This is a genomic window from Pseudosulfitobacter pseudonitzschiae (assembly GCF_900129395.1).
Classification (GTDB): domain Bacteria; phylum Pseudomonadota; class Alphaproteobacteria; order Rhodobacterales; family Rhodobacteraceae; genus Pseudosulfitobacter; species Pseudosulfitobacter pseudonitzschiae.
Map to the genome: position 1 here is coordinate 225488 of NZ_FQVP01000004.1, position 56127 is coordinate 281614.

The 56127-nt window shown below is 62.3% G+C and carries 53 protein-coding genes (2 of these 53 only partly in view); 20 read left to right on the top strand and 33 right to left on the bottom strand.

The annotated features are described in order from the left end of the window. From BUC08_RS12905 to hslV, 4 genes are all read right to left on the bottom strand, one after another. Window positions 1–652, bottom strand: the 5' portion of a protein-coding gene (locus tag BUC08_RS12905; protein ID WP_037922695.1) for an alpha/beta hydrolase. 449 nt of this gene lie to the left of the window's left edge; only the first 652 of its 1101 coding nucleotides appear in the window; the start codon lies at window positions 650–652; its stop codon lies beyond the left edge, outside the window. A gap of 67 nt (window positions 653–719) precedes the next feature. Next, the gene (hslU, locus tag BUC08_RS12910; RefSeq protein ID WP_037922697.1) at window positions 720–2024 is read right to left on the bottom strand and encodes an ATP-dependent protease ATPase subunit HslU; all 1305 of its coding nucleotides are present in this window, start codon (window positions 2022–2024) and stop codon (window positions 720–722) included. 13 nt (window positions 2025–2037) lie between these two features. Further along, window positions 2038–3108, bottom strand: a complete 1071-nt coding sequence (locus BUC08_RS12915) for a hypothetical protein (RefSeq protein WP_037922700.1) — start codon at window positions 3106–3108, stop codon at window positions 2038–2040. Then, window positions 3095–3685, bottom strand: coding sequence for an ATP-dependent protease subunit HslV (gene hslV / locus BUC08_RS12920; protein WP_037922702.1), 591 nt, complete (start codon window positions 3683–3685; stop codon window positions 3095–3097). Before hslV ends, BUC08_RS12915 begins: the two co-directional genes overlap by 14 nt. 100 nt (window positions 3686–3785) lie before the next feature. Between hslV and BUC08_RS12925 the strand changes: the two genes are divergently transcribed. Then, a complete protein-coding gene (locus BUC08_RS12925) occupies window positions 3786–4694 on the top strand; it encodes a glycosyltransferase family protein (protein WP_037922705.1) in 909 nt (302 codons plus the stop codon). A 52-nt stretch (window positions 4695–4746) separates the two neighbouring features. Here BUC08_RS12925 and trxA read toward each other — a convergent pair whose 3' ends face one another. From trxA to regB, 8 genes are all read right to left on the bottom strand, one after another. Further along, the gene (gene trxA, locus BUC08_RS12930; protein ID WP_028955559.1) at window positions 4747–5067 is read right to left on the bottom strand and encodes a thioredoxin; all 321 of its coding nucleotides are present in this window, start codon (window positions 5065–5067) and stop codon (window positions 4747–4749) included. A gap of 38 nt (window positions 5068–5105) precedes the next feature. Beyond that, the gene (gene addA / locus BUC08_RS12935) at window positions 5106–8495 is read right to left on the bottom strand and encodes a double-strand break repair helicase AddA (RefSeq protein WP_037922708.1); all 3390 of its coding nucleotides are present in this window, start codon (window positions 8493–8495) and stop codon (window positions 5106–5108) included. Then, window positions 8492–11449, bottom strand: coding sequence for a double-strand break repair protein AddB (addB, locus tag BUC08_RS12940; protein ID WP_037922710.1), 2958 nt, complete (start codon window positions 11447–11449; stop codon window positions 8492–8494). The genes addA and addB overlap by 4 nt, the downstream gene beginning before the upstream one ends. Then, window positions 11442–12125, bottom strand: a complete 684-nt coding sequence (locus BUC08_RS12945; RefSeq protein ID WP_037922712.1) for a nucleotidyltransferase family protein — start codon at window positions 12123–12125, stop codon at window positions 11442–11444. The genes addB and BUC08_RS12945 overlap by 8 nt, the downstream gene beginning before the upstream one ends. Then, the gene (locus BUC08_RS12950; RefSeq protein WP_037922715.1) at window positions 12107–13120 is read right to left on the bottom strand and encodes an aminoglycoside phosphotransferase family protein; all 1014 of its coding nucleotides are present in this window, start codon (window positions 13118–13120) and stop codon (window positions 12107–12109) included. Before BUC08_RS12950 ends, BUC08_RS12945 begins: the two co-directional genes overlap by 19 nt. Further along, window positions 13117–13590, bottom strand: coding sequence for a tRNA (adenosine(37)-N6)-threonylcarbamoyltransferase complex ATPase subunit type 1 TsaE (tsaE, locus tag BUC08_RS12955; protein WP_037922722.1), 474 nt, complete (start codon window positions 13588–13590; stop codon window positions 13117–13119). Before tsaE ends, BUC08_RS12950 begins: the two co-directional genes overlap by 4 nt. Window positions 13591–13654: 64 nt before the next feature. Further along, the gene (locus BUC08_RS12960; protein ID WP_037922725.1) at window positions 13655–15187 is read right to left on the bottom strand and encodes a PAS-domain containing protein; all 1533 of its coding nucleotides are present in this window, start codon (window positions 15185–15187) and stop codon (window positions 13655–13657) included. 76 nt (window positions 15188–15263) lie between these two features. After that, the gene (regB, locus tag BUC08_RS12965; protein ID WP_051693981.1) at window positions 15264–16652 is read right to left on the bottom strand and encodes a sensor histidine kinase RegB; all 1389 of its coding nucleotides are present in this window, start codon (window positions 16650–16652) and stop codon (window positions 15264–15266) included. A gap of 94 nt (window positions 16653–16746) precedes the next feature. Between regB and BUC08_RS12970 the strand changes: the two genes are divergently transcribed. Continuing rightward, complete coding sequence (locus BUC08_RS12970) at window positions 16747–17364, top strand: SCO family protein (protein WP_037922727.1); 618 nt, start codon at window positions 16747–16749, stop codon at window positions 17362–17364. A gap of 67 nt (window positions 17365–17431) precedes the next feature. Then, the gene (locus tag BUC08_RS12975) at window positions 17432–17986 is read left to right on the top strand and encodes an ActR/PrrA/RegA family redox response regulator transcription factor (protein ID WP_037922729.1); all 555 of its coding nucleotides are present in this window, start codon (window positions 17432–17434) and stop codon (window positions 17984–17986) included. On the opposite strand, the gene BUC08_RS12980 is transcribed toward BUC08_RS12975, so the two are convergent. Then, window positions 17987–18475, bottom strand: a complete 489-nt coding sequence (locus BUC08_RS12980) for a GNAT family N-acetyltransferase (protein ID WP_037922732.1) — start codon at window positions 18473–18475, stop codon at window positions 17987–17989. Beyond that, window positions 18472–19080, bottom strand: coding sequence for an HD domain-containing protein (locus tag BUC08_RS12985; protein ID WP_037922736.1), 609 nt, complete (start codon window positions 19078–19080; stop codon window positions 18472–18474). Before BUC08_RS12985 ends, BUC08_RS12980 begins: the two co-directional genes overlap by 4 nt. Before the next feature lie 67 nt (window positions 19081–19147). Here BUC08_RS12985 and BUC08_RS12990 point away from each other — a divergent pair, with 67 nt between their 5' ends. Then, window positions 19148–19438 (top strand): hypothetical protein, encoded by a 291-nt coding sequence (locus BUC08_RS12990; RefSeq protein ID WP_037922739.1) that lies wholly within the window; start codon window positions 19148–19150, stop codon window positions 19436–19438. Between the two features lie 172 nt (window positions 19439–19610). After that, entirely contained in the window at window positions 19611–21002 is a 1392-nt protein-coding gene (gene ahcY / locus BUC08_RS12995) for an adenosylhomocysteinase (protein ID WP_037922742.1), read from the top strand. A 74-nt stretch (window positions 21003–21076) separates the two neighbouring features. Here the strand turns inward: ahcY and BUC08_RS24360 are convergent, their stop codons facing one another. From BUC08_RS24360 to BUC08_RS13010, 4 genes are all read right to left on the bottom strand, one after another. Continuing rightward, window positions 21077–21301, bottom strand: a complete 225-nt coding sequence (locus BUC08_RS24360) for a hypothetical protein (RefSeq protein WP_143186740.1) — start codon at window positions 21299–21301, stop codon at window positions 21077–21079. 145 nt (window positions 21302–21446) lie between these two features. Continuing rightward, the gene (locus BUC08_RS13000; protein ID WP_037922745.1) at window positions 21447–22919 is read right to left on the bottom strand and encodes a heme biosynthesis protein HemY; all 1473 of its coding nucleotides are present in this window, start codon (window positions 22917–22919) and stop codon (window positions 21447–21449) included. A 10-nt stretch (window positions 22920–22929) separates the two neighbouring features. Then, on the bottom strand, window positions 22930–24207 hold the full coding sequence (locus tag BUC08_RS13005; RefSeq protein ID WP_051693982.1) for a COG4223 family protein: 1278 nt from the start codon (window positions 24205–24207) through the stop codon (window positions 22930–22932). Between the two features lie 71 nt (window positions 24208–24278). Next, a complete protein-coding gene (locus BUC08_RS13010) occupies window positions 24279–24983 on the bottom strand; it encodes a uroporphyrinogen-III synthase (RefSeq protein ID WP_037922749.1) in 705 nt (234 codons plus the stop codon). Between the two features lie 72 nt (window positions 24984–25055). Between BUC08_RS13010 and tsaD the strand changes: the two genes are divergently transcribed. The 5 genes from tsaD to BUC08_RS13035 all read left to right on the top strand — a co-directional run bounded on the left by tsaD (window position 25056) and on the right by BUC08_RS13035 (window position 28240). Further along, window positions 25056–26126: a tRNA (adenosine(37)-N6)-threonylcarbamoyltransferase complex transferase subunit TsaD gene (gene tsaD / locus BUC08_RS13015; protein WP_037922752.1), complete on the top strand. Its 1071-nt coding sequence runs from the start codon at window positions 25056–25058 to the stop codon at window positions 26124–26126. Continuing rightward, window positions 26123–27085, top strand: a complete 963-nt coding sequence (locus BUC08_RS13020; RefSeq protein ID WP_037922756.1) for an NAD(P)H-dependent glycerol-3-phosphate dehydrogenase — start codon at window positions 26123–26125, stop codon at window positions 27083–27085. Before tsaD ends, BUC08_RS13020 begins: the two co-directional genes overlap by 4 nt. A gap of 1 nt (window position 27086) precedes the next feature. Beyond that, entirely contained in the window at window positions 27087–27359 is a 273-nt protein-coding gene (locus tag BUC08_RS13025) for a YciI family protein (RefSeq protein WP_028955542.1), read from the top strand. Beyond that, window positions 27359–27778: an EVE domain-containing protein gene (locus tag BUC08_RS13030; RefSeq protein ID WP_037922759.1), complete on the top strand. Its 420-nt coding sequence runs from the start codon at window positions 27359–27361 to the stop codon at window positions 27776–27778. Before BUC08_RS13025 ends, BUC08_RS13030 begins: the two co-directional genes overlap by 1 nt. A 63-nt stretch (window positions 27779–27841) precedes the next feature. Continuing rightward, window positions 27842–28240, top strand: a complete 399-nt coding sequence (locus BUC08_RS13035) for a DUF1761 domain-containing protein (protein ID WP_037922762.1) — start codon at window positions 27842–27844, stop codon at window positions 28238–28240. 53 nt (window positions 28241–28293) lie between these two features. Here BUC08_RS13035 and BUC08_RS13040 read toward each other — a convergent pair whose 3' ends face one another. Further along, entirely contained in the window at window positions 28294–28635 is a 342-nt protein-coding gene (locus BUC08_RS13040; RefSeq protein ID WP_037922765.1) for a DUF2853 family protein, read from the bottom strand. 220 nt (window positions 28636–28855) lie between these two features. Here BUC08_RS13040 and mprF point away from each other — a divergent pair, with 220 nt between their 5' ends. Further along, window positions 28856–31465 carry a bifunctional lysylphosphatidylglycerol flippase/synthetase MprF gene (gene mprF, locus BUC08_RS13045; protein ID WP_051693984.1) on the top strand — a complete coding sequence of 870 codons (2610 nt, stop codon included), beginning with the start codon at window positions 28856–28858 and terminating at the stop codon, window positions 31463–31465. 26 nt (window positions 31466–31491) lie between these two features. Here mprF and gyrB read toward each other — a convergent pair whose 3' ends face one another. From gyrB to mutM, 8 genes are all read right to left on the bottom strand, one after another. Continuing rightward, window positions 31492–33909 (bottom strand): DNA topoisomerase (ATP-hydrolyzing) subunit B, encoded by a 2418-nt coding sequence (gyrB, locus tag BUC08_RS13050; protein WP_037922768.1) that lies wholly within the window; start codon window positions 33907–33909, stop codon window positions 31492–31494. A gap of 78 nt (window positions 33910–33987) precedes the next feature. Then, window positions 33988–34608 (bottom strand): LysE family translocator, encoded by a 621-nt coding sequence (locus tag BUC08_RS13055; RefSeq protein WP_037922770.1) that lies wholly within the window; start codon window positions 34606–34608, stop codon window positions 33988–33990. Beyond that, window positions 34605–35708 carry a DNA replication/repair protein RecF gene (gene recF, locus BUC08_RS13060; protein ID WP_037922772.1) on the bottom strand — a complete coding sequence of 368 codons (1104 nt, stop codon included), beginning with the start codon at window positions 35706–35708 and terminating at the stop codon, window positions 34605–34607. The genes BUC08_RS13055 and recF overlap by 4 nt, the downstream gene beginning before the upstream one ends. Before the next feature lie 52 nt (window positions 35709–35760). Next, complete coding sequence (gene dnaN, locus BUC08_RS13065) at window positions 35761–36879, bottom strand: DNA polymerase III subunit beta (protein ID WP_037922773.1); 1119 nt, start codon at window positions 36877–36879, stop codon at window positions 35761–35763. Between the two features lie 179 nt (window positions 36880–37058). Continuing rightward, window positions 37059–38414 (bottom strand): chromosomal replication initiator protein DnaA, encoded by a 1356-nt coding sequence (gene dnaA, locus BUC08_RS13070; protein ID WP_028955533.1) that lies wholly within the window; start codon window positions 38412–38414, stop codon window positions 37059–37061. Between the two features lie 508 nt (window positions 38415–38922). Further along, window positions 38923–39186: a 30S ribosomal protein S20 gene (gene rpsT / locus BUC08_RS13075; RefSeq protein WP_028955532.1), complete on the bottom strand. Its 264-nt coding sequence runs from the start codon at window positions 39184–39186 to the stop codon at window positions 38923–38925. Between the two features lie 141 nt (window positions 39187–39327). After that, window positions 39328–40104 carry an enoyl-CoA hydratase gene (locus BUC08_RS13080; protein ID WP_037922775.1) on the bottom strand — a complete coding sequence of 259 codons (777 nt, stop codon included), beginning with the start codon at window positions 40102–40104 and terminating at the stop codon, window positions 39328–39330. Between the two features lie 63 nt (window positions 40105–40167). Then, window positions 40168–41019: a bifunctional DNA-formamidopyrimidine glycosylase/DNA-(apurinic or apyrimidinic site) lyase gene (gene mutM, locus BUC08_RS13085; protein WP_037922777.1), complete on the bottom strand. Its 852-nt coding sequence runs from the start codon at window positions 41017–41019 to the stop codon at window positions 40168–40170. Between the two features lie 89 nt (window positions 41020–41108). Here mutM and ubiE point away from each other — a divergent pair, with 89 nt between their 5' ends. Both ubiE and ubiB read left to right on the top strand, forming a co-directional pair. After that, window positions 41109–41861, top strand: coding sequence for a bifunctional demethylmenaquinone methyltransferase/2-methoxy-6-polyprenyl-1,4-benzoquinol methylase UbiE (gene ubiE / locus BUC08_RS13090; protein WP_037922779.1), 753 nt, complete (start codon window positions 41109–41111; stop codon window positions 41859–41861). A gap of 1 nt (window position 41862) precedes the next feature. Continuing rightward, window positions 41863–43395, top strand: a complete 1533-nt coding sequence (gene ubiB / locus BUC08_RS13095) for a 2-polyprenylphenol 6-hydroxylase (protein WP_037922781.1) — start codon at window positions 41863–41865, stop codon at window positions 43393–43395. A 63-nt stretch (window positions 43396–43458) separates the two neighbouring features. Here the strand turns inward: ubiB and BUC08_RS13100 are convergent, their stop codons facing one another. Further along, window positions 43459–44637 (bottom strand): acetyl-CoA C-acyltransferase family protein, encoded by a 1179-nt coding sequence (locus BUC08_RS13100; RefSeq protein WP_037922783.1) that lies wholly within the window; start codon window positions 44635–44637, stop codon window positions 43459–43461. Between the two features lie 106 nt (window positions 44638–44743). Between BUC08_RS13100 and BUC08_RS13105 the strand changes: the two genes are divergently transcribed. Further along, window positions 44744–45307: a helix-turn-helix domain-containing protein gene (locus tag BUC08_RS13105; RefSeq protein WP_037922784.1), complete on the top strand. Its 564-nt coding sequence runs from the start codon at window positions 44744–44746 to the stop codon at window positions 45305–45307. Window positions 45308–45320: 13 nt separating this feature from the next. On the opposite strand, the gene BUC08_RS13110 is transcribed toward BUC08_RS13105, so the two are convergent. After that, on the bottom strand, window positions 45321–45956 hold the full coding sequence (locus BUC08_RS13110) for a pyridoxamine 5'-phosphate oxidase family protein (protein ID WP_037922787.1): 636 nt from the start codon (window positions 45954–45956) through the stop codon (window positions 45321–45323). Between the two features lie 74 nt (window positions 45957–46030). Between BUC08_RS13110 and pdxR the strand changes: the two genes are divergently transcribed. From pdxR to tdh, 3 genes are all read left to right on the top strand, one after another. Then, window positions 46031–47479, top strand: coding sequence for a MocR-like pyridoxine biosynthesis transcription factor PdxR (gene pdxR / locus BUC08_RS13115; protein WP_073194243.1), 1449 nt, complete (start codon window positions 46031–46033; stop codon window positions 47477–47479). Window positions 47480–47545: 66 nt separating this feature from the next. After that, window positions 47546–48730, top strand: coding sequence for a glycine C-acetyltransferase (locus tag BUC08_RS13120; protein WP_037922790.1), 1185 nt, complete (start codon window positions 47546–47548; stop codon window positions 48728–48730). Beyond that, complete coding sequence (gene tdh, locus BUC08_RS13125; RefSeq protein ID WP_037922792.1) at window positions 48730–49770, top strand: L-threonine 3-dehydrogenase; 1041 nt, start codon at window positions 48730–48732, stop codon at window positions 49768–49770. The genes BUC08_RS13120 and tdh overlap by 1 nt, the downstream gene beginning before the upstream one ends. A gap of 24 nt (window positions 49771–49794) precedes the next feature. On the opposite strand, the gene BUC08_RS13130 is transcribed toward tdh, so the two are convergent. After that, on the bottom strand, window positions 49795–50529 hold the full coding sequence (locus BUC08_RS13130) for a metallophosphoesterase family protein (RefSeq protein WP_037922793.1): 735 nt from the start codon (window positions 50527–50529) through the stop codon (window positions 49795–49797). Window positions 50530–50690: 161 nt separating this feature from the next. Here BUC08_RS13130 and BUC08_RS13135 point away from each other — a divergent pair, with 161 nt between their 5' ends. After that, window positions 50691–51062, top strand: coding sequence for a hypothetical protein (locus tag BUC08_RS13135; RefSeq protein ID WP_037923428.1), 372 nt, complete (start codon window positions 50691–50693; stop codon window positions 51060–51062). Window positions 51063–51074: 12 nt separating this feature from the next. On the opposite strand, the gene serA is transcribed toward BUC08_RS13135, so the two are convergent. Together serA and BUC08_RS13145 are read right to left on the bottom strand one after the other, a co-directional pair. Further along, entirely contained in the window at window positions 51075–52670 is a 1596-nt protein-coding gene (gene serA, locus BUC08_RS13140) for a phosphoglycerate dehydrogenase (RefSeq protein WP_037922795.1), read from the bottom strand. 83 nt (window positions 52671–52753) lie between these two features. Continuing rightward, window positions 52754–53893 carry a phosphoserine transaminase gene (locus tag BUC08_RS13145; protein WP_037922796.1) on the bottom strand — a complete coding sequence of 380 codons (1140 nt, stop codon included), beginning with the start codon at window positions 53891–53893 and terminating at the stop codon, window positions 52754–52756. Between the two features lie 151 nt (window positions 53894–54044). On the opposite strand from BUC08_RS13145, the gene serB reads away from it, so the two are divergent. Beyond that, window positions 54045–54917: a phosphoserine phosphatase SerB gene (serB, locus tag BUC08_RS13150; RefSeq protein ID WP_037923430.1), complete on the top strand. Its 873-nt coding sequence runs from the start codon at window positions 54045–54047 to the stop codon at window positions 54915–54917. On the opposite strand, the gene BUC08_RS13155 is transcribed toward serB, so the two are convergent. Continuing rightward, window positions 54914–55894, bottom strand: a complete 981-nt coding sequence (locus tag BUC08_RS13155) for an asparaginase (RefSeq protein ID WP_037922798.1) — start codon at window positions 55892–55894, stop codon at window positions 54914–54916. The two genes, serB and BUC08_RS13155, sit on opposite strands and share 4 nt — an antisense overlap. Window positions 55895–56106: 212 nt before the next feature. Here BUC08_RS13155 and BUC08_RS13160 point away from each other — a divergent pair, with 212 nt between their 5' ends. After that, a protein-coding gene (locus BUC08_RS13160; RefSeq protein ID WP_224554634.1) for an invasion associated locus B family protein crosses the window boundary here: on the top strand, window positions 56107–56127 show its 5' portion. Its footprint extends 486 nt past the window's final position; 21 of the gene's 507 nt are visible here — the first part of the coding sequence; its start codon is at window positions 56107–56109; its stop codon lies beyond the right edge, outside the window.

The window sequence follows — 56127 nt, forward strand, 5'->3', positions numbered from 1 at the left end:
GCGCAATTTCGATCTGGCGCAACGTTTCCATCAACAAAGCGCTGCCCATCGAGTGGGCCACCAGGATGATCTGATCGGTGCCGGCGCCCTGAATATTGTACAGCAACTCTTGCAGACCGTCCCGCGCGAACAGCGCGCTGTCAGAGTCGTATTGATACCCCAACGGATTGCCCCGGCTGGGCCAGGCATAGGACACGAAAGACCCCGGCAGTTCCAAGTCATTGGCCATTTGCGCGATACGGAACACTCCATCGGCAAAGCTGTTGTTGAAACCGTGGACAAACACGGTCACATCGCGCCCCGGCGCATTCTTCTTTTCGATCTCGATGTTCAGCGCATTGCGAAAGGCATCGGGTGTCGCAAAATTCTTGCGCTGGGCAATCACGAAATCACGCTCAGGGTCTGGATTGTTCTGCCCGTCCGAGATTTCGCCAAATTTGTGATCGGGCGGTATCGACACTTTGACCTGAAGCAGGCTCAGGTTCGGAGACCGCCCAATGCTGAATGTGCCGGGGGGATATTCCGCGCGTGTCGTGCCGACAAAGACGCTGCGGATGGTGCCGATGTCCAGCGCGGCGGGCACCACGGGCGATGCCACGCGATCCGCACAGGCGGACAGCAGAAAAACGGAAATGATCAGAAAACGCAGCATCCGATGCCCACCCTTCGGGCCAGCCTAGGCTGAAACCGGAAGGGTGGGAAGTGCCGCGGCTACGTTATCACAGAACGTACCGGCTGATGTCGGGCGAAGCCATGAGTTCGCCCAGGTTCTTGTCGACGAATTCGGCGTTCACCACCACCTCTTCACCGCCACGATCGGGTGCTGTGAACGACAGTTCCTCGAACACACGCTCCAGCACGGTATACAACCGCCGCGCGCCGATGTTCTCGACCGAGGCATTCACTTCGGCGGCGATCTTGGCCAGTGCGGCGATGCCGTCCTCGGTAAAGCTGACGGTCAGATCCTCGGTGCCCATCAGCGCGGTGTACTGGCGCGTCAGGGCGTTGTCGGTTTCGGTCAGGATGCGGACAAAATCACCTTCGGTCAGGGCGCGCAATTCCACGCGGATCGGCAGACGGCCCTGCAATTCCGGCAACAGGTCCGACGGTTTGGACACATGGAACGCACCCGAGGCGATGAAAAGGATGTGGTCGGTTTTCACCGGCCCGTGCTTGGTGCTGACGGTCGTGCCCTCGATCAGCGGCAGCAGGTCGCGCTGCACGCCTTCGCGGCTGACATCCGCGCCACGTGCATCGGAACGGGCGCAGACCTTGTCGATCTCGTCCAGGAACACGATGCCGCTGTTTTCCACCGACGCCACGGCGGCCTTGTTCACCGTTTCGTCGTCCAGCAGCTTGTCGGCCTCTTCGCCGATCAGCACGTCATAGCTTTGCGCGACGGTCAGTTTCTTGCGGACCGTGCGCCCGCCCATGGCCTTGCCGAATATGTCACCCAGATTGATCATGCTGGCACCGCCGGGCTGGCCGGGAATGTCCATGCCGCCAAAGGGGTTCGAGGTGTCGGCCACCTCAAGCTCGATCACGGTGTCATCCAGCTCGCCCGACTTCAGCTTTTTGCGGAACATCTCGCGGGTGCCGTCACGCGCATCGGTGCCGGCGATGGCGTCGATCACACGTTCCTCGGCGGCGGCGCGGGCCTTGGACTTGACGTCGTCGCGCATGTGTTCGCGGGTCATGACGATGGCGGAATCCACCAGGTCGCGGATGATCTGCTCCACGTCACGACCGACATAGCCGACTTCGGTGAACTTGGTCGCTTCGACCTTGAGAAACGGCGCGCGGGCCAGTTTCGCCAAGCGGCGGCTGATCTCGGTCTTGCCGACGCCGGTGGGGCCGATCATCAGGATGTTCTTGGGGTAAACCTCGTCGCGCAGGTCATCGGACAGTTGCTTGCGCCGCCAGCGGTTGCGCAGCGCGACAGCCACGGCGCGCTTGGCGTCGTTCTGGCCGATGATGAACCGGTCGAGTTCGGAAACGATTTCGCGGGGGGTAAGATCGGTCATGAGATTTCCCGTATCAGTGTGAGGGTGGCAGCCGGTCAAGCGGCAGCACCCCGGAAAGTGGTGAAAGAAGCGCGGCGCGGATCTGTGTCCAGAACGCGCCGAGTGTCACAAGAAAGACGCCCAGAACAAGAATGGTTGTCGCGGCTCCGTCGCCGCCAAACACCGTGCCCGCCAGCGTGACGCTGTAGACGATGGCGGCAATCAGGAACGACCGGCGGTCGATCACGATGGCCACGACGGCGAACAGCAGCAGAACCGCCAGCAGCATCAGGTGCGCATTGCCCGTCCCGCTTTCCAGCAGGCTCAGCGCGATGGTGTTGACCAGCGCGGGCGCGGCCACAACGTGCAGCCAGAACCCCTGGGCGGATCGGCGGGTGACGCGGTGCGGATCGCTCATGTCAAAGAACATGGCGACGGCGAACACCACCAGCCCCACCAGCAACGTGATCCACGCAAAGGGGCCGCTGGCCGACAGCAAGAAGAAATCGCTGACGTTTGCTGGGGTGCCCATGCGGATCGCCCCCATCATCAGCGACAGGGCAAAGACACCCAGCGCAATCAGCGCCATGGCAAAGGGCACGCGGAAGCGCAGCCAGTATATCGCAATCGCCGCCGTGCTCAGGCCGATGGGCAACACCAAGCTGGAATAATCCCCCTGTGCGACCATGAACGGTTCGGCCAGCTGCGCGCTGAGGCCGACGGTGGTGTTCATCGCCCACAGGATCGACAGGGCAATCGCCGGGGCCACCATGCGGCGGTGGCGCACGAAATATTCCGACAAGCCCCACAGGACCAGCGCGCCGACGACGGCCGCCAGCACGATCCTGCCCTGGAAACCGCCCAGCGACGTCGCAACCGAAATTCCGGTCACGGCCGCCCAGCCTGCCGACAGGATGATCAGGCCGATGACGATGAAAATCTCGTTAAAGCCTTTGAACAGTTCGAACGGTTCATCCCCTGCGGGCAGGCTTTCGCGCGCGCCCCGCCGGCTTTGCGCCAGCGCCAGCAGCGAAGCGGCCTGTGCCTCGGTCAGCAGGCCCGCGCCGACGGCGGCACGCAGGTCGTTTCGATCAAATTCCGTCATGAGCCGGTTTTGCATCGCCGCTGGCCGAAATGGTTTCGACCGTCAGGTTGCCATTTGTGTAAACGCAGATGTCCGAGGCAATCGCCATCGCGGCACGTGCCACGGCTTCGGCGTCGCGGTCGCTGTCCATCATGCCGCGCGCGGCGGCCAGCGCATAGTTGCCGCCCGACCCGATAGCCGCCACGTCATGTTCAGGTTCCAGCACGTCGCCCGCGCCGGTAATCACATACATTTCCGACCCGTCCGACACGATCAGCATCGCCTCGAGCTTTTGCAGGTATTTGTCTGTGCGCCAGTCCTTGGCCAGTTCCACACTGGCACGGGCCAGTTGGCCGGGTGTCGCCTCCAGCTTGGCCTCAAGCCGTTCCAGCAGGGCAAAGGCATCGGCGGTCGATCCGGCAAATCCGGCCACCACGTCAAACCCGCCGGGCGACAGGCGGCGCACCTTGCGCGCGGTTCCCTTGATGACGGTCTGGCCCAGCGACACCTGGCCGTCGCCTGCGATCACCACTTTGCCGCCCTTCTTGACGCCTATGATCGTGGTCCCGTGCCAGCCGGGAAAGTCGGATTTTTCCATTGTCGCTCTCCTGTGTCTTGACGGCCTATATGGCGGCGGGGACATCCGCACACAAGGGTCGGACCTTGTCGCAAGCCCGTGAGGCGGCTAGCTATTGCGCATGAGCACCCCGAACACGGTCCGGTTTTACCTAGAGGCAGGCCTGCGCGACAGCGCGGCCAAGGGCGCACATAATTTCATCGGCAAAATCGCGACGGTGCTGGCCGATGCAGGGCTGGAACCCGCCTATCTTGAGGTCACACGGGCCGCGCGGCTGGCCGGTGCGGCGCTGGGCGGACCGACGCTGACGCACATGAAACCACCCGTGGGTGCGCAAGGGCTGACGTTCCGTCGCGTCTATCACTATCCATTCTGGCAGATCGACCAGACCGACCAGCGCTGGGATTGGGATGTGGCGCGCAGCGCGTTTCCGGTGGACGACATCGCACCTAAAGAGGCACAGCGGTTCTACGGCTTCTGGAAGAAACGGCTGTTCGGCGATGCCACCGCCAGCGTGGGCGGTTTCGTCTATATCCCGCTTCAGGGCCGCCTGACCGAGCACCGTTCGTTCCAGACCTGCAGCCCGCTGGACATGATCCACCGCACCCGCGCCGCGTGGCCCGACAAACGCATCATCGCCACGCTGCACCCCAAAGAGGTCTATTCCGACGCCGAGATTTCAACCCTTGAGGCCATTGCCGACCGCGACCCGCTGCTGGAGGTCCGAACGGGCGAAATGGAGCGCCTGTTGCCGGCCTGCGATTGCGTGGTCACACAGAATTCGTCCGCTGCGTTCAACGGCTATTTCTTTGGCAAGCCGGCGATCCTGTTCGCCAAGATCGACTTTCACCACATCGCCCTGCGTGGCGATGATCCCCACAGTTTCGGGCGTATCGCGGACCACCGACCCGATTACGCGAAATACATCTGGTGGTTCTGGCAGGATCAGTCGATCAACGCGGGCCACCCCTCGGCACCGGCGAAAATTGCCGCACGTCTGGCGCGGTTCGGCTGGCCCATTCCGCAATAAAAAAGGGCACCCGAACAGGGCGCCCCTTGTCATTCACTGGCGGTGAGCGGACTTAGATCGCGTCATTGATCCAGTTCTGCAGCGCCGCCTTGGGCTTGGCGCCGGCCATGTTGGACACGACTTCGCCATTCTTGAAGATGAACAGGGCAGGAATGCCGCGCACGCCCATCTGGGCGGGGGAATTCGGGTTTTCGTCAACGTTCACTTTGACGATCTTCACTTTGCCTTCCATCTCGGCCGACAGTTCCTCCAGCGACGGGCCGATCTGCTTACACGGGCCGCACCATTCTGCCCAGAAGTCCACGACAACGGGGATATCGGAGTTTTTGACTTCGGCGTCAAAGGTAGCGTCTGTAACTGCAACGGTGGCCATAGGGGTGTCTCCTGCCAGCATGATTGTGGACTGTGAACCTATGTAGCGCCCGCCGGATCGTCAAGGTATTCCGCCCGCCGCAAGGCGGCTATGACCAGAGGTTCGGGCAGGGGCATGAAACTTTGGTCGGTGGTCCACAAGATCGCAACGTCGATGCGCTTGCCCGCAAACACCTGTGACAGGGCCTGCGCATAGGCACCCATCTGCAACAAAAGCCCCTCGGGGCAGGTTTCGGGGCGGTCCGGCACGACGCGGTTGGTCTTGTAATCTATCGCAAGAATGTGATCGTCATGGATGATCAGCCGGTCGATGATGCCATGCAGCCGCGCAGGACCAAATGCGGCGGTGACGGGCACCTCGGCCAATGCGCGATCAGTGAATAGCTCCGCCAGATGCGGTGCTTGCAGGACCGCGCGGGCGTCTTGAACGGCGGCGTCCCACATCGCGTCGGGCATTTCCGCAAAATTGCCGCGACACACATCGATGATGGTGGGCCAATGGACGGTGTCGCGCCCCGCCATACGCTCCAACAGCAAGTGGACCGCCGAGCCGAAGGACATCGCCGTATCTTCATCCGCACCCAGATCCCCCGGCAATGCTTTGGCCCCGCCAAGGTCAGATGGCGACAGCGTTCTGGGCGGTTCGGGCGGGCGCTGGGCTGCGGTGTGGAACATCGGGTCAACCTCGGCCCTGAGTGCGGCGGGCGCTGTTTGTTCGACCAGCGGGGGTGCCACCCAGTCGCCGTGACTGAACCGTTTGATCGTGCCCTGATCTGTCAGCGTATCGACCGCGCCCATCTGGTCCAGCGCGGTCTGCGCGATCTCGTACCAGCTGTCGCCATTCTTGCCCGGCTCGCCGGCGCCGGCGATGATCAACCACTTTTCTGCCCGTGTCAGAGCCACATACAGCAGCCGCAAGCGTTCCTCTGCGATGTCCAGTTTCATCTGGTCCATCGCGTCGGCCACCATCTGCGGCATCTCCGTCGCCTTGGGCCGCCACACGGGGTGACCGCCCACATCAAACACCTCGTCCTGAATACGGATGTCGCGTTTGCCGGTGTCGGGCAGGATCACGATCGGCGCTTCCAACCCCTTGGAGCCGTGGACCGTCATCACCCGGATCTGGTCAGACGCGCTGTCAATCTGGCGTTTGATCTCAAGCTGATCGGTGCGCATCCACACCAGAAAACCCGTCAGGCTGGGCACATCCGTGCGTTCATAGGCCAGCGCTTGCGACAGCAGCGCGTCAATGCCGTCCTCGGCCTCGACCCCCAGACGCCCCAACAGCTTGCGCCGCCCGTCGTGACGCGTCAGCACCCGCTCGATCAGGTCATAGGGGCGCAGGAAATCCACGTTGTCGCGCAGGTCGCGCAACACGGCATAGGTTTCGGGATATACTTCGGCCTGATCCCGCAGCGCGGGCCACAGATAGGATTGCGCACGGCCATGCGCCAGGGTGAACAACTGTTGCTCGGTCCAGCCGAACAGCGGCGACCGCAGCACCGTGGCCAGCGACAGGCTGTCCTCGGGCGTGGCCAGAAACGACAGCAACGCCGCCAGATCCTTGACCGCAAGCTCGCCGCCCACCTTCAGCCGGTCGGCCCCCGCAATCGGCAGGTCCAGCGCCTTGCAGGCGCGGATGATCTCGGAAAACAGGGTCGACCGCCGCTGCACAAGGATCAGGAAATCCCCCGCCCGCACCCGCCGCCGCACATAGGTGCCGGGGGCGGCACCATCGTCCGGGATCGTCTCGGTGTCCATCAGATGCTTGATATGTGCCGCCACATCGCGCGCCAGCAGCAGATCGTGGTGCGTCGGGCTTAGCCGGTCCACCGGATCGTACCAGACGTTTTCCTGTTCCTTCTCGGCTTTTTCGCGGAACGGCCACAGGTCCACGCGCCCCGGCAGGTCGGATTTGAACGCGATATGCTGCGCCTGTTTGGCAAAACCGGGCTGGGCGTCTTCAGAGAAACACGTATCGACCAGCCGCAAAACCGCAGGCGACGAACGGAACGAAAAATCCAGCGTGCGTTCCTGGAACAACTGCCCTGCCCCTTCGATCCGTTGTTGGAATTCGGCCTGCATCCGGTGGAATTCGCGCGGATCGGCGCCCTGGAAGGAATAGATCGACTGTTTGGTGTCGCCCACCACGAACACCGTGCGCAGCACATCCGTGCGCGCGCCGTCACCGCTGGCGAATTCTTCGGTCAGCTTGCGCACCACATCCCATTGCGCCGGGCTGGTGTCCTGCGCCTCGTCCACCAGGATGTGGTCAATGCCGCCGTCAATCCGGTACAGCACCCACGCGGCGACCTTCTTGTCATACAGCAGGCTGCGCGCCTTGTTGATCAGGTCGTCAAAGTCCAGCCAGCCGCGCAATTGCTTGGCCTGTTCGTAGTGCGCCAGAAACGGGGCGGCAAACTGGTGCAGGCAGTGCGTCTTGCGCGCCGCGCCAAAGCCCAGCCGCAGCGCCCGCGTGTCCTCGACCCGGCGCATCAGGTCCTCCAACGCGGGCATCAGGTCGGCGACCTTGGCCTGCGTCGGCTTGGTGGGGAAACTGCCCAGCTTGGCGGTGAACGGCTCTTTCGCGCTCGCACCGGTCAGGAACACGTCTTCCATCACTGCCAGCGCCGACAAGTCCATTCGGTCGATCTGTTGCAGCTTTTGCCCCGCCTTGGCGTCATTGCCGCCCTTGGCCAGCAGATGCGGGATCAGCGTGGCCAGCATGTCCGCCTCGTTGCCCAACAGAACACGCGTGGCGACGGCATCGGCGGTCAGGTCGGGCGGCAGGTCGAACAGGTTCAGACAACCCGCCCAATCCAGCGCAGGGGCAAAGCTTGCCTGTTGCCCGACTATCTGGCGGGTCAGCTTGTCGAAATCCTCGCCGGTGAACTGCGCAGCCAGCGCGCGCACGATGGCGGCCTCGGACCCCAGCGCCATACGGTCCACGATCTCGGCCCGCAGCAGGTCGGCGGCGCGGTCCTCGATCTCGGTGAACTGCGGACTGACCTGCGCCTCGAGCGGAAAGCGTCGCAAAAGGGCCGCGCAGAACGAATGGATCGTCTGGATCTTCAGACCGCCGGGCGTTTCGATGGCGCTGGCAAACAGCGTACGCGCGCGGCGCAGCGCATCGGGTGCAGTGGCATGGCCTGCACCCAGATCGACCAGCGATTGCGCCAGTTCGGTGTCGGGCAGCATCGCCCATGCCCCCAGCCGCTTGAACAGCCGGTTCTGCATCTCGGACGCTGCCGCCTTGGTGTAGGTCAGGCACAGGATGTGCTGCGGCTCGACCCCGTCCAGCAACAGCCGCGCCACGCGGTCGGTCAGCACCCGCGTCTTGCCCGACCCCGCATTGGCCGACAGCCAAGTGGATGCATCGGGGCGCGCGGCCTCAAGCTGGCGGCGGGTGGCTTCGTCCAACGCGGTCATGTCACATCCTCGGGCGTGGGCTTGGTGCCGGTGTCCCATTCGCCGTAGCGGGCCAGCTGGTCATAGTCTTCTTCGTTCAGTTCCGAACGCGGCGCACGACGGGCGGTGAACCCTTTTTCCGGGTCCAGATAGGCGCCCAACAGGACTCGCAGGTCCTCCAAAGTTTTCTCGGGCGGTTCGTCCAGCAAGGGCGCTGCAACCTCTTCAGGGGTTGAGCCAAGGCCAATGTAGATCGCACCAGCGACCGGGCGCATCCCGACGGATTTGAACCCGCCCTCTTCGAGGATCGCGGCCTCGATCAGCAACTGCTTGTCGAAATGCTTTTGCACGGCGGGTTTGGGGGCCGATCCGGTCTTGTAATCGTAAAGGATCGCGGACCCGTCCGACGTTTCGTCGATCCGGTCGGCACGGCAGGCGATGGTCATGCCGATGTCGTCCAACAGCAGTGTGCCCTGCGCGTCCTTTTCCAACGCCAGCGGCGTCGCGGTTTTGCGCCGTTCCGCTTCCTGCGCCACAAACCAGTCGGCCACGCGGGCAATGCGCGCCTGCCAAAGGGTGCGGAAGGTGGGCCACGGCACCACCTCGGCCAGCACCGCATCGGCGGTCCGCACCAGATGATCAGCGGTCAGCGTGGACGGATCGGCCAGCGTCATCGGCAGGAACCGTTCCATGATCTCGTGCAACACAATGCCCCGCAGCCGCACATCGGGGTCCTGGACCAGCGGATTCAGCGGGCGCAGGCGCAAGCAATGCTTGGCATAGACGGCATAGGGATCGCGGATCAGACGCTGGATGTCGGTAACGTACAGCGTGCGGGGACGTGCCGCGACAGGCGGACGTGGTGACGGACGTGGCGCAGGGTCCACGGGTGTCGCCTCTTCCAATGCGCGTGCCCTGGCCAGCCAAACATCGCCACGGGCCTGAGCGGCTTTCAAGGCATCGGGTCCGCCCTGCGACGGCAGGCCCAGCAGCAGGTTCTGCATCCGGTTGATCCACCGCGACGGGATCGTTTCGGCGTCGTCCGACCGCACCGCGCGCGTGATCCACACCTCGGGCGCGGCCACCGCCTGTTGAAAATCATGCGCTGCCAGCCCGATGCGCCGTTCGGGCAGCAACAGCCCGGCCTTGTGACGCATGACGCGGTTCAGCCAGGGATCGGGTGCGGGGGCTTCGGGCCACGTGCCGTCGTTCATGCCGCCCAGAATGACCAGATCGGCCCCCTGAACGCGCGCCTCAAGGGTGCCCCAGATCATCACACCGGCAAAGGGTGCATCGCGGTCGCGCACTTCGCCGCCTGCCAGAAGCGCGCCGATCAGGTCGGTGTAATCCGCCGCCGACATCGCGCCGCCCAGCTCTGCCTCATCCGCCAGCGAATCCATGATCCGCCGTGCCTCGGCACCGGCTTTTTTCTCCCACAGCCCGCCGCTGCCCGCAGCTTCTTCTCCGCCGGCCAGCGCCTCGGTCAGCTCGCGGTGCAGGGTGACCCAGTCAGACAATGCGAGATCTTCGGCGGTGTCCCTGTCGCAGACCGTCGCGGCCAGCCATTCGGCCCATGCGGTGATGCGCGCACGCTCATCCCCGTCCCCCACCGCGTGGCCTGCGGTGGCGACCAGGGTTTCGGGCGTCGGATAGGGCAAGCCGTCCTTGCGGATCTGCAACTCCAGCCTCTGCGTATTCAGCTGGTGTTGGTTGCGCGTGGGCGTGCTGTGCACCAGCGGGTGCTTCAGCAGGGTCAGCAGCGCCTCGGCGTCCAATGTGTCGCGCAGCAGCGACGCGGTGTGCCGCAACAACCGCCCCGGCGGCGACAGGTGCAATGGCACGCCTGCGCTGTCGTCGGGCAGGATGTCCCACCGGTCCAGCGCCGCGGTCACTTGCCGCCCCAGCATCCGGTCGGGAGTAATCAGCGCCGCCGTTTCGCCCCGCTCGGCGGCCATACGCAGCCGCATGGCAATCGCGAGGGCCTCGGCGCGCGGCGTTTCGGCGTTGACCATCGTGACACCGTCCAGCGCACCGGCCAGCCCGTCCAGCTTTGGCCCTTCGATCAGCCATGCGTCGGTGACAGGCGCCGGGCGCAGCGCCAGCGACACCAGCTTGTTGCGCACCGGGTCGGGTGGTGGCGTTTGCGTCCATGCGGCGACTTGGGTGGCGCGCATGTCCAAGGCCTGCGCAATGCTTTGGAACCGGTATTGCGGATGATCCTCGGCCAGCAGCCCGTCGGACAGGTTCGACCACACCTCGGGCGGCATCTCAAAATCGAAACCGGGCAGAACCACGGCCCCCTGCGGCAGCCGCGCGACGGCCTGCATCAGCATCTGAACCGTGCCGCGCGATCCGGTGGACCCCGCGACAATCACCGGATGTTGTGGCGGTTCGCGCTCCCATTGGTCGATCAGCGCCGTCACAACCGCACGGTGCCGCGCCTGCCCGTCCATCTGGTCGGTGCGCGGTCCCAAGTAGGTCTCGGCGATTTTGATAAAGGTCTTGGCCCGTTCCCAATGACCCGACTGGTCGGATACATCCAGATCAGCCACCGCCTCGATCGGCACGCCCTCGCCCTGCATCTCGTCCAGCAACGCCGCCAGGCTGTCCGACAGATCGAACAGCGACGCGCGCGGGGCCAGCTCGGTCTGGCGGTCCAACAGGCCCGAGACCAACTGGATCAGCTCCAACCGGCGGCGCAGCGGTGGCACGGCGGGCGGCGGCACGGGACCGGTCAGCAGACTGTCCAGCCCCGTCACCAGATGCACGCGCGGCAGCAGGCCGGCGGGGCCTGCGTCGAACAGCGTGCGCAGGCGGCGCTGCATTCGCGTGGTGTTCACGATCAGGTCGACACGGGCGATGGCCGCAGGGTCCGTGTCAGGCAATCGGTCGCGCAGCCCGTCAATCAACGCGGCGGGGAAATCCACACCGGGCGGCAGGCCGAACAGGCGCGGGGTGTCCGTGGGTTCAAACATCGGCGGCCAACATGGCTTCGGCCAAAGCGATTCCTTCGGGGTGACCCACGTCACACCAACGGCCCGTGTGGATGACCCCGAACAGGCGGTTGTCTTGCAGCATCATGTCCCACAGCACGTTCAGGGAAAAGCTGTCTTCGGCAATCTCGGCCAGCCTGTCGGTCTTGATGATCTGCACCCCGCCGTAAACAGCGCCCGGTCCCCGTTTCAGCCGCCCATCATTCCCAACGGCAAAGTCGCCCTGCCCCGCATAGCCCACAGCCTGCGCCACTGGCACACACATCAACAGCGCGTCCATCTGTGCCGGGTCCCAGGCCGCCCGCAAGGCTTGCAGCGGGTTGGCACCGGTCCAGATGGCGTCGGGGTTCACGGTGAACACCGGCTCCGCGCCCAGCATTGGCAGCGCGTTCCGCAGCCCGCCGCCGGTTTCCAGAATGGCCCCCGTTTCAGTCACCGTTTGCACGCCGGTGCCTGCCAGATGGGTCTCGAGCACCTCAGGCAGATAATGCAGGTTTGCGACAATCCGGTCGGGCGCGATGGCCTGCACCATGTCCAGCGCATGATCGATCAGTGGACGCCCCGCCACGGGCACCATCGGCTTTGGGCGGTCCTGGGTCAGGTGACGCATGCGCGTTCCGAACCCGGCCGCAAAGATCATCACGGCGGTGTCGCGCATTGGCTTTTGATCCGGTTCAGGATTTCAGGGTCCGGCGCAGGCAGTCCGGCCAACAGGTCCGCCAGCGGGGCCACGTCGGGATGTTTCAGATTGGTCTGGATATGTCCCCAGACGCGCGGGATCAGGTCAACGTAATGCGCCTTGCCGTCGCGGATGCACAGGCGGGCAAAAACACCCAGGATGCGCAGGTTGCGTTGCAAGCCCAGCAGCGCATAGGCGCGGGCGAATGCGGTGGCGTCCTGCGGGCTGGCGGCGATATAGCGTGCGATCATCTGTGCCTCGACCTCGGCTGGCACATCGCGCCGCGCGTCTTGCAGGATCGACACCAGGTCATAGGCCGGATGCCCCGCCATCGCGTCCTGAAAATCCAGTAGGCCGACGCGGGCGATGCCCTCACGCTGTTGCAGCCACAGCAGGTTTTCGGCGTGATAGTCGCGCTGGATCAGGACGCTGGGCGTGGTGTCCAGTGGCACAAGCGCTGCGTGAAAGCCGGCGCAGAACGCCGTTTTTTCCGCCGCTTGAACGGCACCTGTCGCACCTGCCTGATACCAGTCAAAGGCAAGCGCGGCGAGCGGCGTCATGGTGTCAGCGTCATAGGGCGCCAGTGTGGGCGGCGTTGCCTTATGCAATGCGATCAACACATCCGTCGCCGCCTCGTACAACGGCACCTCAAGAGAGGCATCACGCGGGATGACGCGGGCAAACAGGTCGTCGCCCAGATCTTCGAGCAACAGGAACCCGTGCCTTTCCTCCTGCGCCAGGATCTCAGGCGCGCTCAGCCCCTGAGTGCGCAGAAAGCTGGCGATACGGACAAAGGGGCGCACGTCCTCGCCCTTGTCGGGGGGCGCGTCCATCAGGATCGCGGTGTTGCCCGCAGGCATTGCCAGCCGGTCATAGCGCCGGTTCGACGCATCGCCCGCAACGGTGGTGCGGGCGGCGTTCTGCCAACCGGCGGCGGCAATGAATTGCGCCAGATGGGTCGTGCGGTCGATCATGTGCAAAGTCCTGACAATCGGTCCTGCCACTTGGGGTCGCTCCACGTGGCGTGCAATCTGCGTGCGTCGTCATCCGGCGTGTTTTCCAGCGTCAGGTGCAGCGCTGTTTCGGGGGTCAATTCGCCCAGTCGGTCGGGCCATTCGATCAGGCAGATCGCGTCGGCAAAGGCGTCGATCAGGCCCAGTTCCTCGATCTCGAACGTCGAGGACAGCCGGTACAGATCGCTGTGCCACAGCGTCCCGTTGCGCGTTTCATAGGTCTGAACCAGCGTAAAGGTGGGCGATGGCACGTCTTCGTCCTGCAACAGCACGGCGTGGATCAGGGCGCGGGCCAGATGCGTCTTGCCTGCACCCACCGCACCCTCCAGCAAAACCACATCGCCGGGCAACAGACGCACGGCCAGCGCCGCCCCGAATGCGGCGGTTGCCTCTGGTGTCTGGAACAGGGTGTCAAAGTGCTGTGCGGCCATTGCTGCAACCTACCGTGCGTGACACCAGCCGCAAGCAAAATGGCAGGGTGAGCGGCTTCTTGATCTAGCCGGTGCGCACCACTTTCATCGCTTCGGGCGATGTGGAAGATGTGTCTTCCAACAAGTGGAACTGCACCATCGTGGCGCCGCCCGTCACGGGTGTGACCGTGCACCTGATCGTGTTGCCGGCCCTGGTCTGAATTTTGACGCTCCATTCCTTGCGCGGGCCGGAGGTTTTGATGAAATCGGATATGTCCCGCCATGCCGTGGTTGGCATGCAATTGGCCTGCCAGACGCTTACAGAATCGTTGATGGTGATGTCCGCAAAGCTGCGGTCGGGGTCAAATCCCCACATCTCGGAATAGACCCGGTTGCACAGGGACAAAACACCCGCCGGGGAAAACACGGCCAATCCTTCGGACAAGGCGTCCATCATGGATTGACCCATGTCCAGTTCGGCGCGAAAATTCCGGGTTATGTTGACCTGCGCTGTGATGTCCTCGATCAGGAAGGCCACGGCGCGATCGGGATGCGGCTTGCCGCTGACGCGGTAGGTCTGGCCCGATTCCAGGGTCCAGGTTTCAAGATAGCGGCCATCGGCGGCCGCCTTGATCAGGTCGGCGATTTCCTGGCGCCATGACCCATAGTTCTTGGGTTCAGGCATCATGCGGTTTTCGCGCAGCCGGTCAAAAAAGGACAGCAAATCGGGGCGCGTGCTGAGAAATTCGGCGGGCAGCCGCGTCAGGTCGACCAAAGCGGGGTTGAACAGCGCAAGCTGTCCCTTGCGATCAAAAATGGCCAGGCCGATCGACAGTTGCGCAAATGTCTTGGCCAGCGTTTGCACGAAATTGCGCTGGGCGACTTCGGCGTCGATAACGGCGTCGATATTGACCGCATGGGCGACAGTCAGCCCATCCATATCCTTCAGTGACGTGTCGTACCAATGAACCTGCCCGTCGGGTTTCGTGGTGACGGCCACACGGCGATGAACTGGCGCAGGCGCGGACCCCAACACATCATCAAACAGCGCGCCCATTCCGCCCCCGTTTCGGTCGATACTGCGTTCCAGTTCGTCATAGGCGGCATTCGACCAGATGAGCGTGCCCTTTTCGTCCTTTTGCCACATTGGATAGGGTGCAGAGCCGCATGCGCGTTCCAGCGTGTCGATCTTGGATTGCAGAACCAGCAGTCGCTCGGATTGACCCACGCTCAGCTCCGTTGTGGCGGGCAGGCTCAGCTCGACCATAGCGCCGCGTTTTTCCAACGTCAGCAGGCCGGTATCACCGACCATATGCGCCCGCAGGTAATGCACCCCTTCGGACAATTGTGTGGGGTCGGATGGCAAAAGTTTGAACCGATGCCGCAATTGCCTGTACATCAGATCCCATGTCAGCGCCTCGAGGTCGCAACCAAACGCCACAAGCGCCGCCGCGTTGGAGTGTTTGGCAAGCCCGTCCTCAAAGAGAATGCTGATTTCGCAGTCGAAATGGGCAGCGGCATTTTTCTGGATCTTGTCCAGCCACACAAACAGCATCAAGGCCGCAAAGGCCGAGACCAAGGCGATGAGTGCGAATGTAATGATGTCGATCAGTGGCATGATCCGCCCAAGTTCAAAACGAACCCGACAGACAAAAACATCAAAAAGTTAACAGAGCGTTAACTTTTGGCGAGACCTATAACGAAAACCGCTGGTTGGGTCCCAGCTCGGACGCGGTCGCTTCGATATTGCGGCGCGCCCAGACCACTTCGACAATCGCGCCCAGACGTGCCTGACGCGCGCGCTGTGGCGGCGTGTAAGGGTCTGATCCGTTTTCGAAATTCAGTTCTGCCCCTGCCCGTTCCAACAGCGTCTTGGCGATAAACAGGCCCAGCCCCATGCCGTCATAGGCCGGACGCGCCTGCTTTTCGGAAAGCGACCGCCGACGGGTCACAAAGGGGTCTCCGATCCGCCCCAGCATCTGCGGGGGATAGCCGGGACCGTCATCCATGATGCGCAGTGATATGATGGTGTCGGTCCAGTTTGCCTCGATCCAGACGTTGGCCGTGGCAAAATCCACCGCGTTCTGGATCAGGTTGCGCAGCCCGTGGATAATCTCGGGTTTGCGCAGGATCGACGGTTGGTCGATCTCGTCCCCGGCTTCGGGGTTGTGGGTGTAATGAATGTGTTTGCCGCGATGGCTGTGCGGTTCGGCGGCTTCGGTAATCAACGCCATCAGCGGGGCTTGACGCAGGTGCAGGTCGTCCTTTCCTGCCCGCCCCATGTCGCGCAGGATGTCGCGGCAACGGTCAGCCTGATCGCGGATCAGTTCGGCATCCTCACGCAACTCTGGCGTGTCGCGCAGCTCTTCGATCAGCTCGGCGCTGGTCAGTTTGATGGTCGCCAGGGGCGTGCCCAGTTCGTGTGCGGCAGCGGCCACGACGCCACCCAGATCGGTCAGTTTCTGTTCGCGTGCCAGCGCCATTTGCGTGGCGGACAGCGCGTCGGACATCGAATCCATTTCCGAGGTCACCCGTCGCGAATAGGCACCGATAAAGACAATCGCGATCACCAGCGCCGCCCACTGGCCGAACACGAAAATATCGGGAATGCGCAGGATCAGCCCCTGATCGGTGCGCAGCGGAAAGTGGTATTCGGACAGTATAGTCACCAGAACAATCGCGGTGCCCCCGGTCATGATCGCCGACCGGGCAGTCAGAACCGCAGCCGAGATCGTCACAGGCCCCAGCATCAGCAGCGCAAAGGGGTTGTTCAGCCCGCCCGTCAGGAACAGCAGGACCGCCAGCTGCAACAGGTCGAACATCACCATCATGAGGTTTTCAACCTCGCTCAGGCGCTTGTTTTCCGGAAAGACAAATATCGCGATCAGGTTGCCGATGACCGACACGCCAATCGCCAGATAACACAGGCCAACTTCCAGCTGCAGCCCGTACAGGCGCTGTGCCACGGTGATTGCGGTCAGCTGCCCGAAGATGGCCACCCAGCGCAGCAGGATCAGCGTACGCAGCCGTATCCAGCTGGAGCGCTGGGCGCGTGTCATCAGGTCAAGGTCGGGCTGGGCCATTATGTCACGATGCAGTTGATTGAAATTCGCATTAGGGCTGAATACCAGTGTTCCACGCAGCGCCAGCCGGCGCAATCCTTAGCCCGAGGCTCATATGACCCGTCTTGTTGCCATTCTTGCCGCTGTTGTCGCCATCGCCTTGGTTGGCGGTACTTATCTGTTCACCCGTTCTGGCGATGACGATCAGTTCGCCCAGTGCCGCGGCAGTGCAGTTGCCGGCGGCGCAGGTCAGATCGGCGGCCCGTTCGAGTTGCTGAACAGCAAGGGCGAAACCGTGACCGACGCCGATGTGATCACCGAGCCGTCCCTGGTCTATTTCGGCTATACCTTCTGCCCGGATGTCTGCCCCTTTGACGTGGCGCGCAACGCGGATGCCATCGACATCCTGCAAGACAAGGGCATTTCCACAACGGGCGTTTTCATCTCGGTCGATCCCCAACGGGACACGCCCGAAGTCGTGGGCGAATATGCCGATGCGATGCACGAGAAAATGATCGGCCTGACCGGATCGCCCGAGCAGATCAAAGCCGCAAGCCAAGCCTACAAAACCTACTACAAGGCGCACCCGTCCGACGATGACCTGTACCTCGTCGACCATTCGACATTCACCTACCTGGTGCTGCCAGAGGTCGGTTTTGTCGATTTCTTCCGCCGCGAAGTGACACCGGAACAGATGGCAGAGCGGGTTCAGTGCTTTGTCGACCGGTCGTAGTCGGGTTTGACGCGGAGTGCGCCGCGCTACATAGTTGCGGACAGTGATTTCATGCAGGAGAGACAGCATGGCCGAGGTGAACCCCGAAGATATCGGTGAAGACAAGTCGCTGCTGCTGGTTGACGACGACGAGCCGTTTCTCCGGCGCCTGGCCAAGGCAATGGAAAAACGCGGGTTTGATGTTGAAACAGCCGATTCCGTGGCGGCCGGCCGTGCCATCGCCACCGCACGCCCGCCTGCCTATGCGGTGGTCGATCTGCGGCTTGAGGACGGCAATGGTCTGGACATCGTCGAAGTCATGCGTGAACGCCGCCCCGATGCCCGCGTTGTCGTGCTGACCGGATACGGTGCGATTGCAACCGCCGTGGCCGCCGTCAAGATCGGCGCCACCGACTATCTGTCGAAACCTGCGGATGCCACCGACATCACCAACGCCCTGCTGGCGCGTGGCGATGACCTGCCCCCGCCCCCCGAAAACCCGATGAGCGCGGACCGCGTGCGCTGGGAGCATATCCAGCGGGTGTACGAGCTGTGCGACCGCAATGTCAGCGAAACCGCGCGGCGTCTGAACATGCACCGCCGGACCTTGCAGCGCATTCTGGCGAAACGGTCGCCGCGCTGATCATTTCAGGTCAAACCGCTTGCTGATCTTGTTGACCACCTGACCGCTGTCCAGCGTCACCCCCTCGTCAAAGGCCCAGTCGCGAAAGCCCCGGCTTTGGTAATAGGTCAGCCCGCCCTCGTTGTCGGCGCGGATGGTGGCGTTGATCCAGCCATACCCCAGCCGCGCGGCGGCCTTGCGCGTCGCATCGAACAGCGCCGACCCGATGCCCAGACCCGTGCGCCCGATTTGTACGAAGCTGGCAATGTCGCAGGCTTCGGGCGGCAATTTCGCGTGCGGTGCGATCCACTGGAATCCCACCACCGTCTCGCTGTCGTCCACCGCCACCTGCCAGGCCGAGCGGTCGGGATCGACGGCCATCCAGTCCTTGATGTCCCTTGCCGTCACCGGACGGGTCAGGGCCGTGGTCCCGCCCTTCTCGATGATCGCATTCAGCAGATCCGCCATGGACGACGCGTCCAGTGCCGTGGCGCGGCGTACGCGGATCATGGCAACATCCCCAACAACGCGGCATGGCGGGCAGTAAAATCCGCGCGCGTTTCGACCGGAGGACGCAGGATGATCGAAAGCCCCTCCATCAGCGCGGGGTCTGGCTTGCCGAAAATCCTGTCGGCTTCGGCAATGGAAAACCCGGCAATCTCGGTCGCTTCCATCCACGCGCTGACCGTGTCGGCCCGCTTGATCTGTTTCTTCACCGTTACCGGCACCTTGGCAGGCAGGCCAAATCGTAGATGCACCGCCGCCTCCAACCGTTCATCCAGAACGCCGTAACTCGGCCCGATGGCCGCCTTTACCGGCGAGATCATGTCGCCGATCACATATTCCGGCGCATCATGCAAAAGCGCCGCAAGTCGCCACTTGGCAGGGGCGTTCGGTGCGATGCGGCCATAGATGGTTTCGACCAGCAAGGAGTGTTCCGCGACCGAATAGGCATAGTCGCCCCGCGTCTGCCCGTTCCACCGCGCGACGAACGCCAATCCGTGTGCAATGTCCTCGATCTCGATGTCTACCGGCGTCGGGTCCAGCAGGTCCAGCCGCCGCCCCGACAGCATCCTTTGCCACGCTCTGGGTGCGGTTTTCGATGCGCGTGCCATGTAACCTCTTGCAAAAGAACGGAACCATATTTGGCCTGACGGTGTTCTATCCTTGAAGGAGCATATCATGAAACCCGTTTTGACCATTGCCGCACTGATTTTCACTGCCTCGACCGCACTGGCCGACAGCACCTGCATGTCCAGCGCCGAAATGGAAGCTTCGTTGACGGATTGGTACGGCGAAACGCCTGTTGCTGGACAGGAAGCGAAAGACACCCAGATCTGGGCGTCCGAACGCAACGGGACATGGACGCTGGTTCAATATCTGCCCGACGGCAACAGCTGTGTGCTGGAAACCGGTGAAGACTGGAACGGCGACAAGAACGCCGACGAGGTTCTGGCGCTGCTGACCGACTAACCCTGAAATAGCATTATTATTCCGACCGGCCCGGCACCCGCTTGGCCGGTTTTGTCATGCCTGATGGCCTTGCGGTATCGCATTGGCGTTACATGCATGGCGTTATCCATTGTTTAGAAAGGGTCAGGCTGATATGCGCTGACCAAATTTCACAACACCCACGAGGGCCCTCATGGCAAACGACTATATCGTCAAGGACATCGCTCTGGCCGAATATGGCCGCAAGGAACTGGACATCGCCGAAACCGAAATGCCGGGGCTGATGGCCCTGCGCGAGGAATATGGCGAAAGCAAACCGCTTAAGGGCTCGCGCATTGTCGGGTCGCTGCACATGACGATCCAGACCGCTGTTCTGATCGAAACGCTGGTCGCGCTGGGCGCCGACGTACGGTGGGCATCGTGCAATATCTTCTCGACCCAGGACCACGCGGCGGCGGCCATCGCGGCCAGCGGCGTGCCGGTGTTTGCGATCAAGGGCCAGTCGCTGGTCGAGCATTGGGATTATCTGGACAAGTCTTTCATGTTCGAAGACGGCCCCAACCTGATCCTGGACGATGGCGGCGACGCCACGCTGTACATCCTGCTGGGCGCGCGCGTTGAACAGGGCGAGGACGAGCTGATCGCCATTCCGAAATCGGAAGAAGAAGAGGCGATTTTCGCGCAGATCAAGAAACGCATGGCCGCCAGCCCCGGCTGGTTCACTAAGATGCGCACGCAGATCGTTGGCGTTTCCGAGGAAACCACCACCGGCGTGCACCGTCTGTATGACCTGAAAAAACAGGGCCAACTGCCCTTCCCCGCGATCAACGTGAACGACTCGGTCACCAAGTCCAAGTTCGACAACAAATACGGCTGCAAGGAATCGCTGGTTGATGGCATCCGTCGCGCCACCGACACCATGATGGCCGGCAAGGTTGCTGTGGTCATGGGTTACGGCGACGTTGGCAAAGGTTCGGCCGCATCGCTGCGCGGTGCAGGTGCGCGCGTGAAAGTCACCGAGGTTGATCCGATCTGCGCCCTGCAAGCGGCAATGGACGGTTTCGAGGTTGTGCTGCTGGAAGACGTCGTGGCGGACGCCGACATTTTCATCACCACCACCGGCAACAAGGACGTGATCCGCATCGAGCACATGCGCGAGATGAAGGACATGGCCATCGTTGGCAACATCGGCCACTTTGACAATGAAATTCAGGTCGCCGCCCTGAAAAACCACAAATGGACCAACATCAAGGAACAGGTGGACATGATCGAGATGCCGAATGGCAATCGTCTGATCCTGCTGTCCGAGGGTCGCTTGCTGAACCTTGGCAACGCCACCGGTCACCCGTCGTTCGTGATGTCCGCCAGCTTTACCAACCAGGTTCTGGCGCAGATCGAACTGTGGACCCGTGGCGACAACTACGAAAACGATGTCTACATCCTGCCCAAGCATCTGGACGAAAAAGTCGCCCGTCTGCATCTGGCGAAAATCGGTGTCAAACTGACCGAACTGAACGCCGAGCAAGCCGCCTATATCGGCGTCACGCCCGAGGGTCCGTTCAAGCCGGAGCATTACCGTTACTGATCGGCCCCTGCCCGTTCCGATATGCAAAAGCCGCCCTGTCATGGGGCGGCTTTTTTCGTTGTCGTTGTCTGAATTTATTGCGGCATCGCGATCAAAACCGTCAGGACCGACCCCAGAACCACCAGTGACACCAGCCCGCCAAAGCCGATCATCAGAGTTTTGGGCGAGGTCAGGCTCAGTCCGCCACTTGTATCCAGCCTTGGCGAAGGAGCCCTTTCGGGTGTCGTTGCACGAACGGTCTGCCCGTGTTTTGCTTCTAGTCGTTTAAGACGTTCCTGAAAGCTGTTCGAAGTCGTCATGATCTGTGTCCGTCGCAGGTGTAAGAATGGCCGTGGCCAGCGTTCAACCTAAAGGTGACTTCAAACTGCGACAGGAATACGGCGGAAATGGTTTGAATTTGCGGACAGACAAAAGGCCACAAGGTTTCCCCTGTGGCCCTCGCAATCAGGTGCGCTGCTTCTCTGTCGGATCATCCGGCGCGTCCGGGTCCAACAGCTCGGCATCCTCGATTATGGCCAGGTCGGGCGCGGGCTGTGGTTCGGGATTGCCCACGATCATCGGCAACATGCCGATGCTGCCGGGCATCGCGACCTCGGCCATGGGTGGTTTGATCCACGCCAGCGTGTCAAAGCTTTCGCAGTTTTCGCAAACCGGTTGCCAATTGGCATGAATGTGCAGGCAGTTCTCGCAGACCCACTGCGGGCCACGCGGCACGGTCAGGGCGCGGGTCAGCCAACCCTTGACCACGTTGTCCGGCGCCCCTTCGCCACGCTCGATTGCGGCCAGCAGGGTCGCGACGCGCGCGGTGGGATCGGTTTCGAACAGATCGCCCAGATCGCGGCGCGCCTGCGGGAAATCCTCGTTGGCGATGTGCAGTTCGGCCAGCAACATCCGCGTTTCCGCATGGTCGCGGTGCAGCTTGGTCAGCGTTTGAAAGCGCTTCAACCGCGCGGCGGCGTCTTCCTCGGGTTCAATCGCGGCAAAGGTGGCGGCCAGGTCGGGATGGGGCATCGCTTCCCAGGCTTTCTTGATCACGCGGGTCGCGTATTTCTTGTTGCCCTGCTCGATATAGGCCTGTGCAGCCATCACCGCGGCGGGGATCAGGTCGGGCGACAAACGGTTGGCCTCGATCGCGGCCTCGCGGGCCTCGATGGTCTGGTCGGCCTCGAACACCTGCTTGGCTTCGGACAAAGCAAGTACAGCATCGCGCCGTTTATGTACATCACGCGGCAGTGCGCCGGTTTTCAGCTTGGTGTGCAGGGTGTTGCGTGCCCCTGCCCAATCGGAGGACTGCGCTTGCAGTTTCAACAGCACATCGCCGGTTTCCGCGTGGCGCGGTTTCAGCGCAAACGCCTTTTTCGCCAACTCCATCGCGGTGGCCGTGTCGCCTTCGGCCAGCTTCTGCTTCATGATCCCGCGCACCCCGACAAAGCGGGTTTGTTCGTTCTGGATCAGCTTGCGATAGCTCTGCTCGGCCTTGCGCCGGTCGCCTGACATTTCAGCGGCTTGCGCGGTCAGCAGGTCGGTCAACTCGGGCCGTTTCAGGTATTTCTCGGCCTTCGCCGCCTTGGTCATGGCCATCCGACCCTCGCCCGAGGCCAGCGCCATCATCCCTTCGGCCAGCGCGTCAAACCCCTTGGCCTGACGGTTGCGGGCGAAATAGCGGGTGATCGCGGTTTCGTCCCCGTTCAGGAAATGCCAGACGGCGATCACCGCACCCACCAGTTTGAGCAAAACCCAGACAGCAAAAACCAGTAAAACCAACGCGATGACCGATTCAAGCGGCCCCAGCGTGAACTCGGTGCCCGCGACGACGACCTGAACGCCGCCCTGGCTTTCCAGCAGAAAGCCCGCGCCCAAAGCAATGGCCGCTACGGCGCAGACGAACAGAATGATTTTTACCAGTGACCAGATCATGCGGGTCCCCTCAGTTCGCGGCCAAACGCTGGATCAGCGCTTCGGCGGCATTCATAGCCTCAAGACGCGCCTGTGCGGCGTCCATCCAGGATTGCAATTCGGCCTTGGCCGGTTCGGGCAAGGTGTCGGCTTCGGCCAGCGCATCGGCAAGGCGGCCCTGACGTGTTGCTGCCTCGACGCGCGACAGGATCGCGTCGGGGTCGTTCCCTTCGCGGGGTTGCACAGACCGCGCGCCCAACTGCCGTTTCAGAAAACCGCCAAAGCCGCCGTCGGCATCCGTGGCGTTGGTCCGCGCCGCAGCCAGCGCCGCACGGGCGGCATCGGGCAAGGCCTGTTGCAGGTCAGACAGGGGCGTGACCCCGTCATCCGCGACCCTTTGCAGGGCGTCGGGAATTTCAATGTCGCTGTTTGCCCCCACATCGGCCAGCGCCGTGGCAAAAGGCGCGCCGCTGTCCACGGCCGCCAGAACACGCGTGGCCGCGGCGCGGGCCAGCGTGTTGCCCGCTGCCGTCGTGGCGGTTTCCTGCATCAGCTGTGCATCTTTCAGCAACTTGTCGATCTGTTCCTGCTGGGCTGCCATCTGATCGGTCAGCGCGCTTACATCTGCAGAACCGGTCGCATCGGGCGCAGCCTGGGGCCGTTGTTCCAGGGCGTCGATCCGCGCCACCAGCTCTTCGACCGAGGCGTTGAGCGTGCTCAGCGTGTCACTGTTGTCCGCAGGCGCGTCAGGGATCTGCCCGCGCAGCGTGTCAATCTCGCCGCGCAACTGGCTGACGGTCTGGTCGATTGCTTCAAGGCTGGCCGTGGTCTCGGCGCTTTCCCCGGCGCTGCGCCAGCTTTGCGGCAGGATCGGGTCGATGATCTGCGACTTGCCCGCGACAAATCCAAGGCAGGCGGCAACAACGCCACCCAGAACCAGTGGCCAGAAGGGGCTGTTGTTTTGCCGGGGCTGTACAGCGGGGACAAAACTGTCGCTTTCGGGGGCTGCGGGATCTTGCGCCGCAGGTTCCTGATCGGGCGTGTCGGCATCGGCCAAGGGTGTTTCTGTCGCGCTGCTGTCAACGATGGATGAATCCTCGGACTCGTCCTCGGTCACATCGGGCTGGGGCGTGTCGGCAATCGGGGCGTCGGATTTTTTTGCGGGTTCGGGCAGGACAACTTCATCCGCCGATGCGTCAGTTGGCTCTGTGACTGGTTCCGCGCTCTGATCCTCGGGCGTTCCATCGACAGCGTTTTTATCTTCCTCTTCCGTTGGACCGCCGGGTTTAGGAGACTTGGATTTCGCCACGATATTACCTTCCGATTCTCGAACGTACAAAGGCACGTCCGTCTAAACTTAGCCGCCAGCCTTGCGACGCTTCAAGCCGATAGCGCCTGCATCAGCAGTTTTCGCACTACCTCAATCATCGCACCCCTGTCAGGGTTCCCTGCTATTTGCAGGGCCACATGATCGACATGGGCACAGTTTGCGGCGGCAGCGGCGCTGATGGCACCCAGATACAGCGGCGCCGTGCAATGCGCCCCCTCACTGAAATGTAGCGCGCTGCGTGGAGAAAAAAGAGGCACAATGACAGGACCTGTCTCTTTTAGCCTGTTTTGCGCAGCGTCAGAAAGCGGCAACAGCACCTGATCATATACCGCGACACTGTCGACGGCCAGCCCGGCGGCCTGCAAACGGTCCGCCACATCGCCCCGGGTGTGGATGCCCGAAAAATGTAGGATGCGTCCCGCAGGCTGTAGCGCTGTCAGCGCGGTGACCAGCGTTTCGGCATCCTGACCCACCTGCCGCGCCTGCCAGCCAGCCAGACCAGCGGCCCGGGTCGTGGCGTCGCCCAGACAAAAGGCCGGCCGCCCCAGTGCCTGCGGACCATGTGCGACGCCGTGGGCCGAGGTAAAGATCGCTGCGTCGAAGTCGGGCACATCCGCCGACACCGGTTGAATGTCGATCAGTGGAGAAATCAGAACATCGCAGCTTTGCGTGACCGCATCGGGCAGGGCGGCGACAAAGGCGCGTGATCCGGCCTCGGGGCGGGTCATCAAAAGCGTGATCCGGTGCCGTGACATGCTGTGCTCTGGTTGTTTGAAGGATGTTCAGGTGTTACCTCGGAGCGGAACAATGCGCAACGGACACGCATCATGAACAACGATCTGACGGTGCTGGGCATCGAAAGCAGCTGCGACGACACGGCGGCGGCTGTGTTGCGGGGGCGGCAGGTGCTGTCGTCGGTGGTGCTGGGGCAGACCAGCCTGCACGCGAATTTCGGCGGCGTGGTGCCCGAGATCGCGGCGCGCGCCCATGCGGAAAAGCTGGATGGCGTGGTGCGGCAGGCCCTGGACGAAGCAGGCTCTAACACAGGCGATATTGACGCAATTGCCGTAACCGCGGGGCCGGGGCTGATCGGCGGTGTGGTGTCGGGCGTGATGCTGGCCAAGGGGCTGGCGGCGGCGCTGGATGTGCCGCTTTTTGGGGTGAACCACCTTGCGGGCCACGCGCTGACGCCGCGCCTGACAGATGCGGTGGGCTATCCTTACCTTATGCTGCTGGTGTCTGGCGGGCATTGCCAGTTTCTGCTGGTCTCGGGACCGGATGACTTTCGCCGTCTGGGCGGCACCATCGACGATGCCCCCGGCGAGGCGTTTGACAAGGTCGCCCGCCTGATCGGCCTGCCACAGCCCGGTGGCCCGTCGATCGAAGCGGCTGCCAAGCGGGGTGTCGCGCAACGGTTTGCCCTGCCGCGTCCGTTGTTGGACCGTGACGGTTGCGATATGTCGTTCTCGGGGCTGAAAACCGCGACGCTGCGCACCCGTGACAAGGTGATCGCGGAAAAGGGTGGGCTGACCGAGCAGGATCAGGCCGACCTGTCCGCAGGTTTTCAGGCGGCCGTGGCAGATGTGTTGCAAGAGAAATGCCGACGTGCCCTGGTTGCCAGCGGTACGGTGACGGCGCTGTGCGTGGCTGGTGGTGTGGCCGCGAACCAGACCATTCGCGCCGCGTTAGAGACTGTTTCGGATGACAATGACATCCCGTTCGTGGCACCGCCTTTGGCACTGTGCACCGACAATGCGGCGATGATCGCCTATGCCGCCATCGAACAGATGCAAAACCGCGCACCCGACGGCATGGACCTGTCGGCGCGGCCCAGAATGCCGCTGGACACCACCAGCCAGTCGATGTTGGGCAGCGGTAAAAAGGGGGCCAAGGCATGAATGTTTCGGTTCTGGGGGCAGGGGCATTTGGCACTGCTTTGGCCATCTCACTGGCGCAAAAAGGAAAGGTGACCCTGTGGGCCCGCAATGCTGAGCACGTGGCAGACATGCAGGCCAGTCGCGCCAACGGGTTGCGGTTGCCGGGTGTTCAGTTCCCTGAAAACCTGTCTCTAACAAGCGATATTGCGCAGGCATTGGCCACCGACGTGATCCTGCTTGCGGTCCCGATGCAGCAGTTGGCGGGGTTTCTGGCGGACCACATTGCGCCGGACAGCACCGCCAACCTTGTGGCCTGCTGCAAGGGATTCGAAGTCGCGACCGGACGCGGCCCCGTCAGCGTGATCCGCGACGCCGCCCCGCAGGCGACGGCCGCGATCCTGACCGGTCCCAGCTTTGCCGCCGACATTGCGCGTGGCCTTCCGACGGCGCTGACCTTGGCCTGTGCGGACGAGGACGCGGGAAAGCGGTTGCAACAGGCTCTAACAACGCCAAACCTGCGTCTTTATCGCACCACCGACACCCAAGGTGCCGAGTTGGGCGGGGCGTTGAAGAACGTCATCGCCATCGCCTGTGGCGTCGCCATCGGTGCGGGGCTGGGGCAAAGTGCGCGGGCCGCGCTGATGACGCGGGGGTTTTCCGAGATGACCCGTCTTGCGCAACACATGGGTGCCGAAACCGCCACGCTGGCCGGTCTGTCCGGTTTCGGCGACCTGGTGCTGACCTGTACGTCAGAGCAATCGCGCAACTACCGGCTGGGCCTGTCGCTGGGGGCGGGTGACAGTTTTGACCCGACCACCACAGTCGAGGGTGCCGCCACGGCCCGCGCGATTGTGCAGATGACGCAGACCAGCGGCGTTGATATGCCTATCACACAGACCGTTGCACGCCTGCTGGATGGTGCGGCGGACGTTCCCACATCCATGGCGGCCCTGTTGTCGCGCCCACTGAAGGAAGAATGACATGCTGATCGCTTTGATTGCCACCGACAAGGACGGCGCGCTGGACGTGCGCAAGGCCAATCGGGACAACCATTTGGCCTATATCGAAAAAACCGGTGTGGTTGCCCAAGCCGGCCCGCTGTTGGACGGCAACGGCGAGATGGCCGGTTCGCTGGTGATCCTGTCGGTGGACAGCATGGCCGATGCGCAGATGTGGGCGGACAACGACCCCTATGCGCTGGCTGGTCTGTTTGCCGACGTAAAGCTGATCGAATGGAAAAAGGTCATCGGCTGATGGCATACTGGCTGTTCAAATCAGAGCCGTCCACCTGGAGCTGGGACGACCAGCAGGCCAAGGGCGATGCGGGCGAGGAATGGGATGGCGTGCGCAACTATCAGGCGCGTAATTTCATGCGCGAGATGAAACTGGGCGATCTCGGGTTCTTTTACCATTCGCAGACGGAAAAGGCCGTGGTCGGCGTGGTCGAGGTGATCGCCGAAGCGCACCCCGACAGCAGCACCGACGACGACCGGTGGGAATGTGTGGACATCAAGGCGGTCAAATCGGTGAAAACACCCGTAACGCTGGACATGATCAAGGCCGATGGCCGTCTGGACGACATGATACTGGTGCGCAATTCGCGCTTGTCGGTGCAGCCTGTGACCGAAGGCGAATGGCAGATTGTCTGCGCGCTTGGCGGAATTGATCCCTGATTTCGTGATTTTCTGCTACACTTTCGGGCAGAAACTCAGGGCCAGATACTCAGGGAGCGTGAAATGGGTGTTCTTTCCGTGATTGCCGCCGGTGCTGCGGCGTGGATTTTTGGCGCGGTGTGGTACATGGCGCTGTCAAAACCGTGGATGGCCGCCGCCGGCGTCGCGATGGGACCGGATGGCAAGCCGCAGGGCAATGGCTCGGCGCTTCCGTTTATCCTGTCCGCCATCGCCATGATCGTGGTGGCAGGCATGATGCGCCACATCTTTGCCCTGTCAGGGATCGATACGCTGGACAAGGGATTGGTGTCCGGCCTGGGCGTGGGCCTGTTTTTCATCAGCCCGTGGATCATGATCAACAACGCCTATCCGGGTCGACCGTTCAAGCTGACGTTGATCGACGGCGGCTATGCCACCTTTGGCTGCGCGATCATCGGCGGGGTGCTGACCCTGTTTGCCTGACATGAAAAAGGCCCGCGCGACGCGGGCCTGAAACAGTCTCTGACAAGGTGAATTCAGCCGTAAACGCTGTCTTTGCCAAAATGCTTGGTCAGCATGTAATAGACCACGGCGCGGTATTTGTTGCGCTCGGATTTACCATAGGTTTCGATCACGCTGTTGATCGCCTCCATCAACTGCGGGCCATCGGGCAGACCCAGCTTTTTGATCAGGAAGTTTTCCTTGACGGTTTCCAGCTCGGACGGCTGCGAAGCGGCCACGGTCGAGGCATCGGCATTATAGATGGCGGGGCCGCAACCAATGGTCACCTTGGTCAAAAGGTCCATATCCGGCGTCATGCCGCATTTGTTTTTCAGATCATCCGCATATTGCGCAATCAGGTCGTCACGTTTGCCCATCAAAAGTCTCCCAGCTTGGACTTGGCCATAAATCTTGGCCTTGCGGCAAAGACTAAGGACAATCGGGGCTGCCACAAAGGAAAAATTTTATCAAAGTTCCCCCCAGGGTTCTGCGCGTCGCATGTCTTTGACAGCAGACGACTAAGATAACACCTGCACTGGAATGCTCGGGTGGTTATAGACGGGGCACGGACACCGTATCAGGAAAGCAGATCAGACCATGACCCAGCACGCCGATGGACCCACGACAGTGGAACCGGACAACGGTAACCGTCTGCACGCGCTGTTGCGCCAGCACGGGCCGTTGATCCTGACGGGGTTGCTGTTCATTGCGGGGGTCTATGCGCTGTATCATCTGCTGGCGCCGCTGGACATGCGGGTGGTGCTGGCGCAGTTGCAGGCCACGCCACCGCACCTGATCGCCGGTGCGCTGGCCGCGACGGCGGCGGGTTATATTGCGCTGATCGGCTATGACTGGTCGGCGCTGCGGTATATCGGCAAGACCGCCCCGGCCAGTTCGATCGCGCTGGGTGGATTTCTGGGCTATGCGCTGGGCAACACCATCGGGCTGAGCGTGGTGTCCGGCGGGGCCGTGCGCTATCGCATCTATTCGGCGCTGGGTCTGGATGCCTATGATGTTGCAGCGATTTCCACCTTTGCGGCGATGTCCTTTGGCATCGGATCGACCCTGATCGGTCTGGGCGCGGTGGCGATACATCCCGCCGCCTTGCAGGTGCTTGTGAACATCGCACCCGAGACGCTGCGCCTGATCGCGATTGCGGTTCTTTTGGTGGCCGTGATCGCGCTGGCTGCGGTGTCGCAGCGGGGCGGCACGATTGCCTGGGGCAAGTTCAGGATGTCGGCCCCACGCGGCAGGGATCTGCTGCGCCAACTGCTGATCACCGGAGCCGACATGGTGATGGCAGCGCTGGTTCTTCACCTGTTGCTGCCCACCGGCGCGCTGCCCTTTGCCAACATGCTGGCGGTCTTTGCGGTGGCAATGATGGTTGGCGTGGCCAGCCACGTGCCGGGTGGTATCGGCGTGTTCGAAAGCGTGGTGATCGCGGCGTTGCCGGCCTCGGTTCCGGTGAACGATGCGGTGACGGCGCTGTTGCTGTTCCGGCTGATCTATTTCCTGCTGCCCTTTGTGCTGGCGCTGTTGCTGCTGTCCCTGACCGAGGTCTGGAGTGCCGCAGGCGCGCGTTTGCCGACCGTTCCGGGCCTTGCGCCCATGGTATCGGCGGGCCGGTCGCTGATTCCCATGGCCACGGGGGTGCTGGTGCTGGGATCGGGTCTGTTCATGATGTTTGCCGGGTTGATCCCCATTCCCGCAGGGCGCGCCGAAGAGATCGAGACTTTTCTGCCACTGACCATGATCGAGGGCGGCCCGCTGGTGTCGTCGATCATCGGCTCGCTATTGGCGGTGCTGTCCGTGTCGGTGTTCCGTCGCTCGCGGCAGGCCTATTGGTCGGTTCTGGCGGCATTGGTGGTCGGGATCGGTGTGGCCGCGTTCAAGACCCAGGATCTGGAACGGGCTGCGATCTTGTTGGCGATGACGCTGATCCTGTGGCCCTGCCGGCGCGAGTTCTACCGCCGCGCCCGGCTGACCCAAGGCGTTCTGTCCGCCCGCTGGATCGTGTTCACCCTGTCAACGCTGATCTCTCTGGGTTTGCTGTGGTATCTTGTCCACACAGACGGCGCCGCGCGTGATCTGATGTGGTGGCAGGTGGCGGGGGATGGACCCGCGGTGGCGGCGTGGCGGGCTGCGCTGACCGCTGGCGTGATCCTGAGCGCCGCCTTGCTGTATTCCGGTTTCCGCGTCGCGCGGGTCAAGGCACCGCTGCCCGATGATGCCGCATTCAAGACTGCGCAGGCGATCATTAACGCGCACGGGCAGGGATCGGATGCGATTGCGCTGACCGGGGACAAGATGTTGATGTTTGGCCCCGCGCAGCAATCGGTGCTGTCCTACGGGATCAAGGGCGGATCGTGGATTGTCATGGGCGCGCCGGTCGGGGACGGTGAGGATGTCGAGGACCTGTCCTGGGCCTTTCACGATGCCGCCCGCGCCGCCGGTGCACGGCCTGTGTTCTACGAAACATCTGCGGCCTTCACCGAACAAGCCATCGACATGGGCCTGACACTGCACAAGATGGGTGAAGAGGCGATTGTGCCGCTTGCCGGGTTTTCGCTGGAAGGGCCCGAGCGCAAGAAACTGCGCGCCAGCTGGAACCGCGCCCAACGCGACGGACTGAGCGTCGAGTTGCTCTCGCCCCCGCATGCGCCCGAACTGATCGACACGCTGCAAGACATTTCCGACGATTGGTTGGCCCAACACGCCGCACGGGAAAAGCGGTTCTCGGTTGGCCGGTTCGATCCCGCATGGCTGAACCGCACCCGCATCGCGCTGGTGCGGCTGAACGGCGAAATCTGCGCCTTTGCCAACCTGATGGAAGCCACCCGCAGCAGCGCCGTCGATATGATGCGCCACCATGCCGATGTCCCTGCCGGCACCATGGAGTTTCTGTTCACCGAGCTGATGCTGCAACTGAAGGCCGAAGGCCGCGAAAGCTTCAGCCTTGGCATGGTGCCCTTTGCCGGACTGTCAGGGCGGCGGGGCGCAACCCTGTGGGCACGGTTCGGCAGCCTGGTCTACAGTCACGGCGACCGGTTCTACAGCTTTGAAGGTTTGCGCCGGTTCAAATCCAAGTTCGACCCGGTCTGGCACCCACGCTACTTCTGCTGCCGCTCGGCCCTGCCGCCCGTCGGCCCGCTGACCGACGCCGCCCGCTTGATCGCAGGCTCGGCGCGCGGGATCGTGGGGAAGTAGGGGCCAAATCGGCCCCTACTGATTGATCAGAAATCCAGATTTTCCACGTTCAGCGCGTTCTGCTGGATGAACTCGCGGCGCGGTTCGACCACGTCGCCCATCAGTTTGGTGAACAGGTCGTCGGCCTCGGCCATGTCTTCGACGCGCACTTGCAGCAAAGTCCGGGCGTCGGGGTCCAGCGTGGTTTCCCACAGCTGGTCGGGGTTCATTTCGCCCAGACCCTTGTAGCGTTGCAGCGACAGACCTTTTTCGCCTTCGGCCAGAATGGCATCCAGCAGGTCCATGGGACCGTAGATCATCTGGTTGCGGTCCTTGCGCACCAGTTTTGCGGGCATGTTGTACACGTCCTGCAAATGCTGTGTGAACGTGCCGGTCTTGCGGGCCTCGCCGCCGCGAAGGATGCGACCGTCCAGCGTGCGCACCTCTTCGACGCCGCGCAGGATGCGGGCCAGTCGCACGCCGTGGTCCTGCGTGATGCGACCGCTCCAGCCTTTTTCGTATTCTAGCGCAATCAGGTTCAGACGTTCGGCTACCTTGTCGGCCACGCCTTGCAGGTCGCGTTCAACCGCGCCTTCGGAAAATGCACCGGCAATCGCCGCCTGTTCCAGAATGTGCCGGGGGTAATGCGTTGGAAACGCTTCCAGAACCCGGCGCAACTGGCGGGCATGGTCCACCACACGGGCCAGATCGGCGCCGCTGATTTCCTCGCCGTTGCCTTGGCGCAGCATGGCGCCGTCGATGCCCTGATTGATCAGGTAATCTTCCATGGCGGCCTGATCTTTCAGGTACACCTCGGACTTGCCGCGCGACACTTTGTACAGCGGCGGCTGCGCGATATAGAGGTATCCGCGTTCGATCAGCTCGGGCATCTGACGATAGAAGAACGTCAGCAGCAAGGTACGAATGTGCGCCCCGTCCACGTCCGCATCGGTCATGATGACGATCTTGTGGTAGCGCAGCTTGTCGATGTTGAACTCGTCCCGGCCAATGCCGGTGCCCAGTGCCATCACCAGGTTGCCAATTTCCTGACTGCCCAGCATCCGGTCGAACCGTGCGCGTTCCACGTTCAGGATCTTGCCCTTAAGGGGCAGGATCGCCTGGGTCTGCCGGTCACGGCCCGTCTGGGCCGAGCCACCGGCGCTGTCACCCTCGACAAGGAAGACTTCGGTTTTGGAGGGGTCTTTCTCCGAGCAATCCTTGAGCTTGCCGGCAAGGAAGTTCACGTCCATCGCCGTCTTGCGCCGGGTCAGGTCACGCGCCTTGCGGGCGGCCTCGCGGGCGACGGCGGCTTCGATGATCTTGCCGACGATGATCTTGGCTTGCAGCGGGTTTTCTTCGAACCATTCGGCCAGTTTTTCGTTCACCAACCCTTCGACAGCGGGGCGCACTTCCGAGCTGACCAGCTTGTCCTTGGTCTGGGACGAGAATTTCGGATCGGGCACTTTGACCGACAGCACACAGGTCAGACCCTCGCGCGCATCGTCGCCAGTGAACGACACCTTTTCCTTTTTCGCAATCCCGCTGGACTGCGCATAGTTGTTAATGGTCCGCGTCAGCGCGCCGCGAAAGCCCGCCATGTGGGTGCCGCCATCACGCTGGGGGATGTTGTTGGTAAAGGGCAGGACGTTTTCGTGATAGCTGTCGTTCCACCACATCGCCACTTCGACACCGATTTCGTCACGCTCGCCACTGATAAAGATCGGTTCGGACATGATCGAGGATTTCGAACGGTCGAGATATTTCACGAATTCCTTGACGCCGCCTTCGTAAAACAGCTCGGACCGCAGAGGTTCGGCCGGACGCTCGTCCGTCAGGATGATCCGCACGCCCGAGTTCAGGAAGGCCAGTTCGCGCAACCGTTTTTCCAACGTGTCGAAATGGTATTCGAGGTTCGAAAAGGTGGTCGTCGACGCCAAAAAGCGGACCTCGGTCCCGGTCTTGCCGTTCGAGGGGCCGACAACCTCAAGATGCTTGACCGTGTCGCCGCGTTCGAACCGCGCGATGTGCTCTTTGCCCTCGCGCCAGATGCGCAGTTCCAGCCAATCGCTCAGCGCGTTCACAACCGAAACGCCCACGCCGTGCAAACCGCCCGACACCTTGTAGCTGTTGCTGTCGAATTTGCCGCCCGCGTGCAGTTGGGTCATGATGACCTCGGCGGCGGACACGCCTTCTTCTTCGTGGATGCCAACCGGAATGCCGCGCCCGTTGTCGCTGACCGAAACCGAGGAATCCTCGTGGATCGTGACGGTGACGGCGTCAGCATGACCGGCCAGCGCCTCGTCAATGCCGTTGTCCACGACCTCGTAGACCATGTGGTGCAGACCCGACCCGTCGTCGGTGTCACCGATGTACATGCCCGGCCGTTTGCGGACAGCATCCAAGCCCTTGAGAACCTTGATGGAATCCGCGCCATACTCTTGTGGCGCTTGCTCGTTTTCGGACATGCCTATTCACCCTATATTTTTTGTTATTTTATAGGGTTTTTACAGGGGGATGTCACGCGATCGAGACAAGTTTCTGGGTCACACAAAGGGGAGTACAAGGCCCACGAGAATCAGCAGCACACCAGCCCCGATATTGATCCGCCGCAGCGCCCCCGACGTGGTGACAAAGCTGCGCACACGTCCCACAAATGCGGCCATCGTCAGGTTGCCCAGCAGCGGGATCAGAACCGACGCGCCGATGATCAGCGCCACGTCGATCCACGTCACCGTGCGCAGATCGAAAAAGCCGGGCAGTACGCCCATATAGAACAAAACCGCCTTTGGGTTTCCCAGAATGGCAAGGATTCCGGCCAGAAATCCCGCCATCATGCCGGGGCGGGTCAGGCGGCTGTCGGCGCTGATGGCGGCCCCTGCGTGGCGGATCAGCATCGCGCCCATCACGACGAAAACCCCGCAGGCCACCCAGCGCAGCACCAGCATGAAGGTGTCGAACACCGACAGGATCCACGAAATGCCAAGGATCGCGACCAGCGGCCACACGATGTCGCCAATTGCCACCCCCAGGGCCAGCGGCCACGCGGCGCGAAACCCGCCTGACAGTCCGCGCGCCATCAGCGCCAGCCACACCGGTCCCGGCGTCAGGAACAGGATCAGCAGCGCGCCGCAGTACAGCATCAGATCGGCCCAGCTCAGCGTCATGTCACGGCCTCTACCTTCGAGGCGCCATTCGCCTCGGTCACCTTCAGATATTGCGCCCGCGCGCCCAATGCTTCGAACAGGTTGCGGTCGGTGCCTGTCATCCACGCCTGTGCGCCCAGAGCCACAATCTCGTCGTACAGGGCGGCGCGCCGGTCAGCGTCCAGATGGGCGGCAACCTCGTCCAGCAGCAACAGCGGCGGCGCGCCAAAGCTTTGGGCCAGTGCACGGGCGTTGGCAAGGATCAGCGACACCAGCAGCGCCTTTTGCTCGCCGGTCGAGCAATCGCGGGCAGGCACATCCTTGGCCGCATAGGTGCCGATCAGATCGGCGCGGTGCGGCCCGATCAGCGTGCGCCCCGCCGCCAGATCGCGTTTGCGCCCTTCGGCCAGCGCGGTGCGCAGATCATCCTCGGAGGCGGGCAAGGGCGCATCCGCATGGATCAACTCCAGATCCGCCGTGGGAAAGGCCGTCTGCGCATCCTTCTGGGCGCTGTGCAGTTCGGCCAGTGTGGCCAGCCGGTTGGCATGGAGTCCGGCCCCCGCCTGCGCCATCTGTGCCTCAAGCGCGCCGTACCACGCCGGATCGCGCACCATGTCCTTCAGCAGCCGGTTGCGTTCGCGCATCGCCTTTTCATAGGCCAGCGACAGGTCCGCATGGCCGGGTTCAAAGCTTAGCGTCATCCGGTCCAGAAACCGCCGCCGCCCTTCCGCGCCCTCGATCCACAGCCGGTCCATCGCGGGGATCAGCCACAGCACCCGTGCGACCCGACCCAATGCCACCTGTGCTGCCGCCTTGCCGTCGATACGCACCTGCCGCGCGCCGCCGGCCTCGGAGACGATGTCAATCTCGTGCACCTGCCGCAGCGATGTCAGCACGCCGCTGATCTTCCACCCCAGCGCCTCGGGCCTGCGGGTCATGTCCTCGGCGCTGGACCGGCGCAAACCGCGTCCGGGCGAAAACAGCGACACCGCTTCCAGAATGTTGGTCTTGCCCGCGCCATTGGGGCCAAACAACGCCACGGGGCGCGGATCGACAGCGATCCGCGCCATCCGGTGCGATCTGAAATGCGAAATCGTCAATGCAGAAAGGGACAGCTTCACAACTGTCCCTTTCTTTTGGCCTTAAATATCCCCGCCGGAGGCAAGAAAACTCTTAAACGCGCATCGGCATGACGACGTAGACCGCCGACATGTCATTGCCTTCACGCATCAAGGTCGGGTCGCCCGACGAATTGAACATGAACACGGCGTTTTCGCGATCCACCTGGCTGGCAATCTCCAGCAGGTACTTGGCATTGAACCCAATCTCCAGCCGTTCGTCATTGTACGACACGGCCAGTTCTTCCTCGGCGGCACCGCTGTCGGGCGCGTTGACCGACAGGATCAGCCGGTCTTCGTCCAGTTGCAGCTTGACCGCGCGCGAACGCTCGGACGACACGGTCGCCACACGGTCCACGGCGCGGGCAAAGTCGCTGGCGTCCACTTCCAGCTTGCGGGTGTTGCCCTGCGGAATGACGCGGGTGTAGTCGGGGAAGGTGCCGTCGATCACCTTGGATGTCAGGGTAATGTCCGGCGTTGCAAAGCGCACCTTGGTTTCCGATACGGAGACGGCAATCTTCATATCATCATCGTCCAGCAGCTTGCGCAGCTCGCCCACGGTTTTGCGGGGCACGATCACGCCGGGCATCTCGTCGGCCCCTGCGGGCAGGTCGGTGTCGATCCGCGCCAGACGGTGACCATCCGTGGCCACACAGCGCAGCACCTTGCCGTCTTCGCCGGTCGATACGTGCATGTAAACGCCGTTCAGGTAATACCGGGTCTCTTCGGTCGAGATGGCGAATTTCGATTTGTCGAACAAGCGGCGCAGCTTGACCGCGTCAATCGAGAAATTCGACGCATACTCAGAGGAGGCCATGACCGGGAAATCTTCCTTGGGCAGGGTCGCCAGCGAAAAGTTCGACCGGCCCGCTTCGACCGTCAGGCGGCCCGCTGCGGCGTCGGCGGTCAGGGTGACCAGCGCGCCGTCGGGCAGTTTGCGCACGATTTCATGCAGCGTGGTGGCCGACACGGTGGTCGCGCCTGCGCGCTCGACCTGTGCGGGGGCCTTGTCCACAACCTCGATGTCCAGATCGGTGGCGCGGAACATGACGTCGGACCCTTCGGCCTCGATCAGCACGTTGGCGAGGATCGGAATGGTGTTGCGGCGTTCGACCACGGACTGGGCCTGGCTCACGGCTTTGAGCAACGCGGCCCGTTCAATACTGATTTTCATCTGTCCCTCTCCAATCGGACCACCGGGACGGGCAAACTACCCTATACCGGCGTATTCTCAACCTTTTTGTTTGTTGTCGGCTGGATTGAAAGAAGGGTCAAGCGTGGCAGGCCGATTGCACCCTCTTCAAACACAAACGGCACCCGAAATGGGTGCCGTGTGGTACAGGTGACGCAGGTTTACGCCTCGAGCGCGCGGCGCAGCATCTCCAGATCCTCGGCGATCTGACCATCCTGCACTTTCAGCTCTTCGATCCGGCGGACGCCGTGCATGACAGTGGTATGGTCGCGCCCCCCGAAGCGGCGTCCGATTTCAGGGAGCGAGCGGCTGGTCAGATGTTTGGACAGGTACATCGCCACCTGTCGCGGGCGCGCATAGCTGCGCAGGCGCTTGGGGCCGATCATGTCCGACAGGCGGATGTTGTAATGTTCGGAGACGCGGCGCTGGATTTCTTCGATGGTGATCTTGCGCTCCGACGCACGCAGCACGTCAGCCAGACAATCCTGGGTCAGGTCCATGTCGATCTCGCGGCCCACGAGCGAGGCAAAGGCGAACAGGCGGGTCAGCGCGCCCTCGAGCACACGCACGTTGGTGGAAATGCGGTGGGCCAGGAATTCCAGCACGCCGGGCGCGATGGACAGGTCGGGGTAATTCTGGCTTTGCTGTTCGACCTTGCTTTGAAGGATGCCCAGACGCAGTTCGTAATCCGTGGGGTGCAGGTCGACAACCAGACCACATTGCAGACGCGATTTCACGCGATCCTCAAGGTCCTTGATCTCGCCGGGGGCGCGGTCGGCCGAGATGATGATCTGACGGTTCTGGTCCACCAGTGCGTTGAACGTGTGAAAGAATTCTTCCTGGGTCGAATCCTTGCCGGCGATGAATTGAACGTCATCCACCATCAGCACGTCGACGTTGCGGAAGATTTCCTTGAAATCCATCATCTTGCGATCACGCAGCGCCTGCACGAACCGGTACATGAACTGTTCTGCGGACAGGTACAGCACGGACAGGTCGGGGCGCGTTTGTTGCAGTTCCCACGCGATGGCGTGCATCAGGTGGGTTTTGCCCAGACCGACGCCACCATACAGAAACAGCGGATTGAACGTGACAGGACCACCTTCGGCCACGCGCTTGGCAGCGGCATGGGCCAGTTCGTTGGGTTTGCCCACGACAAAACTGTCAAAGGTAAACCGACGGTCCAGCGGCGCGGTGTTCAGCGCGGACGAGGGGGCAACTTTGGCCGGGGCTGCCAAAGGCTTGGCGGGCATCGAGCGCGGCTTTTCCGACATATTGGCCGCGACGGTAAAGTTCAGCCGGTTGATGGTGGCGTTTTCCGTGCGCAACTCGTGCAGAATCAGGTCTGCAAAGTTCTGGCTGACATAGTTGCCCATGAAATTGGTCGGCACGTTGAAGGTGGCAATGCCATCTTCAAGTTGCTGGAATTCCAGCGGCTCGATCCAGGTTGTGAAATTGTTCTGTCCGACGGTTTTGAGCAGCCGTTGTCTCAGCTGTCCCCATTTTTCTTGTGTCATTCGTTAATTCCCCAAGCCTTTCTGCTGTCCCCACCGGATGCAACGCCTGCACCCAGCCACCTAATTACTGCCCACGAACCACTCGCCCTGTCCCGTGTCCCTACGAGATCAAAAGCGACTTGCGCCGTTTCGCCCAGAAAACGCACTTCGCCAGCGAGTGCCCGAATGAGCCCCCTGAACGACGTTCGTCATTCCAAATGTTGATGCGACAGGTGGCGCCGGAAATACGGCAATACCACTGATCCATCCGGTTGCTGTGCAACCGTCCGGCCCACAATCGTACCCTTTTTTGTGCGGCAGCACGCGGGTCTGATTGTTCTGTCCCCCCAGGCGATGTGAATCGCTGTACCCTTGGTAGCAACTTCGTCAGTGACGCGGCAACAGAACTTAAATGTTGACTCGGGCTTTTGTGGAAAAGAATCTAGGAGCCTTATTTTGAAGGCTCAAAAAAGAAACGGCACCGCCTGAGCGATGCCGTTGCAAAACCGTCATAATTCTGTGTCTTGGCTTATGCCAGCGCTTTGACGCGCGATGACAACCGTGACATTTTCCGCGATGCGGTGTTTTTGTGGTACACGCCTTTGGTGACGCCACGCATCAGTTCGGGCTGTGCAACGCGCAGTGCAGATTCGGCTGCGGCCTTGTCACCGGAAGCAATCGCTTCCTCGACTTTGCGCAGGTATGTACGAATCCGCGAACGGCGTGCTTTGTTGATTGCGAAACGTTTCTCGTTTTGACGGGCCCGTTTCTTGGCCTGAGGCGTATTTGCCATGATTATCTCGTCCCAATGATTGGTGCGGTAGTGTAAAAACAGCGATTTGCTGCGGTGAAGCCGCGTCTTTAGGCGCGCGGCACGTTCGAGTCAACGCCTGTCGTGCGTGTCCCCCGTGCACCGGCACAGGGGCTGTGCACTTTACTTGTCGCGGAACTGCGGTTCGCGTTTTTCCAGAAAGGCAGCCATGCCCTCGGACTGGTCTTCGGTGGCGAACATCGAATGGAACAGCCGACGTTCGAACAGCAGCCCGTCGCGCAGCGGCACTTCGAACGCCTGGTTCACCGATTCCTTGATCGCCATCACGGAAATCATCGACTTCGACGCGATCTTGTTGGCGGCGGCCATGGCCTCTTCCATCAGCTTCTTGGTGGGAACCACCCGGCTGACCAACCCGCACCGCTCGGCCTCTTCGGCATCCATGAAACGGCCCGTCAGGTTCATGTCCATCGCTTTGGACTTGCCCACGAAACGTGCCAGGCGCTGCGTGCCACCGATGCCGGCCATCACACCAAGGTTCACTTCGGGCTGGCCGAACTTGGCGCTTTCCGATGCGATGATGAAATCGCACATCATTGCCAGCTCGCAGCCGCCGCCCAGCGCATAGCCGGAGACCGCTGCAATGATCGGCTTGCGGGCACGACAGATGGATTCGGTCGAATCGGTGAACAGGTTGCCCATGAACGTGTCGACAAAGCCCATCTCGGCCATCATGGCGATGTCGGCGCCCGCGGCGAATGCTTTTTCCGATCCGGTGATGACGATGCAGCGCACCTTGTCATCTTTTTGCGCCTCGGTGACAGCGTCAGCCAGTTCGCCCAGCAGTTCGCCGCTGAGCGCGTTCAGCGCGTCCGGGCGGTTCAGCGTGATGCGGGCGACGTGGTCGTCTACGTCGACGATGATCGTCTCATAGGCCATGTGAATGCTTCCATTTGTTGCCGTCTGAGGGCGTTCCTTACCATGGGCGGCGTACGTTTCAAGCTAAGTTTGACATAGTGCGCAGTAGAATGAAGACCGCCCCGATTGCACGATTCTTTGCACGGTGCCGGTGCATCCGGGGGTGCGACAAGGCTGTCCCTCGCGGCCATATACGTCAAAGCTGTGCTGGAAATATCCAAGCTCTCCATCAGCTTGCCGGAAATCGCGCAAGGACGATCCACCCGCAGCGATGGCATCTGACAGCACCTCGCGGATGATCGGAACAAGGGCACGCACACGCGCTTGTGAGATGTTCCCAGCCTTGCGACGTGGCGACACACCGGCGCGAAAAAGGGCTTCGCAGACATAGATATTGCCCAGTCCAGCGACGATCCGTTGATCCAGAAGCGCCGATTTGACCGGTGACGCCTTGCCCTTGAACGCCTGCACCAGCACGTCTTCGTTGAACGCATTGCCCAGCGGCTCGGGCCCCAGCACGGCCAGCAGCTTGTGCTGTTCGGCAGTGGCGGTGTCCAGCAGGTCCATCGCGCCAAAGCGGCGCGGGTCGTTGAAGGTGACGCGCGCACCGTTGTCCATGTGCAGCACCACGTGATCGTGTTTCTCGGGGGCAGGGTGGGTGTGCACGAACTGGCCCAGCGGATCGCCCGAGATCAGCATGCGCCCCGACATGCCCAGATGGATCAACAGCGTCTCGCCGCTGTCCAGGTCGGCGAGGATGTATTTTGACCGCCGGCGCAGGCCCAGCACCTGCCGTCCCGTCAACCGTGCCGCCATTTCAGGCGGAAAGGGCCAGCGCAGATCGGGGCGGTTCACGTCCGCCTGGGCGATCACCGCGCCCTCCATGACGGGGGCCAATCCGCGGCGTACTGTCTCGACCTCTGGTAATTCGGGCATCGAATGGTTTCCTGTGACAAAAGGTGCGCATTGTGCGCAGGCCCCAGCGCCCTATAACAAGGCGGACTGACAAAGGCGACATTGACACGATGACCGACGACACAAGCAAGACCACCCATTTCGGATTTGAAACCGTCCCCGAGGCTGACAAGGCCGGTCGGGTTCAGGGCGTGTTCAATTCGGTCGCCAGCAAATACGACATCATGAACGATGTGATGAGCATGGGCATCCACCGGATCTGGAAGGATGCGATGATGGACTGGCTGGCGCCGCGCGCCGGTCAAAAGCTGCTGGATGTGGCGGGCGGCACTGGCGACATTTCATTCCGCTTCCTGAAACGCGCAGGCAGCGGTCACGCCACGGTGCTGGACCTGACCGAACCGATGCTGATCGAAGGCCGCAAGCGCGCCGAGGCCGAGCAGATGCACGACAGCCTGGATTGGGTCGTCGGCGACGCGATGGCTCTGCCCTTTGCCGACAACACCTTTGACGTCTACACAATCAGCTTTGGCATCCGCAACGTGACCCGCCCCCAAGAGGCGCTGAACGAAGCCTACCGCGTGCTGCGCCCCGGTGGTCGGCTGATGGTTCTGGAATTCAGCCAACTGCCCAACGCCGCGATGCAAAAGGCTTATGACCTCTATTCGTTCAACGTGATCCCGCAGATGGGCAAGATGATCGCGAACGACCGCGACAGCTATCAGTACCTGGTCGAATCGATCCGCAACTTTCCCGATCAGGACACGTTCCTGGGCATGGTGCGTGCCGCCGGGTTCGAGAACGCCAAATATCGCAACATGACAATGGGCGTCGCCGCCCTGCATTCGGGATGGAAGATCTAGCGTGCGCGGACCTCACAACATCTGGCGGTTGATCCGCACCGGCGCCACGCTGGAACGCACTGGCGCGATGAACGTGGTGCTGGACGCCTTTGATGCGCCCAAACCGATCCGTTTCGTGGCCAAGCTGCTGGGCAAGCCGTTCATGTGGCTGGGCTATTACGGTGATCCGTCCATGCCTCCCGCGACCCGCGCGCTGACGGCGCTGGGCCCGGCCTACATCAAGTTCGGTCAGGTTTTGTCGACCCGTCCCGATGTGGTGGGCGAGGAACTGGCCGTGCAGTTGCGCGTGTTGCAGGACAAGCTGCCGCCCTTCGATGTTGCCGAGGCCAAGCGCGAGATCGAAAAGGAGCTGGGTCAGCCTGTCGACACGATCTTTTCCGACTTCAGTGAACCCGTGGCCGCGGCATCGATCGCGCAGGTCCACAAGGCGACCCTGCGCGAAACTGGTGAAGAGGTCGCGGTCAAGGTGCTGCGTCCCGGCATCGAAGCGGCCTTTCGCAAGGATGTGGATGCCTTCTATTTCGCGGCCCGTCTGGCGGATGTCTTTGCCCCCGGCGCGCGCCGCCTGCGGCCAATGGATGTGATCGAACATTTCGACGGCGTCGTGCGCGGCGAACTGGACCTGCGGCTGGAAAGCGCTGCGGCGTCGGAATTTGCCGCCAATACCGTGGATGACGCGGGCTTTCGCCTGCCGCCGATCAAATGGGAATATTCCGCGCGCCGCGTGATGACGCTGGGCTGGGCCGACGGTGTGTCGATGGGCGACAATGACGCCATCGACGCGCTGGGCGTCGACCGGGTCGAACTGTCCGAGCGGGTGCTGCAACTGTTCCTGAACCACGCGCTGCGCGACGGCTTTTTTCACGCCGACATGCACCAGGGCAACCTGAAGGTCGCGGCCAACGGAGACATCATCGCCTATGATTTCGGCATCATGGGCCACATCGACGAATACACCCGTCGTGTCTATGCCGAGATTCTCTTTGGCTTCATCCGCAAGGATTACAAACGCGTCGCCGAAGTGCACTTCGAGGCAGGCTATGTGCCCGCCGACAAGGATGTCGACGAATTCGCCCGCGCCCTGCGCGCCGTGGGCGAGCCGATCTTTGGCATGGACGCCACCCGCATTTCGATGGCGCGGCTGCTGAGCTATCTGTTTGAAGTGACCGAACGGTTCGGCATGGAAACACGCACCGAGCTGATCCTGTTGCAACGCACCATGGTGGTTGTCGAAGGCGTGGCGCGGTCATTGAACCCGCGCATGAACATCTGGGAAGTCGCCAGCCCTATCGTCACCGACTATATCAAGACATCCATCGGCCCGCGCGCCGCGCTGCGCGATCTGGGCAAAACGGCAATGGTTCTGGCCCGCTTTGGTCCCCGCCTGCCCGCACTGGTCGAGGCTGCGCTGGTGCGTCAGGCCAAGGAAGAGACCCCGCCACACCGCCCATTCTGGCGCTGGATCGTTCTGGCAGTCTTCGGTGGCATGGCGGTCGGGGGTGCCATATTCGCGCTGGCCCAACATCTGGGCTAACGCCTTTTCTCTGGTTCAAAAAATCCTGCGGGGGTCCGGGGGCGCAATGCCCCCGGGGTCACATCAAGCAATGCGTTCAATGGCCAGCGCAATGCCTTGACCGCCACCGATACACATGGTGATCAGCGCGCGCTTGCCGCCTGTGCGCTCCAGCTCGTGCAGCGCCTTGATGGTGATGATTGCGCCCGTGGCCCCAACCGGATGGCCCAGCGCAATCGCACCGCCGTTGGGGTTCACCTTCGCGGGATCGAATCCCAAGTCCTTGCTGACCGCCAACGCCTGCGAGGCAAAGGCCTCGTTGCTTTCGATCACGTCAAAATCGGACGCGGACAGCCCGGTTTTTTCCAGCAACTTGCGCACGGCGGGGATCGGGCCAATGCCCATCACCTCGGGGCGCACACCGGCATGGGCATAGCCCAGGATGCGCGCCTTGGGTTTCAGCCCTGCCTTTTCCGCCGCCTCTGCCGTGGCCAGAACCATGGCCGCCGCACCGTCGTTGATGCCGCTGGCGTTGCCTGCGGTCACGCTGCCGTCTTTCTGGAACACAGGCCGCAACCCGCCCAGCGCCTCCATGCTGGTGGCCTTGGGGTGTTCGTCCTTGTCAAAGGCAACCGTGTCGCGTTTCACCTTTACCTCGACCGGCACGATCTGGCTGTCGAAACGGCCATCCGCAATGGCCGCTGCGGCGCGTTCCTGGGATTGCAAGGCAAAGGCATCCTGATCCTCGCGGGTGATCTGATGCTCGGACGCGACGTTTTCCGCGGTCACGCCCATGTGGCCGGTGCCGAACGGACAGCTGAGCGCGCCCAGCATCATGTCCAGCGATTTCACATCGCCCATCTTGGCGCCCCAGCGGGTCACCTGCGAGATATAGGGGCTGCGCGACATATTCTCTGCGCCGCCCGCCAGACCGAACTCGGCATCGCCCAGCATCAGCGATTGCACCACCGACACGATGGCCTGCACGCCAGAGCCGCACAGGCGGTTCACGTTCATTGCAGGGGTCGATTCGGGAATGCCCGCCTGCATCGCCGCGACGCGGCTCAGGTACATATCGCGCGGTTCGGTGTTGATGACATGGCCAAAGGCGACATGACCGATCTGGCCGCCTTCCACGCCCGAGCGTTCCAGCGCGGCCTTGGCTGCCACGGTGCCCAGCTCGATCGGGGGCGTGCCCGCCAACGATCCACCAAATGTGCCGATTGCGGTGCGCGCACCGTCAAGGATAACGATATCTTTCATGGCTCTTCCTTCCGTTTTACCAAACTTATGAAGCCCGCCGCGCAATATGTCAGCCACAACGTGCCGTCAGTTGACAGCGGGCGGTCCCCCGCGCATATCTTCCGTCATGACGGATGACACTGACGCAATATTGACCCGCTTGCCCAGCCGCCTGAAAGAGGCGCGGCGCGCCCAAGGTTTGTCGCTGGACGCCGTGGCAAAGCTTTCGGGTGTCAGCCGGTCGATGGTCAGCCAGATCGAGCGCGGCGAAAGCAGCCCCACCATTGCGACCCTGTGGAACCTGACCCGCGCCTTGCAGGTCGATTTCGCGGGGCTTCTGGACGGCGATGCTGCGACGGCCCGCATCGAAGTGTTGCGCAGCGCGGACGTGCCCACGATCGAAAACCGTGGCAGCGGTTGCCGTATCCGCATCCTGTCCCCGCCCGAAGAGGCGGGCCACCACGAGGTTTACGAACTGCGCTTTTCCGAAGGTGGCATGCTGGACAGCCAGCCCCACACCCGCGGCGCGCGGGAACATCTGACGGTGATCGAGGGCACGCTGGACGTGACCAGCGCCGAAGCCACGCAGAGCATCGGCGCGGGCGACACGGCGCGTTATGCCGCCGACGTGCCGCACCGCATCTCTGCGACCAGTGCCGCGCGCGCATTCCTGGTGGTTCAGGACGCCTGACTGACAGGGCGGCTCAGGCAAATTTCTTGCGTGCGGCCGCAAAGGACGCAGGCTCTGCCACGCTCTGGGGTGTATGACTGTCGGCCACGCTCTGGCCCAGCGCGGTGGTTATGGGCAGCTCGCCGCCCCACATGCCCAGTTCCAGGTCCGGCGCGTCGTCAACGGGTCCTCCGGTTCGGACCTTGGCCGTGGCGTGTTCGATCTCGATGGCGACGACGCCGGTCGCCTTGCGCTCTTGCGATGTCATCGGGCGCACCTCCTTGCTGCGTCCCGGCAGCAGGTGGTCGGTGATCGCGTCCAGCGCCGTGTCCAGCTCTGCACCGGTGACCCGCCGCGCCGTCCCGTGCACCACGACCGACCGGTAGTTGACCGAATGGTTGAACCCCGAACGCGCAGCGACGATGCCGGTGATGTCGGTCACGCCCATACAGACCGGAACCTGATCCAGCAGGGCGATCCGTGTCTTTGACGCACCGTGGATGTACAGCGTGTCGCCGATCCGTGCATAGGCCATCGGCATGACCATGGGCCGGTCTTCGGCGACAAATGCGACATGGCCAACCAACCCGCTGTCCAGAATGGCGTGAACGGTGTCCATGTCATACAGCGCGCGTTTGGGTTGGCGGGCACGGGCATATTTGGGCAGCATCGGTGTTTCCTTTTGTTGACGCCTTTCGGGATAGGGTGCAGATTGGTATTTAAAAATATCCAGTTTGACAAAAAATGACCAAACCACTTTCCTTGCCACTGATCTGCCAGCCCAGCGCCGCGCGGTCCGATACGCTTGCGGTTCAGGTCTACCGTGACCTTCTGGACGCGGTGCGTGCGGGGCGGTTGAGCCACGGCAGCCGGTTGCTATCCAGCCGTGGGGCTGCACAGGCATTGGGTTTGTCGCGCAGTACGATAAACCTGGCTTACGAGTTACTGCGCGCCGAGGGCGTGATTGATGTCAGGCAAGGCGCCGCGCCGCAGGTGATAGCGCCGGATACAGGTCCCGCAAAGCCGCCGGTCAAGGTGTCGCGGACCCCTTCGGCGCGCGGCCGGAAACTGGGCGCGGTCCGGCGGGACAACGCGATGGCACAGGTGTCAGAACGGATGGCGCCCGGAGAGCCGAGCGAGGCGTTGTTTCCCGCGGATGAATGGGCACGTGCCCTGCGCCGCGCGGCACGGCGTATGCACGGTCCGGCGTCCGCCTATGCGGCCCCCCACGGATTGCCTGCGCTGCGCGGCATTCTGGCAGAGCGGTTGGCGACGGATCGCGGGCTTGCCGTTGATCCCGAACAGATCCTGGTCACCACCGGCACCCAAGGGTCGCTTGCCCTCGCTGCACAGGTGCTCAGCGATGCAGGCGACAGGGCGGCGCTGGAAGACCCCGGCTATCCCGGTGCCCGCGCCGCCTTTCTGGGGGCCGGGTTGCACCTGCATTCCATGCCGGTCGACGCCGAAGGAGCGCAGCCCGATGATCTGCCCGATGACACGCGGCTGATCTACCTGACGCCGTCCAACCAGTATCCGTTGGGCATACGCATGTCTCACGCGCGGCGCCTCGCCTTTCTGAACCGGGCGCAGCAGACGGGTGCGCTGATCCTTGAGGACGATTACGACAGCGAATTCCTGTGGCGTGGCCGCGAGATCGCGGCGTTGACGGCCGAGGCGTCGGCCGGTCAGGTGATCTATATGGGGTCGGCGTCAAAGGTGTTGATGCCCGCGTTGCGGCTGGGCTGGATGGTGGTGCCACCGGACCTGATCGAACCGTTGCGCGCGGTACAGCGCAATCTGGGCCTGATGGCGAACCTGCATGCCCAGCATGCATTGGCGGATATGATGCGGGCGGGTCGTTATCGCGCACAGCTCAAACGGATCGCGCGGGTGTATGAGGGGCGGGGGCGCGCGCTGGCGCGGGCATTGTCGTCAATTGACGGTGTCACGGCCAGCCAGCCAGATGGCGGCGTGCAGGTCACCGCGCGTTTCGATGGATCGCTGACAGAAGACGGCGCGCTGGCTGCTGTGGCGGCGCACGGTTTCCAACCAGCCAGGCTGACGGACTATTGCGCCGGGGCAGGGCTGCGCGGGCTGGTCATCGGCTTTGCCGACGCCACGCCCGAGCGGATTGCCCTGTTCGCCGACGCGTTGCGAACGGCTAAATCCAGTATATCGGACGAATATCCGTGATACAGAAATCCCCTATTTCGGAATCATTTCCGGTATGCTAGATATGACGGCAAAGAGGAGCCGTCCATGACCCAAGCATTCCTGACCCACATCACTGAAACACTGGCCGAGATTGACGCCGAAGGCCTGACCAAGGTTGAGCGGCTGATCACCTCGCCCCAGGGTGGCAAGATCCAGGTCGCAGGCCGCGAGATGATCAACCTGTGCGCCAACAACTATCTGGGGCTGGCTGATCACCCGGACCTGATCCGCGTGGCGCGCGACACGATGGACCCGAAAGGGTTCGGCATGGCCTCGGTCCGCTTCATCTGTGGCACACAGGACATGCACCGCGAGTTGGAGCAAAAGCTGGCGGCCTTTCTGGGTAAGGACGATTCGATCCTGTTTGCCGCCTGTTTTGACGCCAATGGCGGGTTGTTCGAACCTCTGCTCGGCCCCGAAGACGCGATCATATCCGACGCGCTGAACCATGCCTCGATCATCGACGGCATCCGCCTGTGCAAGGCGAAACGCTATCGTTATGCCAACAGCGACATGAACGACCTTGAGGCGCAGCTGAAACAAGCGCAGACGGACGGTGCGCGGTTCATCATGATTGCCACCGATGGCGTGTTCAGCATGGATGGGTATCTGGCAAACCTTCCCGACATCACCCGATTGGCCGAAGCTTACGGCGCGCTGGTCATGGTCGATGATTGCCACGCCACCGGCTTTATGGGGCCAAAGGGCGCGGGCACCCCGTCGCATTTCGGCGTCGATGTGGACATCCTGACCGGCACGCTGGGCAAGGCGCTGGGTGGGGCTATCGGCGGCTATATCGCAGGCCCGCAGCCGGTGATCGACCTGCTGCGCCAGCGCGCGCGTCCCTATCTGTTCTCGAACGCCCTGCCGCCCGCGATTGTCGCGGCGGGCATCGAGGCGCTGCGCCTGGTGGAACAGGGCGACGCACTGCGTGCGCAGCTGTTCGAGAACGCGAAATACTGGCGCAAGGGTCTGGAAACGTTGGGTTTCGACTTACTTCCGGGCGAACATCCGATCATTCCCGTGATGCTGGGCGAAGCGCAACTGGCGCAGGACATGGCGGCCAAGCTGTACGACGAAGGCGTCTATGTCTCGGGCTTTTTCTTCCCCGTGGTGCCACGCGGTCAGGCCCGCATTCGCACCCAGATGAACGCCGCGCTGACCCGCGACGATCTGGACCGCGCGCTGGCCGCGTTTGAAAAGGCAGGCAAGGCCTGTGGGGTGATCTGATGACAACCAACGAAATGAAAGCCCTGTCCAAACTGCACGCCCGCGAAGGGCTGTGGATGGTCAACGCGCCAGTGCCCGAGATTGGCCCCGACGATGTGCTGATCAAGATCAACAAGACGGGCATTTGTGGCACCGACATCCACATCTGGAACTGGGACGACTGGGCGCAGAAAACCGTGCCGGTGCCGATGATCACCGGTCACGAGTTTGCTGGCGAGATCGTCGAGATTGGCCGCGATGTGCAAGGGCTGGAACTGGGCCAGCGGTGCAGCGGCGAGGGGCATCTGATCGGCACCCAAAGCCGCCAAAGCCGCGCGGGCAAGTTCCACCTTGATCCCGCGACGCGGGGCATCGGGGTGAATGAACAGGGGGCCTTTGCCCAATACCTGCGCCTGCCCGCGTTCAACGTGGTGCCGCTGCCGGACGAGATCAGCGACGACATCGGTGCGATCCTTGATCCGCTGGGCAACGCGGTCCACACCGCGCTGAGTTTCGATCTGATCGGCGAGGATGTGTTGGTCACGGGGGCCGGTCCCATTGGGATCATGGCCGCCGCAGTCGCCCGTCACGCCGGTGCGCGGCACGTGGTGATTACGGATGTGAACCCAGACCGGCTGGCCCTGGCGGCACAGGTGGCGGACGTGGTGCCGGTGAATGTGACGCAAGAAGCGTTGCCTGACGTGATCGCACGGCTGAAAATGAAGCAGGGTTTCGACGTCGGCATGGAAATGTCCGGCAACCAGCAGGCGCTGGACCAGATGGTCGAGGCGATGACCATGGGCGGGCGCATAGCAATGTTGGGCATTCCGCCGGGCCAAAGCCCCGTCGACTGGAGCCGGATCGTGTTCAAGGCGATCACGATCAAGGGTGTCTATGGCCGCGAGATTTTCGAGACCTGGTACAAGATGATCGCGATGCTGGAAAACGGTCTGGACGTGTCACGGGTGATCACGCACCGGTTCCACGTGGACGATTTCGAGGCCGGATTTGCAGCGATGAAGTCGGGGCAAAGCGGCAAGGTCGTGCTCGACTGGACCTAGTGGTTCAACGTCGGGCGCTGGTGTTCAGCCTTGCGGTTTGAGCGGCACGCGGCCCTTGTCGGTCAGCGTCCAGCAATCGCGCCCTTCGAACACGGCGACGGTCATCGGTTTGCCGTAACCCGCACCCGTATCCAGGTTGACCCGGTTTCCGTAATGCGTGGCCTCATCCACCGGGGTATGCCCGTGCACGATCAGCTTGGGGTGCGGCGTGGTGGCGTCGTGGAACTCTTGCCGGATCCAGATCAGATCGTGTTCGGTCTGCTGGTCCAGCGGCACACCCGGACGGATGCCCGCATGGCAAAAGAACAGCTCGTCGGTTTCGTGGCTGAGTTTGCATTGTTTGATGAAATCCATATGCGCCTGCGGCACGGTTTTCAGGGCCTCGGCGTGGACTTCGGTCTGGCGGCTTTTGACGGTGAATTCGATGCCATAGGATTCCAGCGTCGTATCGCCGCCCAGACGCGGGTGCAGCCAATACAGTTCGACCGGCAAATAGGCTTCTTGGCGGGGATAGTCCTGCATCCACCAATCGAACATCCGGTCGTGGTTGCCCAGCAGGAAGGTCCAGTCGCGCCCCGAATCACGGCCCGCGATCAGCGTGTCCAGAACGCCGCGACTGTCTGCGCCCCTGTCGATATAATCGCCCACGAACACAACGCTTGCATCCGGTCCGCCATCCGCCTCGATCAGGCCGAGGACGCGGGTCAACTCGCCCATTTGTCCGTGAATGTCGCCAACGGCGTAGATGGGCTTGGTCATGGAAGTCCTCGGGGCTGAAACGATTTCATGGAGGGAATAGGCGGACAGGCCCCGCGCTGCAAGCAATCGTGACGCTTGACAGCTTTAGGTGCATGTTGGTCATACTAAGGCGATTATGGCAGGTTAATTTGCCAATGATTTTTGCAAAGGGAGAATTTCAGATGCGAGGGATAGCACATTATTTCATGTTGGCGGCCGTGGTCTCCGTGACGCTGGGTATGATCTGGGGCATGCAAATGGCCGCCAGCGAAGATCACGCGATGCGAAGCGCCCATGCACACTTGAATCTGGTCGGTTGGGTGACGATGGCAATTTTTGCCGTTTATTACCATCTGGTGCCCGAGGCTGGTGCGCGTCCGCTGGCGCGGATTCATCTGGGTGTTGCCGTTGTCGGGGTGGTATTGATGGTGCCGGGGATTGCGATGGCAAATTCCGGCGGATCGCCGGGCGTGGCCATTGCGGGGTCGTTGGTCAGCCTTGCCAGCATGCTGATCTTTCTGGCGACCGTGGTGATCCAGGGTCGCCAGAGATGATTTGACCGAGGGTCAGTTTACCGCGAATTCCAGCGGCTTGACCTGATTGAACATACCGGTGCTTTCCAGTGTTTTCAGGACCTCGGCCGGGATCGCGTCGTCCACATACAACAGCGCGATGGCTTCCCCGCCCGCTTCGTTACGGCCAAGGGTAAAGTTGGCGATGTTCACGCCGCCTTTGCCCATGGTGTTGCCCAGCAGGCCGATGATGCCCGGAACGTCGTTGTTGGTGGTGTACAACATGTGCTGACCGATCTCGGCGTCGACGTTGATGCCCTTGATCTGGATAAAGCGCGGCTTGCCGTCGCTGAACACTGTGCCAGCCACCGAACGCTCGCGTTTGGAGGTGACGACGGTCACTTTGACATAGCCATCGAAGACGCCCGATTTGTCCTGGTTGGTGGTGCTGATCTGGATGCCTTTTTCACGGGCAACCACGGGGGCCGACACCATGTTCACATCCGGGTTGGCACGTTTCATGATACCCGCGACCACACCGCAGTTCAGCGCATCCAGGTTCATCGCGCCGACCGAACCATCGTACAGGATGTTGATCGCGCGGATCGGCTCGTCGGTCATCTGGCCGATGAACGACCCCAGATGCCCGGCCAGCGTCAGCCAGGGGCCCATCACCTTGGCCTCTTCCGCGGTGACCGACGGCATGTTCAGCGCGTTTTCAACGGCACCGGTCAGCAGATAGTTTGCCATCTGCTCGGCCACTTGCAGTGCTACGTTTTCCTGCGCTTCGGTGGTCGCCGCACCTAGGTGCGGGGTGCAAACGACGTTGGGCAGGTTGAACAGCGGGTTTTCGGTTGCCGGCTCTTCCTTGAACACGTCAAAGGCGGCACCGGCGACGTGGCCCGATTTCAGGGCTTCGGCCAGGGCCTCCTCGTCCACCAGACCACCACGGGCACAGTTGATGATGCGCACGCCTTTCTTGGTCTTGGCGATGTTTTCCTTGGACAGGATGTTGGCGGTGGATTCGGTGTAAGGCACGTGCAGCGTGATGAAATCGGCGCGGGCCAGCAGCTCGTCCAGCTCGACCTTTTCAACGCCCATCTTGTCGGCTTTTTTGTTGCTCAGGTAGGGATCGTAGGCCACGACCTTCATTTTCAGGCCGCGCGCACGGTCGCAGACGATGCCACCGATGTTGCCTGCGCCGATCACGCCCAGGGTCTTGCCGGTCAGCTCGACGCCCATGAACTTGGACTTTTCCCATTTGCCCGCGTGTGTGGATGCGCTGGCCTCGGGGATTTGACGCGCCACGGCGAACATCATCGCAATCGCGTGTTCGGCGGTGGTGATCATGTTGCCAAAGGGCGTGTTCATGACAATCACGCCCTTTTTCGATGCGGCGTCCTTGTCGATGTTGTCGGTGCCGATGCCGGCGCGGCCGACGACCTTGAGATTCTCGGCAGCGGCGAGGATCTTTTCGGTGACCTTGGTGGCCGAGCGGATCGCCAGACCGTCATATTTTCCGATCACTTCGGCCAGCTTGTCCTTGTCCTTGCCCAGGTTGGGCTGGAAGTCGACTTCGATGCCGCGATCTTTGAAGATTTGAACAGCCGCGTCGCTGAGGCTGTCGGAGATAAGTACCTTGGGAGCCATGTCAGTGGTCCTTCATTGAATAAACGGGGGGTGGGACGGGGCGAACAGGGCTTTGTGCAAGCCGGGTGTTCACCCCGTCTGGATTATGCGTTGATTTCAGTCTCGAAAGCCCATGCAAGCCACGGCAGCATCGCCTCGATGTCCAATGTCTCGATGGTTCCGCCGCACCAGATGCGCAGGCCCGCAGGGGCATCGCGATAGGCACCGATGTCCAGCGCCACGTCCGCATCGGCCAGCCGGTTCGCCACGGCCTTGGCAAAGGCCGCGCCGTCGGTGATGCGCGCATCGTTGAACTTCAGGCAGACGGATGTGTTCGAGCGGATGGCGGGGTCTGTTGCCAGAAACTCGATCCAGTCGTGCGCGTCCACGAAATCGGCGATCGCCTTGGTGTTGGCATCGGCCCGTGCGATCAGACCTTTCAGCCCGCCCACGGAACGCGCCCACTCCAGCGCTTGCAGGTAATCCTCGACGCACAGCATCGACGGGGTGTTGATGGTCTCGCCCTTGAAGATGCCCTCGATCAGCTTGCCGCCCTTGGTCATGCGGAAGATTTTCGGCAGTGGCCATGCGGGCGTATAGCTTTCCAGACGCTCCACGGCGCGCGGGGACAGGATCAGCATCCCGTGGGCCGCTTCGCCGCCCAGCACTTTTTGCCAGCTGAAGGTGGTCACATCCAGTTTGTCCCACGGCAGGTCCATCGCGAATGCGGCGCTGGTGGCGTCGCACAGGGTCAGGCCCGCGCGGTCCGCCGGGATCGCATCGCCATTGGGCATACGCACGCCCGAGGTGGTGCCGTTCCACGTAAAGCAGACGTCGTTGTCATAGTTCAGCGCGGCCATATCCACGATCTCGCCATACTCGGCGGTGTGGGTGGTGGCGTCGATTTTCAGTTGCTTGACCACATCTGTGACCCAACCTGCGCCAAAGCTTTCCCAAGCGACCATTTCGGCAGGGCGTTCACCCAGCAGCGACCACATCGCCATCTCAAAGGCGCCGGTGTCGGATGCGGGAACGATGCCGATGCGGTAGTCAGCAGGCACGCCAAGGATCTCGCGGGTGTCCTCGATCGCTTTCAGCAGCTTGGCCTTGCCAACGGCTGCACGGTGCGAACGGCCCAAGGGCGCGTCGGACAGGTTGTTCAGATTGAATACGGGGGGTTTGGCACAGGGGCCGGAAGAAAAACGCGGGTTGGCCGGCCGCGTTGCCGGTTGGTCAATAGCCATTTCTGCTATCCTCTCAGATAATCGCCCTTCGTTGGGGAAGGGTGTCCCACGGACGCATCTACGGTCCTTCGATGGGTGGCGCAATGGGGAAAACGCGACTATAGCGCCGCTTGAACAGCTTTTTGCGACATGAATGGAGCGGATCGGAAACATGGACCATTTTATCTGTACGCTGATCGCAGCCCCCGGTGCGCTGCAACCCGAACTGGCCGAGGCGCTGCGCAATGCCTGGGGCGGCGGCGCGGTGGACTGGCTGGCACCGGACGAGGCGGCAGAGTTCACGCTGGCGCAGATGCCCGACAACCGCTGGGATGTCTGGGCAGATGTGCAAAAGCTGGGCGTCGATCTGGTGATCCAACCCGCCGAGGGGCGGCGCAAGAAGATGCTGTTGGCTGATATGGACAGCACCATGATCCAGCAGGAATGCATTGACGAACTGGCCGATGCCGCAGGCGTGGGGGATTTCGTCAAGGATATCACCGCCCGCGCGATGAACGGCGAGCTGGATTTCGAATCCGCCCTGCGCGAGCGTGTTGGCTTGCTGAAAGGTCTGGATGCAACGGTGATTGACCAGGTTCTGGCCGAGCGGATCACCTATATGCCCGGCGGCGCGACCCTTTTGGCGACGATGAAGGCGAACGGCGGCCATGCGGCGCTGGTGTCCGGTGGCTTCACCGCCTTTACCGGAGCTGTCGCCGCGCATCTGGGCTTTGACGAGAATCGCGCCAACACGCTGATCATCGAAGACGGCAAGCTGACGGGCACGGTGGGCGATCCGATCCTTGGCAAACAGGCCAAGGTTGACGCGCTGGAACAGATCACCGCGCGGCTGGGCATTTCGCAGGCGGACGTGATCGCCGTGGGCGACGGGGCCAACGATTTGGGCATGTTGCACCGCGCAGGCACCGGCGTGGCGTTGCACGCCAAGCCGGTGGTGGCCGCCGAATGCGATGTGCGGATCAACCACGGCGACCTGACGGCGCTGTTGTTCATCCAAGGCTACGCGCGCAGCGACTTTGTCTAGATCAACGCAGGTGCCGCCCGCACCGCCCCTGTCACCAGATCGCGCCGGTTGCGGATTGGCGCGTTCAGGTACTTCAGCGTTTCGGGGTGGTCGGCGGCCAGCACGCCCAGCTTGACCAGAATCGCCGCAATCGCACATTCCGCAGCACGGGTGCCGCCGTCCTCGATCTTCAGCGCGACGCCCATTTTCAGCTCGGGAATGATGGCAATGAAAAATGCCTCGGCCCCGGTCTTGATCGCGACTTTGCCGCCCATCGCGCGCATCAGGTTGGTACAGGCGCGGCCTTCGCCGGCCACCAGATCGGGGTGCAGGGTCATCGCGGTGCGCAGCCGTTCTTCGGCGCTGCCGGTGGGGGCGGCGGCAAAATGGGACATCGCGCGGGCCATGCCGTGCAGGCTGGTGGCAAAGTTGGGCGCGCTGCATCCGTCGATGCCGAAACCGGGGCTTGATTCGCCTGTGACACGCTCGAATGCCTCCAGACAGGCGCGCTGTACCGCATGGTCGGGGTCTACATAGTCGGGGCCAGCGCCCAGATGTTTGTTCAACGTCAGAAAGCCGCTGTGTTTGCCCGAGCAATTGTTGTGCATCTGGCAGGGACGCGCGTCGGCGCGGATCAGTGCATTGCGGGCCTCGCGGTCATCGGGTTCCTGGGGACCGCAGCGGAAATCGTCATCGTCCAGCCCAAGGTGGTCAAGCCATTTGGTCACCCGGTCCGTGTGGATCGCCGCACCGTTGTGCGACGCACAGGCCAGCGCCAGGTGTTCGGTTCCAAGGCCATGGGCATCCGCAGCCCCGCTTTCGATCAGCGGCAGCGCCTGGATCATCTTGGCAGAGGATCGCGGCAGGATCACGGTTTGAGGATCGCCCCAGGCATGGACGATCTGGCCGCTGTCATCACAGACAACAGCATGGCCGCGATGCACGCTTTCCATGAAAGGACCGCGCCAGACTTCGGCCAGCGCAACGGAATTCGACATAGTTCACCTCACAACTTGGCGAAAACCTGCCAATTTAGGTTTCGCCGGTCGCGCGTTTCGCGCTAATATGTTTCTTGTCGAGAAGAAATCAGGCAGTTGCAAGAGAAGGCTCGGAACAAGGGGCCACCGGCAATGCTCTGCGTATTGAGGTTAAGGACAGTCTGGAGGCTGGACAGATGGGATTACTGAAAACAACGGCAGGTGTGCTGAGCATGGCTGGGCTGGCAATGGCT

Bases quoted from the DNA above. Each gene is read 5' to 3' on its own strand.
- hslU (WP_037922697.1), bottom strand. From the start codon at position 2,024: ATGACCGATCTTACCCCCCGCGAAATCGTTTCCGAACTCGACCGGTTC.
- BUC08_RS12915 (WP_037922700.1), bottom strand. From the start codon at position 3,108: ATGACGGAATTTGATCGAAACGACCTGCGTGCCGCCGTCGGCGCGGGC.
- hslV (WP_037922702.1), bottom strand. From the start codon at position 3,685: ATGGAAAAATCCGACTTTCCCGGCTGGCACGGGACCACGATCATAGGC.
- BUC08_RS12925 (WP_037922705.1), top strand. From the start codon at position 3,786: ATGAGCACCCCGAACACGGTCCGGTTTTACCTAGAGGCAGGCCTGCGC.
- trxA (WP_028955559.1), bottom strand. From the start codon at position 5,067: ATGGCCACCGTTGCAGTTACAGACGCTACCTTTGACGCCGAAGTCAAA.
- addA (WP_037922708.1), bottom strand. From the start codon at position 8,495: ATGACCGCGTTGGACGAAGCCACCCGCCGCCAGCTTGAGGCCGCGCGC.
- addB (WP_037922710.1), bottom strand. From the start codon at position 11,449: ATGTTTGAACCCACGGACACCCCGCGCCTGTTCGGCCTGCCGCCCGGT.
- BUC08_RS12945 (WP_037922712.1), bottom strand. From the start codon at position 12,125: ATGCGCGACACCGCCGTGATGATCTTTGCGGCCGGGTTCGGAACGCGC.
- BUC08_RS12950 (WP_037922715.1), bottom strand. From the start codon at position 13,120: ATGATCGACCGCACGACCCATCTGGCGCAATTCATTGCCGCCGCCGGT.
- tsaE (WP_037922722.1), bottom strand. From the start codon at position 13,590: ATGGCCGCACAGCACTTTGACACCCTGTTCCAGACACCAGAGGCAACC.
- BUC08_RS12960 (WP_037922725.1), bottom strand. From the start codon at position 15,187: ATGCCACTGATCGACATCATTACATTCGCACTCATCGCCTTGGTCTCG.
- regB (WP_051693981.1), bottom strand. From the start codon at position 16,652: ATGGCCCAGCCCGACCTTGACCTGATGACACGCGCCCAGCGCTCCAGC.
- BUC08_RS12970 (WP_037922727.1), top strand. From the start codon at position 16,747: ATGACCCGTCTTGTTGCCATTCTTGCCGCTGTTGTCGCCATCGCCTTG.
- BUC08_RS12975 (WP_037922729.1), top strand. From the start codon at position 17,432: ATGGCCGAGGTGAACCCCGAAGATATCGGTGAAGACAAGTCGCTGCTG.
- BUC08_RS12980 (WP_037922732.1), bottom strand. From the start codon at position 18,475: ATGATCCGCGTACGCCGCGCCACGGCACTGGACGCGTCGTCCATGGCG.
- BUC08_RS12985 (WP_037922736.1), bottom strand. From the start codon at position 19,080: ATGGCACGCGCATCGAAAACCGCACCCAGAGCGTGGCAAAGGATGCTG.
- BUC08_RS12990 (WP_037922739.1), top strand. From the start codon at position 19,148: ATGAAACCCGTTTTGACCATTGCCGCACTGATTTTCACTGCCTCGACC.
- ahcY (WP_037922742.1), top strand. From the start codon at position 19,611: ATGGCAAACGACTATATCGTCAAGGACATCGCTCTGGCCGAATATGGC.
- BUC08_RS24360 (WP_143186740.1), bottom strand. From the start codon at position 21,301: ATGACGACTTCGAACAGCTTTCAGGAACGTCTTAAACGACTAGAAGCA.
- BUC08_RS13000 (WP_037922745.1), bottom strand. From the start codon at position 22,919: ATGATCTGGTCACTGGTAAAAATCATTCTGTTCGTCTGCGCCGTAGCG.
- BUC08_RS13010 (WP_037922749.1), bottom strand. From the start codon at position 24,983: ATGTCACGGCACCGGATCACGCTTTTGATGACCCGCCCCGAGGCCGGA.
- tsaD (WP_037922752.1), top strand. From the start codon at position 25,056: ATGAACAACGATCTGACGGTGCTGGGCATCGAAAGCAGCTGCGACGAC.
- BUC08_RS13020 (WP_037922756.1), top strand. From the start codon at position 26,123: ATGAATGTTTCGGTTCTGGGGGCAGGGGCATTTGGCACTGCTTTGGCC.
- BUC08_RS13025 (WP_028955542.1), top strand. From the start codon at position 27,087: ATGCTGATCGCTTTGATTGCCACCGACAAGGACGGCGCGCTGGACGTG.
- BUC08_RS13030 (WP_037922759.1), top strand. From the start codon at position 27,359: ATGGCATACTGGCTGTTCAAATCAGAGCCGTCCACCTGGAGCTGGGAC.
- BUC08_RS13035 (WP_037922762.1), top strand. From the start codon at position 27,842: ATGGGTGTTCTTTCCGTGATTGCCGCCGGTGCTGCGGCGTGGATTTTT.
- BUC08_RS13040 (WP_037922765.1), bottom strand. From the start codon at position 28,635: ATGGGCAAACGTGACGACCTGATTGCGCAATATGCGGATGATCTGAAA.
- mprF (WP_051693984.1), top strand. From the start codon at position 28,856: ATGACCCAGCACGCCGATGGACCCACGACAGTGGAACCGGACAACGGT.
- gyrB (WP_037922768.1), bottom strand. From the start codon at position 33,909: ATGTCCGAAAACGAGCAAGCGCCACAAGAGTATGGCGCGGATTCCATC.
- BUC08_RS13055 (WP_037922770.1), bottom strand. From the start codon at position 34,608: ATGACGCTGAGCTGGGCCGATCTGATGCTGTACTGCGGCGCGCTGCTG.
- dnaN (WP_037922773.1), bottom strand. From the start codon at position 36,879: ATGAAAATCAGTATTGAACGGGCCGCGTTGCTCAAAGCCGTGAGCCAG.
- dnaA (WP_028955533.1), bottom strand. From the start codon at position 38,414: ATGACACAAGAAAAATGGGGACAGCTGAGACAACGGCTGCTCAAAACC.
- rpsT (WP_028955532.1), bottom strand. From the start codon at position 39,186: ATGGCAAATACGCCTCAGGCCAAGAAACGGGCCCGTCAAAACGAGAAA.
- BUC08_RS13080 (WP_037922775.1), bottom strand. From the start codon at position 40,104: ATGGCCTATGAGACGATCATCGTCGACGTAGACGACCACGTCGCCCGC.
- mutM (WP_037922777.1), bottom strand. From the start codon at position 41,019: ATGCCCGAATTACCAGAGGTCGAGACAGTACGCCGCGGATTGGCCCCC.
- ubiE (WP_037922779.1), top strand. From the start codon at position 41,109: ATGACCGACGACACAAGCAAGACCACCCATTTCGGATTTGAAACCGTC.
- BUC08_RS13100 (WP_037922783.1), bottom strand. From the start codon at position 44,637: ATGAAAGATATCGTTATCCTTGACGGTGCGCGCACCGCAATCGGCACA.
- BUC08_RS13105 (WP_037922784.1), top strand. From the start codon at position 44,744: ATGACGGATGACACTGACGCAATATTGACCCGCTTGCCCAGCCGCCTG.
- BUC08_RS13110 (WP_037922787.1), bottom strand. From the start codon at position 45,956: ATGCTGCCCAAATATGCCCGTGCCCGCCAACCCAAACGCGCGCTGTAT.
- pdxR (WP_073194243.1), top strand. From the start codon at position 46,031: ATGACCAAACCACTTTCCTTGCCACTGATCTGCCAGCCCAGCGCCGCG.
- BUC08_RS13120 (WP_037922790.1), top strand. From the start codon at position 47,546: ATGACCCAAGCATTCCTGACCCACATCACTGAAACACTGGCCGAGATT.
- tdh (WP_037922792.1), top strand. From the start codon at position 48,730: ATGACAACCAACGAAATGAAAGCCCTGTCCAAACTGCACGCCCGCGAA.
- BUC08_RS13130 (WP_037922793.1), bottom strand. From the start codon at position 50,529: ATGACCAAGCCCATCTACGCCGTTGGCGACATTCACGGACAAATGGGC.
- BUC08_RS13135 (WP_037923428.1), top strand. From the start codon at position 50,691: ATGCGAGGGATAGCACATTATTTCATGTTGGCGGCCGTGGTCTCCGTG.
- serA (WP_037922795.1), bottom strand. From the start codon at position 52,670: ATGGCTCCCAAGGTACTTATCTCCGACAGCCTCAGCGACGCGGCTGTT.
- BUC08_RS13145 (WP_037922796.1), bottom strand. From the start codon at position 53,893: ATGGCTATTGACCAACCGGCAACGCGGCCGGCCAACCCGCGTTTTTCT.
- serB (WP_037923430.1), top strand. From the start codon at position 54,045: ATGGACCATTTTATCTGTACGCTGATCGCAGCCCCCGGTGCGCTGCAA.
- BUC08_RS13155 (WP_037922798.1), bottom strand. From the start codon at position 55,894: ATGTCGAATTCCGTTGCGCTGGCCGAAGTCTGGCGCGGTCCTTTCATG.